The sequence below is a fragment of the Bradyrhizobium sp. WYCCWR15520 genome (assembly GCF_056174665.1).
In genome coordinates, this window is the sequence record NZ_JBWBWM010000023.1 from 1 (window position 1) to 57671 (window position 57671).

The 57671-nt window shown below is 62.4% G+C and carries 49 protein-coding genes, 1 tRNA gene and 2 pseudogenes (1 of these 52 running past the window's edge); 28 read left to right on the forward strand and 24 right to left on the reverse strand.

Annotated elements, in window-relative coordinates; genetic code table 11:
• From AC0QUY_RS25220 to AC0QUY_RS25235, 4 genes are all read right to left on the reverse strand, one after another.
• A partial coding sequence (locus AC0QUY_RS25220) for an Hpt domain-containing protein (RefSeq protein ID WP_475388912.1) occupies window positions 1–289 on the reverse strand: 289 nt, incomplete at its 3' end.
• Window positions 290–525: 236 nt separating this feature from the next.
• Window positions 526–906 (reverse strand): flagellar biosynthesis repressor FlbT, encoded by a 381-nt coding sequence (gene flbT / locus AC0QUY_RS25225; protein WP_475388914.1) that lies wholly within the window; start codon window positions 904–906, stop codon window positions 526–528.
• A gap of 169 nt (window positions 907–1075) precedes the next feature.
• Window positions 1076–3085, reverse strand: a complete 2010-nt coding sequence (locus AC0QUY_RS25230) for a flagellin N-terminal helical domain-containing protein (protein ID WP_475388915.1) — start codon at window positions 3083–3085, stop codon at window positions 1076–1078.
• A gap of 265 nt (window positions 3086–3350) precedes the next feature.
• Window positions 3351–3767 (reverse strand): response regulator, encoded by a 417-nt coding sequence (locus AC0QUY_RS25235; RefSeq protein WP_475388916.1) that lies wholly within the window; start codon window positions 3765–3767, stop codon window positions 3351–3353.
• A gap of 645 nt (window positions 3768–4412) precedes the next feature.
• Between AC0QUY_RS25235 and AC0QUY_RS25240 the strand changes: the two genes are divergently transcribed.
• The 4 genes from AC0QUY_RS25240 to AC0QUY_RS25255 all read left to right on the forward strand — a co-directional run bounded on the left by AC0QUY_RS25240 (window position 4413) and on the right by AC0QUY_RS25255 (window position 6631).
• Window positions 4413–4811, forward strand: coding sequence for a hypothetical protein (locus AC0QUY_RS25240; protein ID WP_246738792.1), 399 nt, complete (start codon window positions 4413–4415; stop codon window positions 4809–4811).
• A gap of 1 nt (window position 4812) precedes the next feature.
• Window positions 4813–5475: a Crp/Fnr family transcriptional regulator gene (locus tag AC0QUY_RS25245; RefSeq protein ID WP_371419379.1), complete on the forward strand. Its 663-nt coding sequence runs from the start codon at window positions 4813–4815 to the stop codon at window positions 5473–5475.
• 284 nt (window positions 5476–5759) lie between these two features.
• Window positions 5760–6152, forward strand: a complete 393-nt coding sequence (locus AC0QUY_RS25250; protein ID WP_057838002.1) for a response regulator — start codon at window positions 5760–5762, stop codon at window positions 6150–6152.
• A 233-nt stretch (window positions 6153–6385) separates the two neighbouring features.
• Entirely contained in the window at window positions 6386–6631 is a 246-nt protein-coding gene (locus AC0QUY_RS25255; protein WP_161850750.1) for a hypothetical protein, read from the forward strand.
• Between the two features lie 109 nt (window positions 6632–6740).
• Here the strand turns inward: AC0QUY_RS25255 and AC0QUY_RS25260 are convergent, their stop codons facing one another.
• A complete protein-coding gene (locus AC0QUY_RS25260) occupies window positions 6741–7361 on the reverse strand; it encodes a response regulator transcription factor (RefSeq protein ID WP_475388917.1) in 621 nt (206 codons plus the stop codon).
• A gap of 497 nt (window positions 7362–7858) precedes the next feature.
• Between AC0QUY_RS25260 and AC0QUY_RS25265 the strand changes: the two are divergent.
• Window positions 7859–8262: pseudogene (locus tag AC0QUY_RS25265) on the forward strand (hypothetical protein).
• Window positions 8263–8265: 3 nt separating this feature from the next.
• Here the strand turns inward: AC0QUY_RS25265 and AC0QUY_RS25270 are convergent.
• Window positions 8266–9270: a glycoside hydrolase family 3 N-terminal domain-containing protein gene (locus AC0QUY_RS25270; RefSeq protein ID WP_475388918.1), complete on the reverse strand. Its 1005-nt coding sequence runs from the start codon at window positions 9268–9270 to the stop codon at window positions 8266–8268.
• Between the two features lie 241 nt (window positions 9271–9511).
• Window positions 9512–9853, reverse strand: coding sequence for a hypothetical protein (locus AC0QUY_RS25275; RefSeq protein ID WP_475388919.1), 342 nt, complete (start codon window positions 9851–9853; stop codon window positions 9512–9514).
• 125 nt (window positions 9854–9978) lie between these two features.
• Here AC0QUY_RS25275 and AC0QUY_RS25280 point away from each other — a divergent pair, with 125 nt between their 5' ends.
• The 5 genes from AC0QUY_RS25280 (at window position 9979) to AC0QUY_RS25300 (ending at window position 15428) form a co-directional block, all read left to right on the forward strand.
• Window positions 9979–11061: a serine hydrolase gene (locus AC0QUY_RS25280; RefSeq protein WP_475388920.1), complete on the forward strand. Its 1083-nt coding sequence runs from the start codon at window positions 9979–9981 to the stop codon at window positions 11059–11061.
• A gap of 388 nt (window positions 11062–11449) precedes the next feature.
• Window positions 11450–12226 (forward strand): tetratricopeptide repeat protein, encoded by a 777-nt coding sequence (locus tag AC0QUY_RS25285; protein ID WP_475388922.1) that lies wholly within the window; start codon window positions 11450–11452, stop codon window positions 12224–12226.
• 15 nt (window positions 12227–12241) lie between these two features.
• A complete protein-coding gene (locus AC0QUY_RS25290; protein ID WP_475388923.1) occupies window positions 12242–13447 on the forward strand; it encodes an efflux RND transporter periplasmic adaptor subunit in 1206 nt (401 codons plus the stop codon).
• 5 nt (window positions 13448–13452) lie between these two features.
• Entirely contained in the window at window positions 13453–14691 is a 1239-nt protein-coding gene (locus AC0QUY_RS25295) for an ABC transporter permease (protein WP_475388926.1), read from the forward strand.
• On the forward strand, window positions 14688–15428 hold the full coding sequence (locus tag AC0QUY_RS25300) for an ABC transporter ATP-binding protein (RefSeq protein WP_475388927.1): 741 nt from the start codon (window positions 14688–14690) through the stop codon (window positions 15426–15428). Before AC0QUY_RS25295 ends, AC0QUY_RS25300 begins: the two co-directional genes overlap by 4 nt.
• 225 nt (window positions 15429–15653) lie before the next feature.
• On the opposite strand, the gene AC0QUY_RS25305 is transcribed toward AC0QUY_RS25300, so the two are convergent.
• The 8 genes from AC0QUY_RS25305 to AC0QUY_RS25340 all read right to left on the reverse strand — a co-directional run bounded on the left by AC0QUY_RS25305 (window position 15654) and on the right by AC0QUY_RS25340 (window position 30452).
• Window positions 15654–17612, reverse strand: a complete 1959-nt coding sequence (locus AC0QUY_RS25305) for a S8 family serine peptidase (RefSeq protein ID WP_475388929.1) — start codon at window positions 17610–17612, stop codon at window positions 15654–15656.
• Between the two features lie 47 nt (window positions 17613–17659).
• Entirely contained in the window at window positions 17660–17890 is a 231-nt protein-coding gene (locus AC0QUY_RS25310) for a hypothetical protein (protein ID WP_161850758.1), read from the reverse strand.
• Window positions 17891–17952: 62 nt separating this feature from the next.
• Window positions 17953–19140 carry a hypothetical protein gene (locus AC0QUY_RS25315; RefSeq protein WP_475388931.1) on the reverse strand — a complete coding sequence of 396 codons (1188 nt, stop codon included), beginning with the start codon at window positions 19138–19140 and terminating at the stop codon, window positions 17953–17955.
• A 152-nt stretch (window positions 19141–19292) separates the two neighbouring features.
• Complete coding sequence (locus AC0QUY_RS25320) at window positions 19293–20063, reverse strand: AfsR/SARP family transcriptional regulator (RefSeq protein WP_475388933.1); 771 nt, start codon at window positions 20061–20063, stop codon at window positions 19293–19295.
• A 954-nt stretch (window positions 20064–21017) separates the two neighbouring features.
• Complete coding sequence (locus AC0QUY_RS25325) at window positions 21018–24086, reverse strand: ATP-binding protein (RefSeq protein WP_475388934.1); 3069 nt, start codon at window positions 24084–24086, stop codon at window positions 21018–21020.
• Between the two features lie 174 nt (window positions 24087–24260).
• Window positions 24261–27824: a hypothetical protein gene (locus AC0QUY_RS25330; RefSeq protein ID WP_475388936.1), complete on the reverse strand. Its 3564-nt coding sequence runs from the start codon at window positions 27822–27824 to the stop codon at window positions 24261–24263.
• A gap of 39 nt (window positions 27825–27863) precedes the next feature.
• Window positions 27864–29948, reverse strand: coding sequence for a hypothetical protein (locus tag AC0QUY_RS25335; RefSeq protein WP_475388937.1), 2085 nt, complete (start codon window positions 29946–29948; stop codon window positions 27864–27866).
• 414 nt (window positions 29949–30362) lie between these two features.
• A tRNA-Ser gene (locus AC0QUY_RS25340) sits at window positions 30363–30452 on the reverse strand.
• A 125-nt stretch (window positions 30453–30577) separates the two neighbouring features.
• Between AC0QUY_RS25340 and AC0QUY_RS25345 the strand changes: the two genes are divergently transcribed.
• The gene (locus tag AC0QUY_RS25345; RefSeq protein WP_475388938.1) at window positions 30578–31441 is read left to right on the forward strand and encodes an alpha/beta fold hydrolase; all 864 of its coding nucleotides are present in this window, start codon (window positions 30578–30580) and stop codon (window positions 31439–31441) included.
• A 201-nt stretch (window positions 31442–31642) separates the two neighbouring features.
• Here AC0QUY_RS25345 and AC0QUY_RS25350 read toward each other — a convergent pair whose 3' ends face one another.
• Entirely contained in the window at window positions 31643–32743 is a 1101-nt protein-coding gene (locus tag AC0QUY_RS25350; RefSeq protein ID WP_161850784.1) for an ROK family protein, read from the reverse strand.
• Window positions 32744–33115: 372 nt separating this feature from the next.
• Between AC0QUY_RS25350 and rplU the strand changes: the two genes are divergently transcribed.
• The 3 genes from rplU to AC0QUY_RS25365 all read left to right on the forward strand — a co-directional run bounded on the left by rplU (window position 33116) and on the right by AC0QUY_RS25365 (window position 34684).
• Entirely contained in the window at window positions 33116–33601 is a 486-nt protein-coding gene (gene rplU, locus AC0QUY_RS25355; RefSeq protein ID WP_161850785.1) for a 50S ribosomal protein L21, read from the forward strand.
• 92 nt (window positions 33602–33693) lie between these two features.
• Window positions 33694–33963 (forward strand): 50S ribosomal protein L27, encoded by a 270-nt coding sequence (rpmA, locus tag AC0QUY_RS25360; protein ID WP_161850786.1) that lies wholly within the window; start codon window positions 33694–33696, stop codon window positions 33961–33963.
• 124 nt (window positions 33964–34087) lie between these two features.
• Window positions 34088–34684 carry a GNAT family N-acetyltransferase gene (locus tag AC0QUY_RS25365; protein ID WP_161850787.1) on the forward strand — a complete coding sequence of 199 codons (597 nt, stop codon included), beginning with the start codon at window positions 34088–34090 and terminating at the stop codon, window positions 34682–34684.
• A 146-nt stretch (window positions 34685–34830) separates the two neighbouring features.
• Here the strand turns inward: AC0QUY_RS25365 and AC0QUY_RS25370 are convergent, their stop codons facing one another.
• Window positions 34831–35745 carry a DMT family transporter gene (locus AC0QUY_RS25370; RefSeq protein ID WP_161850788.1) on the reverse strand — a complete coding sequence of 305 codons (915 nt, stop codon included), beginning with the start codon at window positions 35743–35745 and terminating at the stop codon, window positions 34831–34833.
• Between the two features lie 187 nt (window positions 35746–35932).
• On the opposite strand from AC0QUY_RS25370, the gene AC0QUY_RS25375 reads away from it, so the two are divergent.
• The 12 genes from AC0QUY_RS25375 (at window position 35933) to AC0QUY_RS25430 (ending at window position 47400) form a co-directional block, all read left to right on the forward strand.
• Window positions 35933–36415, forward strand: a complete 483-nt coding sequence (locus AC0QUY_RS25375; protein WP_161850789.1) for a MaoC family dehydratase — start codon at window positions 35933–35935, stop codon at window positions 36413–36415.
• A gap of 116 nt (window positions 36416–36531) precedes the next feature.
• The gene (obgE, locus tag AC0QUY_RS25380) at window positions 36532–37584 is read left to right on the forward strand and encodes a GTPase ObgE (RefSeq protein WP_475388939.1); all 1053 of its coding nucleotides are present in this window, start codon (window positions 36532–36534) and stop codon (window positions 37582–37584) included.
• A 92-nt stretch (window positions 37585–37676) separates the two neighbouring features.
• On the forward strand, window positions 37677–38819 hold the full coding sequence (gene proB, locus AC0QUY_RS25385) for a glutamate 5-kinase (protein ID WP_475388941.1): 1143 nt from the start codon (window positions 37677–37679) through the stop codon (window positions 38817–38819).
• 129 nt (window positions 38820–38948) lie between these two features.
• On the forward strand, window positions 38949–40241 hold the full coding sequence (locus AC0QUY_RS25390) for a glutamate-5-semialdehyde dehydrogenase (protein ID WP_475388943.1): 1293 nt from the start codon (window positions 38949–38951) through the stop codon (window positions 40239–40241).
• A 31-nt stretch (window positions 40242–40272) separates the two neighbouring features.
• Window positions 40273–40902, forward strand: coding sequence for a nicotinate-nucleotide adenylyltransferase (locus AC0QUY_RS25395; protein ID WP_475388944.1), 630 nt, complete (start codon window positions 40273–40275; stop codon window positions 40900–40902).
• A gap of 218 nt (window positions 40903–41120) precedes the next feature.
• Window positions 41121–41474: a ribosome silencing factor gene (gene rsfS, locus AC0QUY_RS25400; RefSeq protein WP_161850794.1), complete on the forward strand. Its 354-nt coding sequence runs from the start codon at window positions 41121–41123 to the stop codon at window positions 41472–41474.
• A gap of 96 nt (window positions 41475–41570) precedes the next feature.
• Window positions 41571–42053 (forward strand): 23S rRNA (pseudouridine(1915)-N(3))-methyltransferase RlmH, encoded by a 483-nt coding sequence (rlmH, locus tag AC0QUY_RS25405; RefSeq protein ID WP_475388946.1) that lies wholly within the window; start codon window positions 41571–41573, stop codon window positions 42051–42053.
• Between the two features lie 100 nt (window positions 42054–42153).
• A complete protein-coding gene (locus tag AC0QUY_RS25410; protein ID WP_475389035.1) occupies window positions 42154–43479 on the forward strand; it encodes a murein hydrolase activator EnvC family protein in 1326 nt (441 codons plus the stop codon).
• Window positions 43476–44831, forward strand: coding sequence for a S41 family peptidase (locus AC0QUY_RS25415; RefSeq protein WP_161850797.1), 1356 nt, complete (start codon window positions 43476–43478; stop codon window positions 44829–44831). Before AC0QUY_RS25410 ends, AC0QUY_RS25415 begins: the two co-directional genes overlap by 4 nt.
• A gap of 167 nt (window positions 44832–44998) precedes the next feature.
• Window positions 44999–46186 (forward strand): divergent polysaccharide deacetylase family protein, encoded by a 1188-nt coding sequence (locus AC0QUY_RS25420; protein WP_161850798.1) that lies wholly within the window; start codon window positions 44999–45001, stop codon window positions 46184–46186.
• Window positions 46187–46280: 94 nt separating this feature from the next.
• Complete coding sequence (locus AC0QUY_RS25425; RefSeq protein WP_161850799.1) at window positions 46281–46787, forward strand: RNA pyrophosphohydrolase; 507 nt, start codon at window positions 46281–46283, stop codon at window positions 46785–46787.
• Window positions 46788–46902: 115 nt separating this feature from the next.
• Window positions 46903–47400: an RNA pyrophosphohydrolase gene (locus AC0QUY_RS25430; protein WP_161850800.1), complete on the forward strand. Its 498-nt coding sequence runs from the start codon at window positions 46903–46905 to the stop codon at window positions 47398–47400.
• Window positions 47401–47824: 424 nt separating this feature from the next.
• Here the strand turns inward: AC0QUY_RS25430 and AC0QUY_RS25435 are convergent.
• The 6 genes and pseudogenes from AC0QUY_RS25435 to AC0QUY_RS25460 form a co-directional block, all read right to left on the reverse strand.
• Window positions 47825–49465, reverse strand: a pseudogene (locus AC0QUY_RS25435) (adenylate/guanylate cyclase domain-containing protein).
• 193 nt (window positions 49466–49658) lie between these two features.
• Window positions 49659–50066 (reverse strand): F0F1 ATP synthase subunit epsilon, encoded by a 408-nt coding sequence (locus AC0QUY_RS25440; RefSeq protein ID WP_475388948.1) that lies wholly within the window; start codon window positions 50064–50066, stop codon window positions 49659–49661.
• An 87-nt stretch (window positions 50067–50153) separates the two neighbouring features.
• Window positions 50154–51596 (reverse strand): F0F1 ATP synthase subunit beta, encoded by a 1443-nt coding sequence (atpD, locus tag AC0QUY_RS25445; protein WP_474416817.1) that lies wholly within the window; start codon window positions 51594–51596, stop codon window positions 50154–50156.
• A 54-nt stretch (window positions 51597–51650) separates the two neighbouring features.
• Window positions 51651–52529 (reverse strand): F0F1 ATP synthase subunit gamma, encoded by an 879-nt coding sequence (locus AC0QUY_RS25450; protein WP_475388949.1) that lies wholly within the window; start codon window positions 52527–52529, stop codon window positions 51651–51653.
• A 94-nt stretch (window positions 52530–52623) separates the two neighbouring features.
• Entirely contained in the window at window positions 52624–54153 is a 1530-nt protein-coding gene (gene atpA / locus AC0QUY_RS25455; RefSeq protein ID WP_475388950.1) for a F0F1 ATP synthase subunit alpha, read from the reverse strand.
• On the reverse strand, window positions 54153–54713 hold the full coding sequence (locus AC0QUY_RS25460; RefSeq protein ID WP_161850806.1) for a F0F1 ATP synthase subunit delta: 561 nt from the start codon (window positions 54711–54713) through the stop codon (window positions 54153–54155). The genes atpA and AC0QUY_RS25460 overlap by 1 nt, the downstream gene beginning before the upstream one ends.
• A gap of 178 nt (window positions 54714–54891) precedes the next feature.
• On the opposite strand from AC0QUY_RS25460, the gene AC0QUY_RS25465 reads away from it, so the two are divergent.
• Window positions 54892–55026 carry a hypothetical protein gene (locus AC0QUY_RS25465; RefSeq protein WP_256380301.1) on the forward strand — a complete coding sequence of 45 codons (135 nt, stop codon included), beginning with the start codon at window positions 54892–54894 and terminating at the stop codon, window positions 55024–55026.
• 345 nt (window positions 55027–55371) lie between these two features.
• Window positions 55372–55872 (forward strand): septal ring lytic transglycosylase RlpA family protein, encoded by a 501-nt coding sequence (locus AC0QUY_RS25470; RefSeq protein ID WP_161850807.1) that lies wholly within the window; start codon window positions 55372–55374, stop codon window positions 55870–55872.
• Between the two features lie 270 nt (window positions 55873–56142).
• Here AC0QUY_RS25470 and AC0QUY_RS25475 read toward each other — a convergent pair whose 3' ends face one another.
• A protein-coding gene (locus AC0QUY_RS25475) for a primosomal protein N' (protein ID WP_475388952.1) crosses the window boundary here: on the reverse strand, window positions 56143–57671 show its 3' portion. It continues 682 nt past the right edge of the window; only the last 1529 of its 2211 coding nucleotides appear in the window; the start codon falls outside the window, past its right edge; the stop codon is at window positions 56143–56145.

Sequence of the window (57671 nt, forward strand, 5' to 3'; positions counted from 1 at the left end):
GGATTTCCTTGATGCGGTCGATCGAGGACAGGATCAGCGTCACGGCTTCGGCCTTGACCGGCATGCCGTCGCGGAATTTGCCCATCAACGTCTCGCCGGCATGGGCGAGCGCTTCCAGCCGCGGCAGACCCAGAAAGCCGCAGGTGCCCTTGATGGTGTGGACCAGGCGGAAGATGTTATCGAGAATCTTCGCGTCGCTCGGGTCCTGCTCGAACCGCACCAACTGATTGTCGACCGTATCCAGGCTCTCGCTGGTCTCTGTCAGGAACTCCCGTAACAGGTCATCCATATGAGCACGCCTTCAAAAAATCCGGATACTGGCCTTCTGCAGAAATAACCCTTCGGATTTCACGGCTACGTTAATTTCACGGTCCGTGCTAATACGGATATGGTGAATATGTCGTGATGAACGGTTGGGGACGGCGGTCCATCGAGACGGTCGACGACATTTGCTAGCCGCGGCGACAAACGGCCAGCGCACCGGATGACGGCCTGGAAACAAAACGGGTGCGAAGGTGGAGCGGATCAGGCTGCGAGCAGTTCGTCTTCACGCTTCACCAGCTTCCTGATTTCCTTGAGCGCTTTGTAGAGTGCGCCTGCGGCCACATGGTTATTGGCGGCGTCGATCGTGAGGCGGTCGCCCGGCCTGGCATCGCGCAGTTCGCGCAAATAGCCCTGATAGGCGGTCCGGTAACGCGAGATGTCGTTCTTCAGATACATGGTCTGAATGCAGAGATAGAGCCGCTTTGCGGGCGTATTGGCTGTCTCGGCGTTGATGGTGTCCCGCTCGCGCAGGATTGGCGCCTCGCCGTCGATCAGGAACGAGGTGCGGGTGCCGGAATTGACGAGAACGGTTTCCCCAATAACGATCCGTTCAAATGGCTTCAGTTCAACGCGTAGCGGCACAATCGTCCCCCGTTCGAAGACGCGCGAGCGGCAGGGCTCACGACGTTTGCGAAACATCGTTCGTGCAAATGCGCGGCGGATACGCCGCCAGACAATACTCAGGAAATTTGGATCGATGGTGGCGGCGGGGTTTTCCCCGCCGCCTTGATCGTTGACGTTACCGTCCCGCTTAGCGCAGAAGCTGCAACACGCTCTGCTGGCTCTGGTTGGCCAGCGCCAGCGCGGACACCGCGATCGACTGGCGGGTCGACAGCGCCTGGCTGTTCGCCGCTTCCTCGTTGGTGTCGGCCAGCGTCAGGTTCGACGAGCCGGTCTGCAGCACGTTGATCAGGTTCTTGTTGAAATCCTGACGGATCTGCACGATCGACAGGTTCGAACCGAAGGCAGAAGCCTGCGCGCGCAGCGTGGACGACGCGCCGTTCAGCGATGTCACGATGTCGTTGATCGCAGCGTTGTCCTTGAAGGCGCCCGAGCTCAGGAGGTCGAGGCCGAGGCCGGCCGGGTTGAAGTTGACGCCCTGGATGCTCAGCGTCGACTTGCCGGTTTCGTTGAAGGTCAGCTTCAGAGTGTCGCCGCCGAGCAGGTTGACGCCGTTGAAGGACGCGTCCTGCGCGGTGGTGGTGATCTGATTGATGATGTTGTTGTACTGGTTGACCAGGTTATCACGGGCCAGCTTGGCATCTGCGTCAACAACCGGAGCCGGAGCCGTGGTGCCGGCAGCGAACGCCTGGCTGGCGCCAACCGCGGAGCCGGTGATCGCACCGATCGTGGCCGAAGCCGCTTCGTTCGTCGTGGTGATCGTCAGCTTGCCGGACACGAAAGTGGCCTGCAGGTTGTTGGCGGCGAGGGCCTCGTTCAGCTCGTTAAGCGAGGAGACGCGGCCGGCACCTTCGCCGAACACGATGTCGGTGGCAATGCCACCGCCTGTCGCACCGATCTTCAGGGTCTTGCCTTCCAGCACGCCCGGGACTTCCGTGCGGGCCTGCGTCACGCCGCCCGCCAGACCGAGCGCGGTGAGAGCTGCAGCGTTGCTGCTGGTGATCGTCAAGTCGCTCAGCGTGCCGGTGTTCAGCGTGATCACGCCGCTGCCGCCGATGGTCGAGGCCGTCGACGAGCCGGTCAGACCGTCGATCTTCGCCAGCAGGCCGGTGACGTCGCTGTCGACCTTGATCTGGTTCGGATCGTTGCCGATCGTGTTCGCGGCCACGAAGGTCAGCGTCTTGCCGTTGACGGTGAGGGTGTCACCGACCGCGAAGGCGTTCGACAGCGAAGGAGCAGTGCCGTCGCCGGCGCCTAGCTTGGTGGTGCCGGCCAGAGCGCCGGCCGTCACGGCGCCACCGGTACGAGTAGCGGTGGCTTGGCCGGCACCGCCGATGCCGAGCTTGGCGAGCACGCCGGCGGAGCCGGTCACGGTGAGATTGGAGGCCGTACCGGACCTCAGAGTGATGATGCCGGCCGTTGCCGTCGAGGCGTTGGCCGGGGTCGCATTGCCCGACAGGGTGTCGATCGCCGCGACCAAGGAGTCGAGCGAGGTATCGATACCCAACGTATAGGCGTTGCCCGAACCGACGAGGCCATTCGCGCCCGCCTGGAACGTGATCGTCTTGCCGTTGACGGTCAGCGTGTCGTTGGCAGCGACCGCAGTGGTGAGGGAGAGGGTCGACAGCAGCGACGCACCGGTCGCGTTGCCCGGAGGGGCGGTCGTCGTGATCTGGGTGCCCGCGGTAGCCGCAGCGCTGGTATACGCAGCGCGCTGCGGAGCGGAAGTACCGGTGAACGCGGCGTTGGTCGGAGCCTGATCGGCGACGAGATTGTCGGCCGTTGCGCCGTCGATCACGACGGAGGTGAACGACGACTTGGTCGAGAAGCCGACCGTGGTCTGCAGCGCCTGATTGGCGACAGACTTGGCGGAGTCGACCAGCTTCTGCAGCGAGGTGATGCCGGTGTTGGCAGCCTGCAGGACCTGCACGCCGTTGCCGATGCCGTCGAGCAGATTGTTGATGTCGCTGGCGCGGCTGTCGAGCGAGGCGGCGGTGAAATAGTTGGTGGGGTTGTCGAGGGCCGTGTTGACCTTCTTGCCCGTGGCAAGGCGATTCTGCGTGGTGGCGAGCAGATCGGCGGTCGACTGCAGCGAGAGGAGGTTCTGGCGAACCGAAGCGGAGAGAACGATACCTGACATAACTCATACCCTTCTGGATGAACACGATTGACGCAACGCCACAAACTTCTTTGGGCGATGCTGCCACACTGGTCCTGCACCGCTACCTGCAGGTTAACGCGCCGATCCGTACGAATACGAAAGGCGAAGAAAACGTTCGCGAATTTCATTTATGGTGAACAGAGTCTTAACCGCGCATAGCGGGGTCTCGTCGCAGCAACGGCTTCAATCGCGGACACGCGATTATTGGGTGCTGGATGAATAAGGTGCTGGATGTCCGCGAGATCTAGCTCGACTGCACGGCGCCGCTGAAACCGGACCGGGCTTCGGCCAAACATTCATTGACGATCGCCAGCAGCGCCCCCGGCGTGAACGGCTTGCGAAGGTAGCGCGCGGCACCGAGTTCGAGCGCCATGCGCAGGAAGTCCGGCGCCGGCGAGTCGAGATTGGCAAAGGCGTATCCGGACATCGCAACCAGGGGAATTTTCGGCGCACGCTCGTGGAATATCCTGATCGATTCGAAGCCGCGCATGTGCGGCATGAAGATATCGACGAGCATCAGGTCGAAGGAGGAATCTTCCAGCGCGCGAAGCCCGGCTTCGCCGCCGTCGGCTATCGTCACCTCAAAGCCGTGACGCTCGAGATAGATCTCGATGGCCGTACAGACCATGGGATCGTCATCGACGATGAGAACGCGAGTCATGTTTAGCCCCCCGGCAGCCGACAATGTACTTTCAGTCCAATAATCCTCAGTCAGAATCGCATTGGGGGCTGTCTGGTTTTCTGTTTGGTGTGAAGTGCCGGCGGCTTCCGCCGCCTCGTCGTGACAGACGAAATCAGCGACCGCCGTGTGGCCTCTCCCTGGCAGTTCAGCCCGTACTCCGCCTCACTCTCGAGATGTTCGGTGGCGCGCTCCCGGCGGCCGCCAGCCTTGCCGTATGTCTTCGACGTTGTTCCGCTTCCGACAGGCACTTGTCGATCACGCCGAGCAGCGTTGCCGGACGAAACGGCTTGCGCCGGTATCGCGCTCCGGCGCCGGATTGCGTTCCCGCAATGGAACCTTCGGTTCCAATCGCGTGGCCGTTTTGTCTTGCGAATCAGCTTGCTACCGCATTTCCGCGGCAAATGGACGGCTCTGTCTGCCCTTTACGGTGTATAAGACTGGTTCCCGCTTCCGGCGGAAACGGAAACTTGTAACCCAGCCTGCCGCACCACAGCCCAGGCCATTGTTGATCCGAAACACCCGGGCCTTCATTGATGCAAACCCGCACGTGCGCGCTCCGCATCGATTGCTTGCAGGTCTTCTTCGCAGTGGAGTTCGCATCGCTGCGTCCACGAACGCCCGTGCATGAATCTACGTTTGCTCGACAGCAGCGTATCGACGATGCGATCATTTGATAGCGACGACCTTGTCGGGAAGATGCCACGCGACGGAGCGTGCGCCCGTCGCGGCATCGGCACGGCCTGCTGCGGCCGACGCTGCAGATTTTTGCGTCATCGACGCGAGGAGCGGCGCGCCTCCAAAATCCTGTCACGGCAGGAGCAGCCCTGGCGACGCGGCATTGGCGCCAAGCCCGTGCGTCCTTTTGGCAATTTTTTCTTGCCAATGAAATATGCAAGGATCATCCTGCATTTCGGACAGTACGCAGCAGAGACCGGCTTGGCCCGTAAGGCAGGAGACTGCTTTGGATTCAGCCCCTCGTTCTCCGAATGGTTTTTTGTCCTCGCTGACCGCGGACGATTTTGAATTGATTCGCCCGCACCTGCGTGCCACGGACCTCAGTCCGGAGACTGTCCTGGTCGAAGTCGACGAAACGCTCAAGCGCGCATATCTTCCGCACAAGGGCGTTATCTCGCTGGTCGTGAATCTGGCGCGCGGCGAGCATGTCCAGGTCGCGATGATCGGCCGCGACAGCATTTTCGGTGCATTCGCTGCGCTTGGCGACGCGGTTGCGCTCAACAGCGCCGTGGTGATGGTGCCCGGCGCCGCCTCGACGATCGATCTCGACCAGCTTCGTTTTGCCGCAGATCAGAGCACAACGTTGCGCACCGCGCTGGTGCGGCACGGCCTCGCCGTCTATGCGCAGATCCAGCAGACTGCAGGCTGCAACGCCTCGCACACGGTGGAATCGCGGCTGGCGCGATGCCTGTTGCACACGCGCGACCTCTCCGGCAGCGACAAGATCGTCCTAACCCAGGAAGCGATGGCCCAGATGATCGGTGCGCGCCGCAACAGCGTTTCGCTGGTGGCCAACACCCTGCAGCAGGCTAACTTCATCCACTACAGCCGCGGGCATATCGAAATCACCAACGTGGACGGCCTGATCAAGACGTCCTGCGAGTGCTACGGGACGGTCAAGGCGCAGTACACGAGGCTGCTGCATCCGCGCACCCACAGCGTAGCCGCATGACCGCTTTCCGCGATCGACGACGGCCGCAGCCCGATCTGTGATACGCATCGCGATACCGTTGCGCGCGATGATTGAGCCATTCCCGCGATACCTCACCGTATTACTACGGCCAATGGCGCCCCTGCGGCTCTCAGCGGGCTTCGAATTAACGCGCTGTTCAACGAGCCCTGATAGTCGTCACGGTGCTGACGGGTGCGGGTTCGAGAAAAGGCAATCGAGACTCTTTCGCGTGCAACGCGCATTCACCTGTGTTCGGCGGCATGTTGCTTGCGCGGAGTACGAACATGGCTTTTGACCTGTCGATGCCGATCCTGGTGGTCGATGACTACAGCACCATGATCCGCATCATCCGTAACCTTCTCAAGCAGCTCGGATTCGAGAATGTCGACGAGGCCAGCGATGGATCGGCCGCGCTCGCCAAGATGCAGACCAAGCGATACGGCCTCGTGATCTCCGACTGGAACATGGAGCCGATGACCGGTTACGACCTGCTCAAGGAAGTCCGCGCCAGCCCTGAATTTTCCAAGACGCCTTTCATCATGATCACGGCGGAATCCAAGACCGAAAACGTCATCGCCGCGAAGAAGGCCGGCGTCAACAATTACATCGTGAAGCCGTTCAACGCCGCGACGCTGAAGACCAAGATGGAAGCGGTATTCCCGGACGCCGCCGGCTGACATCGTCCCGAAAGGCGCCGCCAACCGCAAGGCCGCGCCTGCCTCCGGTCATCCTCCTCGACGCCCGATGCGACGACATGCATGCGGCGCTCCTCACGAGAATTGCTTTCGACAACCGGACCGGCTTGCTCCGCGCCGCGGATGCGCGAGCTGGCCGTACTTCTACGGTTAGAGATTTTCACCTCCGGATAACGTTGACTGAGGATAGTTGCGTGGATCAAGGGAGTCCCCTCATGTTCACGTTTGAAACGAGCGATCGGAAAGAAGTGCGGCGTTTCCGTATCGCGCAGTTCAATGGCAGAACCGCCACCGTGCGTTCGGGCGGATCGGCAGTCACCGGCCACGTTCGATCCATCGTGGAAAGCAAGTCGAGTGTGCCGGCGGCGTGGACCATCACGATCATCCCGGAAGAGCCGAGGCCGACGGTCTCGATGCGGCCCGCGCCCCGCGGTCGACCCCTCATGGAAGATTTCTGCTGAACGGCAGAACGGGCGATCCTGCGAAGATCGCCGGCATGCCCGCGGCCCCACATCGATAGCTTGACGCTGCGCGCTCAGCCGCACATCACAGATATTGCTTCGGGAAGGATCAGGCGGGCTGCAGCAGCGCCTTGCGAACCAGATCCGCGGTATTGCGGGCGCCAAGCTTGCGCATGACCTCGGCGCGATGGCTCTCAAACGTCCTTGGGCTGATGTTCATGCGCAAGGCGCCCTGCTTGTTGGAGCAACCCTCGCTGATCAGGCTGAGCACCTCGCGCTCGCGCTTGGTCAGCGGCTTCTGGCCGGACTCCGGGGCGAGCACCAGGCCCGGCTTTCGGCTGCCATCCGCCGGCCGACCGGCGTGCCCCTCGCCGGCCTGCTTGCAAAGGGCATCGGAGACCGCCGCTGGATGACTGTCCGATATCTGCTTCACCAGAGCGCAGACACGTTCGGTTTGCTGAAGCGCGTTCTCCACCACCTGCTGCAGATAGAGCCGGGTGCCGGGGGTCTGCGAAAACTGATGGCTGTGCTGCTTGATCTCATTCATGTAGAGCAGCAACGCCGTCAGCGGCCCGTTCAACTGCCGGGCAATCGCCGCTCCTGCCTCGTCCGCGGCCCGCGCGCGCGCGACGGACAGTTGGACGATGTCAGGATTCTCGTCGAGAGGCGTGACGCTTTCCATCCACTTCATGAAGTGCGAATCAGAGGCTCGATGGTCTTGTCCTGACATATAACTATTTTATCGGTTCCACCCTTTATCATGGTTAATTTCGCATACGGTAAGAATACGGAGAGAACCGCCGGCTCACCCTGATAACCGGCCGAAATTCGCCGAAAGTCGCTCAAAGTTGGAAGCAAACTTGACTTTTTTGACCCAAGCGAACAAATCGCGGTTAAGCATTGCGTCCGTTTTGCTCCGTATTTTCACGGTAGCTGCATTTACTTTGTTAATAGATCACAACCGACTCCCTCCGATTTTTCCGACCTCTCGACGCCCCAGGATCCGCGCCGGCTCGGGGCGGCCACGTTTCGTCACGGATGAGCGTAGGCCCTGTCGTGCAGGCGTGAATGGCCTTCACAACCGCGCCGCGAAGCCACTGCTTATGGTATCCATTTTGATCGATTCCGATTTACAGGCTGCGGCAGCCTCGCAATGATCGAGGCTCAAAATCATCCCGCAACGAATCCAAAAAGGAGACGGCGATGTCGCAAGCAAAGGGATCGTGGATGAGAATGGCCGTGCTGGCCGGTGCCCTGGCGTTCAACTCGGGCGTAGCGGCACAGACCGCGCCTGCACCGGCGGAGAATGCGCCGCCGACGGCCGACAACGCCGTGATGCTCACCGTCTTCCTGAAGCACGACCAGTCGCGCCCCTTAAGCGAGCTCAATGCGCAGTTGCAGCGCCAGGGCTACTACAAGGCCTTCCCCCCCACGGCGTCGAAGTGGTGAGCTGGTACGTCATGATGGGCATCGGGCAGGTGGTGACGCTGCGGCTGCCGGCGTCGCGGCTGCGCGAGGTCAACCGCATCCTCGAGAACACCGCCTGGGGCAGCTATCGCACCGAGTTCTATCCGACCTATGATTACAAGGCGATCGGCGTAGCGGCACACGAAAAGGCGCAGCAGCAATAGGCGTCAGGCCGTCAACAGTGCCTTCCGCTTGCGAACCCGCGCGATGGATTGCTCTATCGCCGACGTGGACAGGATTCCGTCGCGCAGGCTTTCACCGATGTACTCGGCGACTGCGGCCATCTCCTGTTCCTGATCGAGCAGGTTGTTGCCGATGCAGAGCATGTCCATGCCCGCTTTGAGCGATTGCAGGCTGGCTTCTTTCGTGCCCAGAGCCTTCTGCAATCCCTGCATCTGCATGTCGTCGGTGATCAGGAGCGAATCCGGAAGGCGCTTGCGCAAGCGACCAAGCCCTGCCGCCGACAGGGTCATCGGGCGTTCCCGATCCCATTGCCTGACGATCGCATGGCTGACCAGCACCGCATCGCCGAACATTTTTGATGCGAGCGAATAGAACAGCTCTTCCTGCTCCGGTCGCAGTGCATCCGAAATATCCATGAACTCCTGATGCGAATCCACCATCGCGCCGCCGATGCCGGGAAAATGCTTGAGGCACAGGCCGATGCGCTGCGCCCGCGCCACCTCGCTAACCAGCAACGCATTGGCTTCCACCTCGGCGATATCTGCGGAGTAGGAACGCTTGATCCTGCCGATATTTGGATTGTCGGGGTTGTAGTCGACGTCGATGACAGGCGCGAAATCATAGTGAATGCCGAGCCGCCGCATCTCGGCAAAGCTCGTGGTGAGGATCGCGCGCTTTCGATCCGGCGCGAGATGGTTGAACTCCTTCGCGCTCGGCAATGGCGCAAAGCCGCGGCCCTCCTTCAGCCGCCGCACCAGGCCGCCCTCCTGATCGATGAACACCATCGGCGCAAAAGGAAGCGCTGATATCTCCGCGCAGAGGCGCCGCACTTGCTCCCGTGAATCGATGTTGTTGTCGTATGCTCGCGTCTGGCAGGAATAGTCGAACAGGATCACACCGCCGAGGCCGTAGCGCACCGCGAATTGCTTCAGCCAGTCCGGAACGATCTTGCCGAAGAAGCCGAGGATGAAGAGCTCGCCGACGGGCATGGTGATAGCCTCAACTATCATGTTTCGGTTTGGCAAACTCCAGCAAATGACCGGACCACGCAATGAGATGGGTCACGCCATCTGAGTGACGCTGATCACATCTTATCGCAACCGGCGCGTCCAGGGTGGAGCATCGCAGGGCGATTCCGCGCTGCATACCCAGGAGACCCCCATGACGAGCATCAAGAAAATCATTCCGGCTGCTATCGCTGCCCTGGCGCTGACCTCGGCGTCTCTGACTTTATCGAGCCAGGCCTTCGCCGGCGGGCACCGGCATGGCCATCACGGGCACGGCCATGGCCACCACGGTCATCACCACGGTCATGGCCATGGCTTTTTTGGGCACGGCCATCACCATCACCACCACCACCGCCCTCACTTCCACGTTTATAACAGCTGCTGGAAGTGGAGCCCCTACGGCCCGATCAATGTCTGCTACCGCTATTGATTCGAGACGAAGAAAAACCTCGCCCGGGCCGAACGCTCGGGCGAGTTTTACCGCTATTGATTCGAGACGAAGAAAAACCTCGCCCGGGCCGAACGCTCGGGCGAGTTTGGTGTGAAGCCCGGCATTATCAAACAATCGTGCACGGATCCCCACTTGAAGTGATTGGCTCTTGCGCTGCGGTTTTCTAGCTTTGCCATGCGTGGGCTTCCGACAGGCAGCTTCAGATCGCCCGTTGATTTGCCCGCGTGTGGCAATCTCGCATGCAGGTCCGGATGACGGCGGGTTCAACGAGATCGTGGCTTTGCCGCTCAGGCGCAGTTCTATGCCTCTCGCTTTTATTTCTGCTCGGCGGAGCGCGAGTCATTCGCGCGGATCCTGAAATGGACGCGCACGTAAGAGAGATCGTGACGGAGAACCTTGCTCCGCTGACGACGGCCGACCATCCAGGCGGCGTCGCGGCGGCCGCTTACGTCGCCGGTCGGATACAGTTCTTCAATTTTGGCTTTGCTGATGAGGCCGAGAAACGGCCCGTCACGTCGGACACGCTGTTCAATGTCGCGTCGGTTCGAAAGCTGTTTGAGGCCACACTGCTCGCGCTCGGCGTGCTCCGCGGCGAATTAAGGTTGGACGACCCCGTCAACAAATTCGTCCCCGAATTGCGCGGCGACTATATCAGTCGGGTCACCCTTGGCCAGCTCGCTGCCCACACATCCGGTCTCTTGCTGGCGACGGATCATCCGCCGTGGCCAAACGCCTCGTACTCCCAGGCTGAATTCATCGACATGCTCAACGCCTGGACGCCGCACGCCGGCGAGAAGCCCGGCAAGCAGCGCATCTATACTCACGCGGGTTACGTCCTGCTCCAGCTGGCACTCGAGCGTCGCTATGGTGTTCCGATCCGACAACTTGTCGAAAGCCGTATTTTGATGCCGCTCGGCATGCATTCCACGCTGATGCCGGAACGCGGGCGGGACAACCGTGCGATCATGGCTCCGGAACGATTGCAGAAAACCGTCCAGGGTTACTCCGACCAGGGCACGCCGATCGGCGCTCCCGGAAACCAGCAGAGCTATTTCGATTTTCCCGGCACCGGACAGATGTTCTCCACTGCCCGGGACCTCGCCACCTTCATGGCTGCCTGCATCGACGGCAACGCGGCCGACCCGCAATTGCGCGAGGCCTTGCGAATGACCCAGCGCGAGGCGTTCCATATTGACCAGCAGTTCGGCCAAGCGATGGCCTGGGAAAATCGGCCTCAACAATGCGTCAGCCTATGTAGGCCTGGTGCCGGGGAGAAGGATCGGTTTGCTTCTCCTGGCGAACCGCGGCGAATTTTCTCATGAGATCGGCCGCTATCACATCCTCCCGGCGTTAGCGCGATAGCGGGCTGAGGGTCTCGATCGAGCGGCCCGGAAGGCAGCAGGCCCCTCTGCGCGGCTTGAACGTGGGACCGCCAGGCCTCGGCGATTGCACGCGCCGCGAATCGGGTTCCGGAGGCAGCAAGCGCATTATGTGACAGGCCGCACATTTGTCGGCGCGCAAGTGAGCTAGGCTTCAGTTCACGAGAGGCGCTGTGGGGGGACGTCCCGCGCTAGCCGCTCGACGACTTTCCGGCGTGACACAACAAAGCTGAAAGCGTGTACGATGCAGCGCATCTCCAGTTTCCGATCGATCAACCCGCTGGCAACCCGATCATTGCGGCCACGATCTCGTTACGCGATTTCGAAGGCCATGAAACGGGCGGTCGTCGTTGCTGCCTGCTGCCTCACTGTGCTGACCGGCCTCCGCACTGCTGCTGCCGACTCCGCGTCCGATCGGGAAATGGCCAATCGCTACGAGCAGGCGGCGCAGGCGGGCGATGACGAGGCGCAGTTCTATCTCGGTGCGCTCTATTCAGCGGGCGTCGGCCGCTCGCGCAGCGACCAGGAAGCATTTCGCTGGTTCTCACGCGCGACCGATCAGGGACATGCCCATGCCATGTTGATCGTTGCCGGCCTCCACGCCAGCGGGCGCGGCACACCGAAGGACAATGTAAAGGCCTATAGCTGGGCCCATATCGTAGCCTCTGCGAGCAAGCTCGACGAGGACCGCAACGGCGCGCGGCAACTGATGTCGCTGCTGATGAAGAAGATGACGAGCGACGAGATCGGCCGTGCTGTGGTGGCCGCAAGAGCCTGGCGCGCCGTCCGGGTCGCCGGCATGACCAGGGATTCGGTCAAGGCTTCGAACAAGGCTTCGATTATCGAAAGAGCTGCAGACGACCAGCCGGACCCACCCGCGACGGCTGCGCCTTCACCGGTACCGGTACCTGCACCCGCGGCCGTGCAGCCAGCGCCCGCAGCCGCGCCGGCGGCGGCGATCGCACAGCCGGCGCCATCCAACGTCACGGTATTGCCGGCATCACCCAAGGTCTCGTCGGCGGCTCCCGCGAAGAACGCAAAGAGAGACGATGTTCGTGATCTGATGGACCAGGTTCCCACGGGCCTGCGCAAGCGGTTCGGCTTCTGACTCACAGGACGCGCCATGAAATTGAAGCATCTCATCGCCACCGGCATTCTGACTATCACTGCGGCAGGGGTCGGCCATTACGCCTATTCCCATTTCCTTCATGCGCCACTGGTGACCACCAGCATTGCGAGCCTCGCGCCGGTTTCCGAAGCCGTTTACGGAACCGGCATCGTCGAGCCCGAGCGCTGGGCCAAGGTGGTGCCGCTGCAGCGCCGCCGGCTGGTCGAGCTGTGCCGATGCGAGGGACAGGTGGTCAAGTCCGGCCAGATCCTCGGCCGCCAGGACGACGCCGAGGAGCGCAGCGCGCTGGATCAGATGGAAATCAATCGGGGCCAACTCGAGCGTGATCTGGCGCGTGCCGAAAAGGATCGCGACAAGAACGACGCCACGCGCACCGAATACGAGCAGCGCTGGACCAAGCTCGAGGAAGCAAAATCGCGGATCGCGGCACAGAAGGTGCGGCTCGATTCGATGGTGCTGAGAGCTCCGCTCGACGGCATGGTGCTGCGGCGCGACGGCGAGGTCGGCGAGATCGCCGGCCCCACCGATGTCTTGTTCGTGGTGGGGCCGCCTGCTCCGATGCAGGTCGTTGCCGAGATCAATGAGGAGGAAATCAACCGCCTTGCGGCCGGTCAGAAGGCTTTTCTGCGAAGCGAGGCTTTCCCAGGAAGAGCCCTGCGCGCCGCGGTCTCCCAGATCACGCCCAAGGGCGACCCGACCCGCAAGACCTTCCGCGTCTATCTGCGGCTGCCGCAGGATACGCCGCTGCGGATCGGCATGTCGGTTGAGGTCAACATCATCTTCCGCGAGAAGCAGGCGGCCATGGTCGTGCCGGCAGAAGCCGTTGCGGGCGATGCGGTGCAGATGGTCGATGACGGCCGGGTCAAACGCGTGCCGGTGAAAGTCGGCATCCGCGGCAACCGCAACATCGAGATCATCGGCGACGTATCCAGGGGCACCCCGGTGCTTTCGCCCGCACGCGTGGACCTTGCTGACGGCGCCAGGATTCGCATCGACAACAGCTTGACCAGAGCCGTGGAGCCCGCGCCCGCGAGTGAACCGGCCGACCAGCCCGATGCAGCACCCGCCACTGCGGCTGTAGCCGTGGCGAATACAGGTCGGTCGGACCCCGATGACGCGGTGATTTCGGCAGCCATGACCGCCCACATCGACTCTGTCGTCAACGACGCCCGTCGCAACATGATCAGCAACAGCCGGTAACCGCCGTGAAGCTTCTGTTCAACATCGCATGGACGCATGTCACCACCCGGGTGCGGCAGACTCTCGTGGGCATGGCGGGCGTATCCATGGGCGTCGGCTTCACCATCATGATGGCCGGCCTGATGCAGGGGTCGCAGATCGACTTCCTGCGGCAGCTCGTCGACACCATGCCGCATGTCACGGTCGAGGATGAGCGGCGGTCCGTGCCGACGCAGCCCGCCGAGCAGGAATATGCAGCGGTGCAAATGGCCGACATCGCCAATGTCGGCAAACGTCCCGGCATCAAATATCCTGAGACGGTGATGGGCTCGCTGCGCTCCTGGATACCCGGCAACGTGGCACCCTCGGTGAAGACCACCGCGATCATCGATCACGGCGGCGCGCGCATCGGTATCACCCTGACCGGCATCGACCCCCGCCGCGAGGTTCATGTCTCGAAACTCGCCTCGCAAATGCGCGAGGGCAAGCTTGACGACCTCTCACGCGCGCCGAACGGCATCATCGTCGGCGAGGCACTGGCCGAGAAACTCGGCGTGAAAGCCGGCAACACCGTCCTCCTGGTCGGCGGCCAGGGTATCCAGTTGAATTCGACGGTGGCCGGGGTGTTTCGCTCCGGCTTGAAGCGCGTCGACGAGAGCCAGATCTATTCGCTGGCCGGGACGGCGCAGGTCATGATGGGACAAAGCGGCGTCGTCAACCAGCTGCGACTGCGGTTGAACGATCCCATGGCGGCGCAAAAGGTCGCGGCCCAGGTCGAGGCGCAGACCGGCTACAAGGCGGTATCCTGGCAGGAAGCCAATGCCGACCTGCTGTCGACCTTCACCGTGCGCGATTTCATCGTGCTCACCGTGATGGGCGCGATGCTGCTGACATCGTCCTTTGCCACCTACAACATCATCTCGACGATCACGCATGAGAAGCGCCAGGATATCGCGATCATGAAATCGGTCGGCATGCGCGAGTATGCGGTGCGACGGATTTTCATCATCGAATCCATCATCATCGGCGTGGTCGGGATCCTGTTCGGATGGGTCCTCGGTTACCTGCTCTGCTATGGCTGGTCGAAGATCACGATCTTCAATCCGCTGACCGGCACGACCGTTCCGCTGCAGATCTACTACTCGGCGATGCACTATGTGGTCGCCGGTGGCATATCCCTGCTCTGCTGCGCCGGCGCGGCCTATTTCCCGGCACGCAAGGCGACGCGGGTTCATCCAGTTGAAATCATCCGGGGAGCGTCATGACCGAAGTTGCTTTGCAGGCGGTGGAGTTGGTCCGTCGCATCGAAGGCGATGTTTCGCACACCCTCGTCAACGGCATCGATCTTGCGGTGAACAAGGGCGAATTCGTCGCCATTACCGGCCCGTCGGGATCAGGCAAATCGTCCCTGCTTTATCTGCTGGGCCTGCTCGATGCTCCCAGCGAAGGCGAGGTGATGATCTGCGGCCAGCCGACTTCAAAACTGTCGGAATCGGAGCGCGCCGACGTCCGCCTGACCAAATGCGGCTTCGTGTTCCAGTTTCACTTCCTGCTGCCGGAGTTCACCTCGCTCGACAATGTGCTGCTGCCGATGCGCGCCGCGGGCGTGATGGCCGAAGGCGAGATGCGCGAGCGCGGCCTTGCGCTGCTCGGCTCGCTCGGGCTTGCCGAGCACGCCAACAAGCGTCCCAACCAGCTCTCCGGCGGCCAGCGCCAGCGCGTCGCGATCGCCCGTGCGCTGGCCAACCGCCCCGAGATCATCGTCGCCGACGAGCCGACCGGCGCGCTCGACACCAAATCGACGGAACAGGTGTTCTCGATCCTCCGCGACATCGCCGACAACGGCCAGACCGTGATCGTGGTGACCCACGACCCGGCGCTCGCCGCCCGCGCTGACCGCCGCGTCCATATCGTCGACGGCAAGATCGCCGAGATTACAGAGCGGGGCGGAGCCGAGCTGCTTTCACCTTCCATCGCGCCGTGTGAAATCTCGCACGCTTGAATAGGGAGCCGTCGACGAGAAGTCGAGGCTGCTGCTCACTTACGCAATCGTCTAGCCTCTGCCGAGCTTCGCTTGGCGGAGGAGCTCTCGGCGTTTTCGGCAAACGCGCCCGCACGAGCGGTGCTGATCTGCGCGCTGTTGCGGCTTTTGTTCATGCTGACATGCGCGGGGCACAGCTGCTGTTGCAGCTGCGCCCCGTTGCGGCATGCACCCAAAGCCTTGGCGTTACAGCAATCCGACCTTGTGCATGATCTCCCGAATCTGAGCCGGATTGGGGTCCATCATCGTTGGCGCAAGTGTCGCGCCCGTCGTTTGTGCCGGACCGCGCGCGATGTGGCTCGCACCGTTTTGCATCGGATGGACGGACTGCGGTGCCGTTGCACCGGCCGGAACCATGCTCGGTGCATCGACTTGCGCCAGTCCCAGCAGACGACGGAGGGTGTCCAGCGAGGGGTCGGCTCCGGGCGCGGCGGCGCCCGGGGCGACGCCGGTTTCGAGGCCAAGTGCACGCATCGCGTTCGGCAATCCAGCGCCTGTACGGTTTGGATCACCGAATTGCAGCGGCGTCGCTGTCTCCTTCAGGATCTGGAACAGCCGTTCCACACGGCGCCCGTCGCGATTCTGGAACGCACCCTTGAAGTCCGGGTGATGCGCCAACACGAGGGCGGCCAGGCCCGTGACGTGCGGCGTCGCCATCGAGGTGCCGTCCCATGCGCCGAAACCGTCCGCTGGAAGCGACGAGATAATGCCGACGCCGGGCGCGCAGACGTCGATCTCCGGCCCGAAGCAACTGAACTTTGCCGGAAAATATCCGTCGCGGCTCCGGAAACCATCCAACGCTTGCTGCGCATGGTAGCTGTCCTCGGGGAATTCGCCCCATTTGCCCATCGCGGCAACCGCCAGACAATGCGGTGTCGAAGCCGGAAATTGTACCGGCCCCGAGGAATTCCCGGCAGCGATGATACAGGCCATACCCAATTGTTTGGCCCGAACGATACGATCCTCGATGATCTTCGAAGGCTCGCCACCACCCAGGCTCATGTTGGCGACGTCGATGCCCTGCTCCATGCAGTAATCGAGCGCCTGGACGAGATCGCTGAACCGACCGCCGGGGAAGATCCGGCAGACATGGATCTCCGCCGCGGGCGCGAAGCCGCGGATGCCGCCTCCACCGGGAACCGGCCCGCCGGCGATGATTCCGGCGCAATGCGAGCCGTGGCCGATCGTATCGACGGTCCAGGCCGTTTTATCATTGCCGACGATGCTGGCGCCGCGGGTTACGCCGCGCAGATTGCGATGGGTTGGCGCCGCGCCGGAATCGATCACCGCGATTTTCACGCCGGCGCCATCATAGCCCGGGGGCACGCGATCAAGACCCATCGCGCGCTCACCCCACCCCATCAACTGCCGGCCGGGGAAGTCGCGCAGTGACGCAGCGAGGGCTCTCACGACAATCCGGTTGACACTATTGGGAACGAGCTGCGGGCGATCGAGCCAGAAAGTCCAGTAGTCGACCTTGGCTTTGACGAGGATCGAGCGGATGGTATCCGGCCTTTCGCCTTGAATGGTCAGCGTGACACGGCCGGCGGCATCGGTGACACCCTGGGTCGGCCACATGCTGCCGAACACATAGACTTCGGCGTCCGGCAGCGGACCGGTCTGGCCCAACACCTCGATCGTCGCCGAGAAGCCGTCAGCCAACGGCGTGAGTACCCCGGGATTTGGCATTTGCGGTGTGGTTGGGTCGAGCATGTAGCTCAGCCGCTCATCGCGCTCCACCGCAAGACGCGTTCCCGCCTGGGTCTGCAGCAGCTTGGCCTTGTCGGGAGCCATGCGGGCGAGCACCAGCGGACTGAGTGGCGCTTGTCCAAGCTCCGCGCTCTGAAATCCGAACAGGCGCGGCGGCTGCACCGTCTTCACCACCTCGATGTCAGGACTATTGGTGAGCTGCTGGGCCACAAAATCGGCACTGAAGGTCGCAACCCCGCTTTGCTGCTGCGGCGCGATCATGAATTGCGCCGCGCGCGGTGCGATCGTTGCGGCGTCCTGCCCTGATGGAGGCGTCGCCGTAGCTCCGCCATTTGATGCCGACGCTGCCGGCGCTTGTTCCGAATGCGCGCCGCTGTCGGCCGTTTCATCATGATCACTGTGGCCCGGAGTTCCTGATTTGCTTCTTGCGGCCATATGCGGCCTCCTTAATGGTTTGCGAGTTATGGGCTTGCCCCTCGAAATCAATCGGGGTCGAATTGCTTCAGCGTTGAGTTCGGCTCCACCACGATGGTGGTGAACGCCGATTTGAGGCGATTGGCCTGCGTGTTCGTCATGGAAAGAATGACGACGTCGGGCGCAATTTGCGCGACCCGTCTGACGCCGGGTTCGCGCTTCAAGTAATCGGCAAACTGACCGGATTTGACCGGCTCGCCTTGCACGATGAATTCCTGCGGCGAGTTTGAATCCGCCATCTAGGCTCCATTCACATCTGCTGCGCGAAGGGCGGACTTGCGTCCGCCCTTCGTCGTCAGGTCTAGTGCATCGTGCCGCCGGGCTGGCCGGCGTCGAAGACACCGATTTGCCGACCGATATTCACGCCGGTCTGCACACCCTGGCCGATCTTCCTCAGCACGCTCCAGAAGCTCTGCAACTCCATCTCCGTCGGCGGCGCTTCCGCGGCAGACTGGAAGCCGGGCTGGCCGGCGCTGAAAATGCCCAGTTGTTTACCGATATCCAGGCCGGTCTGCGCACCCTGACCGATCTTCTTCAGCACACTCCAGAAGCTCTGCAGCTCCATGTCCGTCGGCGGCGTTGCCGCAGCGGGCTGGAAGCCGGGCTGACCGGCTTCGAAGACGCCGAGCTGGCGACCGACATTCACACCGGTCTGCACGCCCCGGCCGATCTTCTTCAGCACGCTCCAGAAGCTCTGCAGCTCCATGTCCGTCGGCGGTGCTTCCGCGGCGGCGGGCTGGAAGCCGGGCTGACCGGCTTCGAAGACGCCGAGCTGGCGACCGACATTCACACCGGTCTGCACGCCCCGGCCGATCTTCTTCAGCACGCTCCAGAAGCTCTGCAGCTCCATGTCCGTCGGCGGTGCTTCCGCGGCGGCGGGCTGGAAGCCGGGCTGACCGGCTTCGAAGACGCCGAGCTGGCGACCGACATTCACGCCGGTCTGCACACCCCGACCGATCTTCTTCAGCACGCTCCAGAAGCTCTGCAGCTCCATGTCCGTCGGCGGCGCTTCCGCGGCGGCGGGCTGGAAGCCGGGCTGACCGGCGTCGAAGACGCCGAGCTGGCGACCGACATTCACGCCGGTCTGCACACCCCGGCCGATCTTCTTCAGCACGCTCCAGAAGCTCTGCAGCTCCATGTCCGTCGGCGGTGCTTCCGCGGCGGCAGGCTGGAAGCCGGGCTGGCCGGCGCTGAAAATGCCCAGTTGTTTACCGATATCCAGGCCGGTCTGCGCACCCTGACCGATCTTCTTCAGCACGCTCCAGAAGCTCTGCAGCTCCATGTCCGTTGGTTGAGCCGTGTCTGGTCCGGTGGAGAATGGCAGGAACCCGCCGCCAACCTTGCCCACGATACCACCGACATTTTTCCCGGTCTTGCCGCCGATCAGGCCGCCGATCAATCTTCCGGCGGCGCCGCCGAGGATGGAGCCGAATATCCCTTGCGGATCCAATTGACTGTAGTCTTCAATTCCTTGCTGCGTTCCATTCATGAGTAAAGCCTCCTTCAATATGTTGCCTGGCCCGTAAGCGACGCGCGCCTACGGTGCAGGACCGGGATCACTTCGCGTACGAAGGTGAGGCTGATGTTACGCGCATGATCGTGATCCAAGTGTCATGCGGAGCGTGAAAGTTGCGTCAAAGTCTATGGCACCGGGCAAGTTGGGTAAGGCGGACGCGAATTGTCAGTGCGGAACATGCGCCGGATGTCGCGCTGCAATTGTTCGGTTTCCCCTTCCGGCACAGCGCGAACTTCCTTCCATAGCACCGCGCGGCAAAGATCGTACTGACGCAAAGCGTCCGCCCGGCGGCCCTGCTGCGCATAACAGCGCATCAATATGCGGTGCACGTCCTCCTGCAGTGGATCGATTGCAAGAATACGCAACGCAAGGGCGATGGCGATGTCCATTCGCTCGCGCCCGCCGGCGTCCAGCAGGCCAACAACGGCCCGCATGGCTTGCATCCGGAGGCGCTGGCGCTCGGCAGACAGCCAGGCTTCAAACGCACATGAGGTTGAGCTGATGCCATCGAGAAGTTCGCCGCGATAAAGCGCTGCCGCTCGCGCCAGCCGTTCGGGGTCCCCTTCCTTCAGGAGTTGTTCGAATTCCCCGACATCGGTCTTGACGGCGTCCGGACAGATGCGGATGTCACCGCGATCCACCGATATCACGTCGGCGTATTGCGGCAGCACACGGCGCAATGTGAGCAGGGCCTGTCGAAGGCTGGCGCGCGCGCGATCTGCAAAGTGTCCGTCCCACAGCAGCAAAGCGAGCTTGCCGCGTGAAATGCCGCGAGGGGAGCTGAGGGCTACATAGCCTAGAAGCGTCGCGGCCTTTCGACTCGGGATCGATACCGACTCGCCGGAGACCTGCATTACCTCGACGCCGCCGAACAGATTGATCTGCAGCAGAGGCATGTCATGACCCTCAGTTAATAACTGACCCGAAGCAGTTCGATACCGAGCAATTACTTATCAGCATGATCGTCCACAAATGGGACGCCGCCACCTGTAAAAACGTCGGCGGCCAGGACCGAGATGCGTCTGACAATCCTACAACCTTAGTTAGACAAGACAATGGACCACCTCATATCTTTTTAGTGATTGCAAGTTTCCTTCGATAGTGAACTGCCTCATATGCGTGAGGTTGCGTATGCAAAGCTGTCTGATCGCATCGGCCGTCACGAGCGCATGAATCTCACCCTCAAAAAGGACGCGATACGTCCACGCGGCTTCAACGGTCTGCAGCGCCGAATCGCTTCGACGCCTTGGTTGGTGAGTTCAACACAGAGCCGCCGCATGAAGCGCTCGACACGAAGTGTCCCACCAAACTCAACACGAACTCACCACGCCGCCACGACGGGTTGCCCCGAACCGGCTTATCCGTTCCACGATCGCGACGAGTCACAGCGTGCGATCGCCTCCGTCGGCACCCGAAAAAATATCAACCTCTTCACCCGTGCTGACCGGCCAAAAGGCTCGGCATCACGGAAAGCGCCAGCACTGCCCGCCAGCTTCATGCACTTTGATCTCGGATACTTTGACCTGGAGCACAGACCGGGAGCCCAAGAACCTTGCAGCCGTTCGGCACGAGGTTGTCACCCACTAGGTACCAATGCCTCCGGCTGGACAGACGATGGCGGAGAGGGATGGATTGCCGCGCGGCTCAGATACATCCAATAAAATCAGTGACATATTGTACGCCCGATGGTTGCGTGTGTACCAGCCGCGTATCCCGAGTTCGGATGCGATCGGGGATGGCGTGTGGTCCTATATCCTTCGAACGCTCTTTGAGCACTCACGCGCGTCCAAAAGCGGGAAACGGGGCCGTTCATCGGCAAGGCATAGTCACCAAGCACATGAAGTTGCCGCTCACTTTGATCGTCGACGCAAATTACGGGCGGCTTCGATGTGCCAGGACATCCCCATTGCCTCAAACAGGCCCTCTGCCTGGTCTAGCAGTTCGGCTACGTGCTCATGTTCTCCGCGAGCAACGCGCATCTCGGCGTCACAGAGCTGCGTGATCGCAATCTCATGGCGCGCTCCTCTGGCAAGAGCGTTCTTCATCGCCAGAGCGAGATATATTTCCGGCGAAGTCCGGCCGTGTCCGGCAGCCGAGGCGCGAGCCATCGCGCGATAGGCCATGGCTTCGCCCAACCGATCATGCTGTCGACTGCGCAACACCGCGCGCGCCGCGTGATGCCTCGCCTGCTGCCATCGTTCACTTTCAACCAAGCCGTCTGCCAACCAACCATGATTCAATGAGACAAACAGTCCTCGATTACGCTTCTCAAGCCATGACGTGGCATCTACGATCGCCTGCAACGATTTCTGGGATCTTTGCGTCATCCAACTCGCATATCCGCCCAATGAAAGGCTCTGTGCATACAAATACAGGCTCTTCACCCGCTCCGCGACATGCTGGCCCTTCACCGCGGATGTTCGCGCGTCCTCCCAGCGGCCCTGCCACAAGCTGACGGCGCTTCGCAAACATAAAACCGATGCCTCAACCTCATGGCCCGAGTTCTGAACTGCATCCAATGCTTCCTCGAAACATGCGTGTGCCTGCTCGAACAGCCCACGGTCACCGAGCACCGATGCTTTGCAAGCCAACGAATAAGCAAGTGCAACGGCGGGCCGGCCGCTTTTGCGGAATTGGCGCTTTATCGAGATTGCCTCGTCAAGCAGTACGAGGGACTTGTCGTATTCCGCGGCCGCCGCGCAGGCCTGCCCCAATACCGCTTGAATTTGCACAGCAAGCGGTTCGTCGCCGACGGCCGTGGCACGCGCAAGCGCGGTTTCCAAACAGCTTGTAGCATAAGCCAGCTCCCCTAGCGCATAGTTGATATTTCCGACCCAGTATTCAGCCCGTGCAAGCGCGCGCTGATCCTGGCGAGCAGTCGCAAGGACGACGGCACGTTGCAGGAACTGAAGCTGATCCCTTGACGGATCAAATACGCAGGCCAAAGCCAGCCGTTGCGCGATAGAGAGCCAACGTTCATAGTTTTCTTGAGAAGAATCCGGATCGAGCGCAGAGAGAGCAGCACCATATTGTATTTGGGCACGGTCCAAAGCCGAGGCGGCGGCCGCTTTATCTCCCGCGGCCTCAGCGTACTGAGCGGCCTCGACCACCTGCCCGCATGCGCCGTAGTGATATGCAAGTAGCTCCCAGGCTTCTTCTTGCGCGCCCGACGGGCCGTCTTCCTTCAGCGTGTCAGCGATACGTTTATGCAGTGCATTGCGCTGGCGCAGACCGACTGAGTCGTAGATCACATCGCGCGCAATGCCGTGCTTGAATCGAAGGGTTCCCGATTGCTCGCCAGGAAAAATGAGATCTTGCACAGCGAGCGTTGCGACAAGTGGATGATTTCCCCCACAGCCAGTGAGCTTTTCAAGCAGCCAGGTGGGAATGACATTGCCAATGACGGCTGCCGTGCGAACCAGATCAATCTGCTTGGGCTGCAGTCGCTCGACACGGGATTCTATGAGCTTGTCCAACCACGCCTCGCCGATGTGAATGCGGCCAATGCGGTGGTGATGTGGACTGTCGTGAGCAACGGAGTGGCATAGCTCCTCAATAAACAACGGATTGCCACCAGAGAGCTCCCTAATCTTTGTAACGGTGAAAGGATTGCTTCCAGGAACCAGTTGACGAATGATTTCCTCAGCTTCGTCGGCGCTGAAAGGGGCAAGGGTCAAGATAGTCGCGTCACCGACTGCCACATTACCAGCACCAAGCTCGCGGCTTGCGACGAGCACGAACAATGTCCGATTATCAAGGCGTCTTATTGCTTCGAGTACCTGACGCGACGCGGCGTCCGCCCATTGCCAATCGTCGATGAACAGCACCACAGGTTTCGAGGTGACCAACACATCGAAAAGCTTGCATATTGCGGCAATTGTGTTTTCCGGAGCAACATTACGCGCTTCCAATTGCCCGCTCACGGGATCCAGCGAAAGAGCGCGCAGGAATTCAGGCCGATAGTTGAGGAGGTCGGGATCGATCTCGCCGAGTGTTTTCTCGAGCACCTCAGCGGCGCGCGCAGCTGTCATTCCATGATCCAGGCCTAGCAACGATCGGAGAATCTGGAGGAATGGCTGTAAGGGTTCAGCGCTTAGATAGCTTTCGCAGTAGCCTCGCAGTATCCGGCAATCGGAATTTGCCGAGCCGCGGAGAAATTCCTCGACGAGCCGGGTCTTTCCCATGCCTGCTGGTCCAACGATAGCAACATATTGCGGCTTGTCTCTTATGACGTCGTAGAGGCTTCCCTTCAGAGCCTGGAGCTCGGTTTGACGGCCTATGAAGGATGTTAGCCCCCGCATCGATCTGGCTTCGAATCGTGTGCCGACGGCAGCGCGACCGAGGATTCCGTAGACCGCGATCGGCGGGATTATCCCTTGAAGGTTGAGGGATCGCCTGGGCGTGGTCGCATAGAAATGGCTTTCAGCACCTAGCGTCTCTTCGCTCACTATAATCTCGTCGCTTTGCGCAACGTCGGAAAGGCGCGCTGCAACATTTACAGTGTTGCCCAACAGATCAAGTCGTCCGTGAAGATCATCCCCATCGGCAAGAAGTACCAAGCCGGAGTGAATTCCGGTATGCAAATACAGGGGCGGCAAGGTGCGGGGTGAGAGGTCGAGTGGAATTCTTCGAACGAATTCGTGAAGATCAAGTGCGGCCTCGGTCGCTCGGCGCCCATCGTCCTCATGTGTTTCCGGATAGCCGAAGCTGGCCAGTAGGCCGTCCCCCCGAATCTGGACAATCGTTCCACCATGCCTTGGGATGATGTCCTCATAGGCGCGGCGGAGGTGATTCAGCAGATCCGAAAAGTCTTCGGCCTCCATACCTGCCGCGAGGCGGGCAGAATCTGACAAATCCGAAAAGAGGATTGCAAGATATCTGCGCTGTGATCTTGCTTCTTCCTGTCTTCGATTGGTCATCGCACTCACTGTGCCGCGTAAAGGGCTTCCTCTTGGGACGGCAGTTGGCAGCGGAAGCTCGCATCGCCAGATTGAGTGCCACGAACCTATACCTTTTTGCACATGCGTGCGAGCGCAGAAGTTCAGCCGCGAAACGGGAGGTGTTTGCGCGGTATTCGAGTGGCCCGCCGTGCGTCAGCCGCCGTTACGTAGGCTCACGGTCAGTTGCACGTGCGACATCGTCGGCCGCAGTCGGGTGAATTCCAGCAATCCGGCCAGCATGCCTAGCATGACACCGATAGCCATCTTGTGGGCCGGGCAAGCATGGGTGGGGTGGTCCTTCTCGCTGCGCTTGCCGCCGAAGATGAGGTACAGGCCGTCATCGTCGCCCTTGCTCAGGCATTCTTGCGTCGCGGAGACGATGCTCACCACGATTCGGTCGCCCGGACGGACCTCAACTGGCCCGATAAAATGCGGCACCAGCGCGGTACGCCACACGAGTTCTGGCACAGGACGCAACAGCAAGGTTTCCTCCAATTGCGGCATCAGGACCTGCCTGGCTCTCTCCAGGCGGTCCTCGGTTGCATCGGCCAGATAGGCGAGCTGATGGTCCCAAAGCGAGCGGTCGGTGATCCACTCAAGAAGCGCTCCACGGATATTGCCGTCGACAGTCGGAAGAAATCCCATCATTACGCCGATCAGCGTGCTCGTACGCTGGTCCCCTTGATATCCCTCGAAGATCGCCTTCCCAAGTTTCCCCTGTGGTGTCCCGCCGGCTTCGAAGAACCTCCCGATCGCAGCTTTCAGCAGTTGGCCATGTTGCTGTCCTGCCAGGCTCGCCGGCGGTCCCGGATTGGGCTGGAACATGTAGCGCGACGGCGAGTGGAAGTGACCGGGGCAGGTCGGAGGGCCGGCGGATCGCCAATCCCACCCCCCGCGCTCGACAAATTTGTCATCCGGCACGCTGAACCACTCGTTACTGATGCGCGCCAGAACGTCGTCGACGAAGTCCTTCACCTCCAGCCTTGTCTCGGCGCCGTCCGGGACGAGGTGATTCAGGGCATCCCGCGTATGCTTGAACGCGCTCTCGAACCCATCTCGAATGGTGACACCCATGAGAGCGTCGTTGGCCGGGCGGGACTCCTTGCAGTAGCTCGACATGGGCAGCCCGTCATCGTCCTTGCCCAGGAAGATTTCGCCAAAGGAGGCCTTCATGCGCTCCGCATAGCCCGTCACCGTGTAGTGCCGGTCGCGGTTATTGAACACGCGATTGACCAACTCCTTGCTGCATATCAACACGCCATATGGCGTTCGGAGCACCCCTCCGTGCAACTCCCGTACAGCCGTCCACACCACCTGGCTGATGCCCGACGTACGTGCGGATAAATCCTCCAGCACGATCTTCCATTGCTCCGCCGCCGCGTCAAAGCCCTTGAATTGCTCGGCACGGCGCAGTTTGGCAATGAACTCCTCACCCCTGCGCGCCTCCATCGCCAGTCGCAAGGTGCGCTGATCTTCCTTCGTCTTGCGGTGGCGGTCGTCGGCGCCCTCCTCGATCTTCGCAGCCAGGTCTGCGATCGACTTGAGTTCGGCGATCGCCTTGATCGACGGGACGAAGGCGTAGAGACCCCATTCCAGCTTGACGACCGGCCTTTCGGGATCCAGCTTCACGACTACCCTCGCTCCGCCGTTATCGTAAAAGACGAAGCTGTGCGGGTCGCCGTCCTGCGGCACACCGAGGAACGGGTCGCGCATGGCGGAGTACGTATTCTGGTTGCTGCTGTTGCTGCCGCTCAGCCAGGCCTGGATAATCTCGAACTGCTCGGCGATCGACGCATTATAGGCCATGAAAAACAAGCCGCGTTCGGCGTCGGCGTTCGCGCCATCGAAGGGTGGACCATACGACATACCTCGTCGCATGATCCGGGGCACGGTGCGAATGTCATCCCGAGGCTCCTCGGAGCGGATGCGTGGATTGGCGCGCCGCATATGGGACTGGAACGGGCATGCCATTCCATCCGGGTCTCTCGAATAGTCAAAGTCGTTGCCCTTCCTATCCGTGATCGTCTTGTCATCGATCAGGATTTCGCCGTCACTCGTACGGCCCATGAACTTCGCCTTTGTGCCCTTCGGGTCTTTGTTTTGTTCGAGCATAGCGTTCAGCGCTTTGACGTCCTGCTTCAGCTTGCGCACGACGAGAAAGGTGCTGTCATCCCACAGCTTGCCGGTCAGCGGCGGATCGCTGAGCGAGTTCCCGTATCCCAGCAACAAGTCGCCAGGCACGATTTCGTCGGAATAGGTCCGCCTTTTCGGAGGAACTCCGAGCGTTGGTTGGCTGATGCCATCCACGAAATCGAAGTGGCCCCTCGGACGGTCTTCGCCGGGCTTGAGGTAGCGCTGCATGCACTGCACCGAAAGGATCTGCACGCCCTTGCCGGAGAGCGCGCGATCGAACTGGCGGATCGCATCCGCCAGCGGATGCTTGCCGTTGGCGAGATCGTGCCATCGGTCGGACGGCCCTGCGCAGGTGTACTGGACGATCGCGTGGACCGTGGTCAGTTCCACGCGGTCGGACTCGTTCGGCCGCGGCCAATTGCGTTCAGGGAGAGACCATCTGGTCGGGTGATTGTAGAGCCGGTCGCCGAGAATACTGGCTCGCGCCGCCATACCTTCGCGGAACTCGAACGGCAGCAGCGCGAGGGTACCGTTCGGCACACCCGCGCGTGCCAGTCCCTGGAACGTGAATCCGAGGTTAACCCATGGGACTTTATTCGCTTCGCCCTGTGTGGCGGCGGTTCGCTTTATTTCCGGTTCAAGGTACGCGAGCATATCGCGCGCCGCCGCGGAGTCCTTGAGGGCGACCAGCAACAGACACGCGTGGGTGGCGCCCTTGTACTGGTCGATGATGCCGCCCTGGACGTTGTCCTTGCCGAATTCCGCTGCTGCAGGGCCAGAGGGATCGCGCGAGCGCGATTTAGCGAACCACCTCAGCGCTGCTCGTTCAGTAGGATTGTGACCCTCTTTCGGGGCGGTCCCGCTGAGTTGCTCAGCGCGGTATCCCAGCAGATGCCTTGCGGCGCGCAGCAGAAAGTCACCGTCTGTTTCAAGCGGCGGATACAGATCGGTCAAGCGATACAGAGCGGTGAGGGCCGGAAGTGCCTGCTTCAGAATCAAATTGGGATCGGCTTCCTCACGGTCGAGCGCAACGTCGTGCGGCCGCTCCTCGCCCACCCCATTCAGGTCCGTCGCGACCTTGCGCCGAAGATAATGCAGGTCGCTCACTGTGAGCGAACTGGCGTTGTAGAAGAACTGAGTATCGACCTGCGCCGACCGAACCCAACCTGCGTACGCGGGGTAGTCGTGGCTGAAGGAGTCTAAGTAGCCTTCGCAGTTGCAGAAGATCACGTCCAACAGTGGCCCCAGATCGCGCCATATGCGGCGCATGTAAGGCTCCCACCCACCGTCGAATGCGACGGAAAGGAGAAGCCGCCTTGGCGGGTCTTCTCCGATAATCGCAAGTCGGAAGGAGTGAAGCGCCCGGATTCGGTCGACCGCGTCGCCGATCAGCGGCGTCGGTTCCGCCTCCACCGACGAAACACGCAACGCATTCAGGGTTCTCAGCAGCTGCCGCACCCGGGTTTCGTAGGTGCGCGAGTCCAGCGCCGGGATCAGCCCGGACTTGATCGTTGCCACAAGGGTAAGGTCGCTGACACCCAACAAGCTCAAGCTCTTCGATTTGCTCTGTACATCGATCTGCATGGCGCTTCCCCTCGTTCCCGATCCTTGCGATTGAGTTCGCTAGAGTGGCGGCCGCACCCGCATGACCGGCCGCGGCAACGGCTTGTAGGGCTGCCCCACTGTCGGCAGGTTCAACGCACGCTCCGCCTGCATCAGGGCGTCCAACACGCCCTCCAATGCGGCCGCCTGCGCCGCGAGCAATTGCGAATCGTTGTCCGTTGCCGGCGCGGCTTCATCCTTGTCCTTTTTCAGTATTGGTTCGTCGATTGCCTGACGGATCAGGTCGCGAAGCGGCTTGCCGTTATCAGGCTGCGAGGCCGCCCAGGTCAGACCGGCCAGGCTCCTCGCCAGGCTGTCTCGCATTACATTGAGTCGCACCCAGCGATGCTCATTCCAGCCGTCCGACAGTTCACCGGAACTGCGCGCGACGGGGAAGGCATATCGCTTGATCAGCTTGAGTGCCGCCACCCGCCCCAGATCGGCCAGGCCCCTGATGTCCTGCTCCTTCATCAGGATGTTCAGGCCGCCGATCCCGCTACGCAGCCCCACCTGCACGACGCGTTCGCGCACCCCGGGCAGGCGAGCTAGCGTGGCGTCGCTCCAGTTAATCGTTGTCGATGCAAGCGCACTGAAGAAGCCGTAGAGCCTTTCGATAGGCTCGGGCTCGGTCTCGAACTCGTTCCAGTGGTCCTCCCCCAGCTGGAGGTGGTCTTTCGGCAACCACACGTCACCGTAATAATCTTCCTGCGCTTGCGTCGGCGGGGAAGAAGGGGCTTCCGCCGTCCCTTCCTTGCTCGTGGAAATCTCGTGCAGCGAGATGCCGAAAGTAGGCCAGGAGGGGATGGGGCTGTCGAAGAGATGGATCGGAAAGTTCGAACAGATGCCGCCGTCGCAGAACAGGCAGCGCCTGAACACATGCTTCTTCTTGTCCCGCTTGTCCAGGATCCAGAGCGGTACTGCGCTGAACAGGACCGGAAAGCTGATGCTCATGCGCGCGGCCACCAGGATCGGCAGGTGCTTTGTCGGCAGCCGATACATCGGCTCCTCACTGCTCCCAACGACCGGCGATTTGCCCATGAGGAGTGACCAAAGCCAGTGGAATCCACTGGAGGGAAAGGCTTTCGCACGAGGCGGCGCTGGCCGGGCAAGCCCTCGATACTCATTTGACCGGCCCGTGACCGGATCGACCTCCATGTCCCTGACCACATCGGGCGGGAAGAGCCGGCGCATCTCGCTCAAGCGAAAGTAAAGCTCGCGGTCATCCTCTTCGCCTTCATTCTGCGGAAAGACGTATGGACGCCCGTGGGTGACGTTGGCGGTGAACACCTGGAGATTGATCGAAGCGGCACCCACCGGGTTCGGATCGTTCAAGGTCTCCCGCGGCGAGCCCGGCGCGGCGGCGAGGTCTGCGAACGTCAGCGGCCGGTCGTCTACTTTCCGCCCGGCAATCTCCTGGATGAGGCTGTGCAGCCAGTCAGTGAAGGGCGGGAGCCGCGCGTCCCCCGAGCGCGTGCCGCTGCACAAACCGTAGTCGTGCCGCACCATACGTCCGACGTCGCGTACGATTAACACGAATACCGCGGCAACGCTCACAATGAGGGCGAGCATCGTCGCACTGAACCCAATCAGGAAAGCGAACAGCCAGTTGATGTCGCCTTGTCCGGCGCTCACGAGCGCGAGGAGCCAGACGATCGCGAGGGCGATCCAGATCGTCAGCACGATCCACGACTTTGCGTAGGCGAAAACGACGCCGCGTACCAACGCCGCCAGTTTACCGGTTGGCTTGGCGAAGCCGGGCAACAGCGCATCGAACAGACGCTTGTTTTCTTTCTCGGGTTGGAAAAGCCATGCGAGGCGCGTCTTGCCGTCTTTTTCCTCGGCGACAGAATCGGCGCGCTCCAGCATGATCCGGAAGCCGTCCGACGATCCGTGCCGACGCCGGTATTCGGCGGCGGCGGCCAATGCTGCAGCGCCGGCGCCTGACGACGCTCCGCCGATACTGTTGAAGCGATAGACAGTCGCCAGCGCGAATATGGCCGGCGGATAGGCAATCGAACTCGTGACGCCACCGGTGAGAATCAGATCGCAATAGCGATCTCTCGGCGCCCGATCATCGAAGCCAGGTAGCGGTTCCCTGGTGGACATTCGAACTTCCTCACTCGAACCACCGACACTACCGCCACTGCAGAATAGACCTGCCGTTGGCAACTCATGGTGAGCTAGTTCACATTCTGAGACTCATTTTGCGCTGCTACTGGAGATCAATGTGCGCCAGCCTTGGGCTTCGCCGTTTTCGCACTTGTTTAGTTGTCCAGACACTATGGACCGTGTCTGACCGGCGGTTCGGTAGGGCTCATTCAGGCCCGCAAGGCGACTACAAAGGCGATATCGTCGGCTCGAATCTCGAATGACCTCCGGCGCGGTGAGCAAGGGCTCCAAATGCAAGGCGCTTCGGCCGTACTGATCCTGGGATCGAGTGCGGCAAACGGACGAGTTCGTGGGCCAAAGCGCCGCTGAGCAAAGCAAGAAGGCCTTAATTTATTAGCTCTTTCGAGAGGCTGGCGGAGAGGGAGGGATTCGAACCCCCGATAGGCTTGCACCTATGCCGCATTTCGAGTGCGGTGCATTCAACCACTCTGCCACCTCTCCAGGCGCCAAGACGGGCCAGATTCGGCCCTGTGGTCGGGGCGTGTTCTAGGCGAGGATGGCGGGCCAGACAAGGCGCGGGGCCAAGAAATCCGTGCCGGCCCTGGGAAACAAAAAAGGAGCCCAAAATGGAGCATTTGACGGTTCAGGCCAATGGCGCGGCGCTTCACGTCGCCCGCATGGGCGCCGGGCGACCGCTGCTGTTGCTGCATGGCTGGCCCGAATTCTGGCTGACCTGGGAGCCGGTGATGACGCGTCTCGCCGACCGCTTCGCCCTGCATGCACCCGACCTGCGCGGCTTCGGCGACAGCGACAAGCCCGAGGGGCCCATCGGACCCGACCAGCAGGCCGCCGACATGCTGGCATTGATGGATGCGCTTGGCCTCGCGCAGGCCGGCATTATCGGTCACGATGTCGGCGGTGCATTGATGCAGTCGCTGGCGCGGCTGGCGCAGGAGCGCATCGCCGGCCTGTTCTTTTTCGATTTTGTCTATCCCGGAATCGGGCCCCGCATGGCGGAGCCGGAGCGGCTCAACAACATCTGGTATCAATCCTTTCACCAGATGGAGATGGCGCCTGCCCTCATCGGCGCGAGCCGCGAAAGCTGCCGGCTCTATATTGGGCATTTTCTCAAAGCGTGGTCGCATCGCAAGCACGTCTTTGACGATCAACTCGAGGCCTTCACCGACAATTTCCTTAAAGCGGGAAACCTTGCCGGTGGCTTCGCGCATTACCGCGCAGCCCATGCTGGCCGGGTCAGGATGATGAAGGGTGAAGCGCCGGCGTTAACGCCGATCGGCGTGCCGACCTGTGTTCGCTGGGCCGAGCATGATCCGCTGTTTCCCTATGAATGGACCGACCGTCTTGGCGAGACCTTTACAAATCTCGATCTCGCGATGTTTCCGGGTGTCGGCCACTTCCCCCATCGCGAGGATCCCGATCGCGCAGCAGCGGAGATCGCGGCGTTCTTTACGCGTATCGGCTGGAGCTGAAGAAAATGGGTGGGACCGTCAGACGCGACAAAAACTGACGGTCCCGTGCCGCTGCTTTGAAATTCTGGCCGGGAAGTGCGGCTTCGCCGGTCAGCGGAGCGACGCGGGGGACGGTAGCAAGGCGCGGCGAAACGGCAACGCGAAGTGGATCTTAACCTAACCAGTCAACCTTACTACCCGCGCAAAACGTTAATCCAAGTGCTAATCTTTGCCCTTCTTGGCCTTTTTCTCGTCCTTGCCGTTGTCTTTCCGCCGGTTGGTGAAGCGCGCATTGCCGAGGCCGGTGCCGATGGTCAGCACGCCCCAGTGCTCGACGTCCTGCATGAAGGGCACTTCCGAAAGGCCCTGCACCACGCCGTCATTGTGCATCAGCACGGCGGTGTCGTGATCGCCGATCTGCGGGATCGCTTCCACCAGGCTGGCCGGCAGGTTGAACTTGCTGCTCTCCCAATTGCCCGGCAGGTTCTGCGCTCCCTTCTCGATCGAGCCGTCCGCGTCGATCACACCGGGACAGGCGATGCCGATGAAAGGCGCAAGCTTCAAGCCGTCGGTCTCGGCCGCCGTGATCAGGTCCTTCAGCATCTTGACCAGCCGCTTCACCGCGCCTTCGCGCGTCGGCTCGTCGTCGGCGTGCCGCCACAACTCGGACTTCCACACCCCGGCCTTGGAAAGATCGGGCGCCTTCTTCCAGCGCGTATCCACGACGCCGCAACGGATGTTGGTGCCGCCGATATCGACCGCGAGAATGCTGTCATGGCCCTCGAAAATCCACGACGGCGCCAGATGCAGCGTGCCAAGCAGGCCGGCGTCATCGGGATGAAAGCGGATCGGCACCAGATCGACGTCGAAGTCTTCGGCCTTGAGGATGATGTCGGTGCGGGCGATGGCGAGCTCGCCGACCCGGCTCTGCCGAAAGCCGCCGCCGACCACGATGCGCTCGGTATCGGCCCATGCCTTGGTCTTCAGGAACCGCCCCGTCACATAGGCCAATTCCTGGGCGAATTCTTCGATCGCACCGTGCACCAGGGCTGCGGCGCCGACGTCGTCTCCAATCAGAGCCAGATCGAGGTCGCCCTTGGGGATCTCGCCCGCAGATTTCTTCCCTAAGGGATCGTCGCCGTTTTTTTGCAGCGGCTTGCGCAAGCCGTCCAGTATCTTGCGGAAAGCCCCCTTGCTGGCGCGGTCGCCGAGAAAGCCTTCGTCGTCCTTCAGTTCGACGTTGAAGCTGTCGACCTCGACCGACGGCAGACGGGTGGCCCCGTGGCGGGCGATGCCCGTGGTTGTTATGATGTCTTCCGCCATTGCCCTCGCCCTGCCGAATCTTGCCGGCGACAACGGACGGGGAACCCTTTGGTTTCAAAGAGAGCGCGAATGGAAGGTGGCAAATGACCTCCCCTATTCGCTATTCGCCACTCGCATGCGCCAGTTTCGGCCCAAATCCTTCATTTTTGGCGGGTTTTCAGGGCGTTTCGCCTTGACTCCCGGCATTCTCAGGCTATAAGTCCCCGCATCCGGCGCGGGATTTCTCGCGCCGCTTGTTTTTGCGCGAAATCTCAAGGGGTTTGCTCCCCGGCCGCGCGAAAATCGTACCCATAACGACTGACCAAAAAGCCGACCCGGACAACCCTTTCGGGAATATGTCCGAGGCCGGGATCGAACACGAAGGAAAAAAAGATGTTCGCAGTCATCAAAACCGGCGGCCGGCAGTACCGCGTCGTTCCGGATGATGTGCTCGAGATAGGCAAGATCGCCGGCGACGTCGGCACGATCGTGCAGCTTGGTGAAGTTCTGGTGGTCGGCGGTGACACGCCGGTGCTGGGCACGCCGACGGTGGCAGGCGCTTCCGTCGCAGCCGAAGTGCTGGACCACAAGCGCGGCCCCAAGGTGATCGCGTTCAAGAAGCGTCGCCGCAAGAATTCGCGCCGCAAGCGCGGCTATCGCGACGAGATCACGGTGCTTCGCATCACCGAGATCCTGACCGATAGCAAGAAGCCTTCGATCGGCCCGCGGCCGAAGAAGGAAAAGGTCGCAGCTCCTGCCGCCGAGGGCGACGAAGCGCCGGCCAAGAAGAAGGCGCCCGCGAAAAAGGTTGCGGCGAAGCCTGCGGCAAAGAAGGCCCCGGCCAAGAAGGCCGCCGCGAAGGGCAAGAGCGAGAAGTAAGGCGCCTCTACGAAAAGTTGAGGCGTGAGAAAAAGTGAAATGATTCCGTCAAGGAATTGATCTAGAAATATTCGAGAAGTCGGAGACGAGCCATGGCTCACAAGAAAGCAGGCGGTTCATCGCGAAACGGTCGCGATTCAGCGGGCAAGCGCCTTGGCATCAAGGCGTACGGCGGCGAACGCGTGATTCCCGGCAACATCATCGCGCGTCAACGCGGCACCACCTGGCATCCCGGCCTTAATGTCGGCATGGGCACCGACCATACTCTCTTTGCCAAGGTCGAAGGTCATGTCGAGTTCCGTGCAAAAGCCAATGGTCGCACTTTCGTATCGGTAATTCCGATGACGGAGGCGGCCGAATAGACGGTGGACAAAATTCGAGTCCGCCGGGTCCTGTTGAACCGGCGGAGTCGAAAAGGGCTCCAGGGGAGGCGGGATACCGGCCTCCCCTTTTTAATTTGCGCATTTTCGCAATCAGGAGCCCGACATGTTGCAGGACATCCCGATCCAAGCCTCGCCCTTGCGTCAGGCGAGTAGCTGCGTCCTCGAGACCGAACGGCTGACGTTGCGTCGGCCGACGCTCGCGGACGTAAAAGCGATTGCGCATCTCGCCAATGATCGCCGCATTGCGGAAAATACCCGCCGCCTGCCGCATCCCTACCTGCAGGACCATGCGGTCGAGTTCGTGCGCGCCAAGGCCGCCGACAACAGCGAGACGGTGTTTCTGATCGAACAGAACTATTCGCCGATCGGCATGGTCGGCATCGACGGCAGCGAGCCGGACGCACCGGAGCTCGGCTACTGGCTCGGCGTCGCGCATTGGGGCCAGGGTTTCGGCACCGAAGCCGCGCGCGCGGTGATCGATTTCTTCTTCGAAGAATTCGATGCCGAGCACCTGATTTCCGGCGCCCGCGTCGCCAACCCGGCGTCGCGCAACATCCTGGAGAAATGCGGCTTCCAGTGGAGCGGCGTCGAACTGCACCGCTTCGAGGCGCTGGGATCCTCAACCCCGGTCGACCGCTTTCGCCTGACGCGCAGCGTGTGGACGTCGCTGAAGAACTGGGGAAGCTCGACGCGGAGATAGCGCTGAACTCTCCCCGTCATTGCGAGCCAACGGGTCGCGCGAATGCGCGCCCGATGACAGGCTCCGCGAAGCAATCCATCGGGCCGCAAGGAAAGAATGGATTGCTTCGTCGCTTTGCTCCTTTGCAATGACGGCGAGAGCGCGACTCATGCCGGCGGATTCACCACTGCTTCCTCGCGACCCAACTTCTGCTCGCGCAGGAAAATATAGAAGCCGGCGCCGATAATGATCGCCGCGCCGATCAGCGTCGAGATCGACGGCACGTCACCCCACACCACGAAGCCGAAAATCACGGCCCATACGATCATCGAATATTGATACGGCACCACGACGCTGGCCGGCGCCAGCTTCAGCGAACGGTTGATGCACAAGAGCGCAAAGACGGAAATCACGCCCGCCGCGGCAAACAGGCCGAGACTGCCAAGCGTCGGCGTCACCCAGCCGATCGGCGACATCAGCGCGCCGAGCAGAAAGGTGCCGCCGAACTGCGACGTCGTCAGCACGATATCCGGCGTGTCCCGCAGCGAGCGCGTGATCAGCATCAGGAACGCAAACGACAGGCTGCCGCCGAGCGCGATCATTGCGGGCCAGCTTACCGTCTGCGTCGACGGACGCAGCGCAATCAGCACGCCGCAGAACCCGATCAGGATCGCAGTCCAGCGCCGCCAGCCGACGCGCTCGCCGAGCACGATGCCTGACAACGCCGTGACGAAGATCGGCGAAGCCAGATAGTAGGTGATGACGTCGGCGAGCGGCAGATAGACGGTGGCGAGAAAGAAAGCCGCGACCTCGAGCGTCGAAAGCGTCACGCGCAGCAATTGAAGCCACGGCCGTTCGAGGCGCTTGAACTCGGCGCGCTGACTCCAGATCACCGGCAACAGCACGAGCAGCGCCGCGCAGGCGCGTAGCCACAACAACTGGCCGACCGAATAGGTCGCGACCATGAATTTTCCGAGCGCGTCGCCGAACGAGAACATGAAGATCGACAGCAGCATCAAGCCGATGCCGGCCAGCCGCGCCGAACGCTCGTCGTAGGTGGAAATTTTGGCGAACAGGCTCATGACGTTTCCTGTTTATTGCTCTTCGTCATGGCCAGCACCCCGGCCATCCACGTCCTTTGTGCAGCACGTTGTAAAGGCGTGGATGCGCGGGGCAAGCCCGGGTATGACGAATTGAGGCGTATTGATTGCCGCAGTTCCATCTCTGCGATACCGGTACGCCCTCTGAGAAGCGCCACAGGAAATCGACATGACCGACTTCGACCCCGCCCAACACCGCATGGTGAGCGAACAGCGCTGGTTCGAGGATTTTGTGCTCGGCGAACGCTTCGTGATTCCGAGCCGGACCCAGACGTCGGCGGTGTTCGCCGCATTCCAGACCGCGAGCGGCGACACCCATCCGATCCATTACGACGTCGAATATTGCCGCGCCCGCGGCATGCCGGACCTGCTCGCGCATGGCTTCCAGACCCTGGTCCACACCGCGCCGGGTGCAGGCCTGTTTCCCTACATCGTCGAGGAATCGCTGGTCGGCTTCCTCGAACAGTCGAGCAAGTTCTTGAAGCCGGTCTATGCCGGCGACACCATCTACCCCGCGCTCGAAGTGACCGAACTTGTCCCCGGCCGCAGCACAGGCGTGGTGACGCTGCGCTCGACCGTGTTCAACCAGCGCAAGGAATTGGTGCTGGAGGGAATGCAGAAATTCCTGATCCGGCGCCGGCCGCCCTCATAAGAAGCCTGGCCTCCCGTTCGGAACCGCGAAAAAGGCCCGAAAATTAAGGCTTTTCGCCAATGTTGCGGGCCTTGAGGGTTGCCGCACGGGGCCCCCTGTCCTAACTAGTACAAATCATGAAATTCCTTGACGAGGCAAAGGTCTATATCCGCTCCGGCGACGGCGGCAACGGCTGCGTGGCGTTCCGCCGCGAGAAGTTCATCGAGTTCGGTGGACCCTCCGGCGGCAATGGCGGCCGCGGCGGCGACGTCATCGTCGAGGTGGTCGACGGCCTGAACACGCTGATCGACTACCGCTATCAACAGCACTTCAAGGCACAGAAGGGCACCAATGGCATGGGCAAGGACCGCCATGGCGCCAACGGCAAATCGATCGTTCTCAAGGTGCCGGTCGGCACGCAGATTTTTGATGAGGATCGCGAAACGCTGATCCACGACTTCACCGAGCTTGGCGAAAAGTTCGTGCTGGCGCAGGGCGGCAATGGCGGCTTCGGCAACGCGCATTTCAAATCCTCGACCAACCGCGCGCCGCGCAATGCCAATCCTGGCCAGGAAGGCGAGGAGCGCTGGATCTGGCTGCGGCTGAAGCTCATTGCGGATGCCGGCCTCGTCGGCCTGCCCAATGCAGGCAAATCGACCTTCCTCTCCGTCGTCAGCGCGGCGAAACCGAAGATCGCCGACTATCCCTTCACCACGCTGCATCCGCAGCTCGGCGTCGTGAATGCGCAGGGCCGCGAATTCGTGCTCGCCGACATTCCCGGACTGATCGAGGGCGCGCATGAAGGCGCCGGCCTCGGCGACCGCTTTCTCGGTCATGTCGAGCGTTGCCGCGTGCTGCTGCATCTGATTGATGCAACCTGCGAGCATGCCGGCAAGGCCTACAAGACGGTGCGAACCGAGCTCGAGGCGTATGAGGGTCATCTCGCCGAGAAGATCGAGATCGTCGCGCTGAACAAGATCGACGCGGTCGCGCCGGATGAATTGAAGAAGCAGAAGGAACGGCTGAAGCGCGCCGCGAAAAAGACGCCACTGCTGCTCTCGGCTGCGACCGGCGAAGGCGTGCCCGAAGCGCTCAAGGCGCTGGTCGAGGTGATCGGCGAGGCCCCGGTGTCGCTCAAGGCCAAGGGCGGCCAGGACCCGTGGACGCCGGCGACGCCGCCGCAGGGCTGATACAAACTTAAGCGCTCCCGCGGCCGCGCCACTTCCAAATCGCGGAGCTGGCGCGTATTGCTTCCCGACAATCCTTTCATTCGACCACATCCATGAAACGCCCCGCGCTCAAAAACTTCCGCCGCATCGTCGTCAAGGTCGGCTCCTCGCTGCTGGTCGATTCTGATGCCGGCGAGGTCCGCGCCAAATGGCTATCGGCGCTGGTCGCCGATATCGCCAAGTTGCACGGTGAAGGCCGCGACGTTCTCGTGGTCTCGTCGGGCTCGATCGCGCTCGGGCGCAGCCGCCTGAAGCTACCGCGCGGGCCGTTGAAGCTCGAAGAGAGTCAGGGCGCCGCCGCCGTGGGACAGATTGCGCTGGCGCGGATCTGGTCGGAGGTGCTTGGCGCGCACGGTATTGGCTCCGGGCAGATCCTGGTGACGCTGCAGGATACCGAGGAGCGCCGTCGCTACCTCAACGCCCGCTCGACCATTGCCAAACTCTTGGAATGGCGCGCAGTGCCCGTGATCAACGAAAACGACACGGTCGCCACCAACGAGATTCGCTATGGCGACAATGATCGTCTCGCCGCACGCGTCGCCACCATGGCGAGCGCCGATCTGCTGATCCTGCTGTCCGACATCGACGGTCTTTATGATGCGCCGCCCGGCGCCAATCCGAACGCAAAACTGATTCCGATCGTCGAATCCGTCACCTCGGAGATCGAGGGCATGGCGGGCGCGGCCGAATCCGAATTGTCGCGCGGCGGCATGTTCACCAAGATCGAAGCGGCGAAGATCGCGACCACCTCGGGCACGCATATGCTGATCGCCTCGGGCAAGATCGAGCATCCGCTGCAGGCTGTTGCGGACGGCGGACGCTGCACCTGGTTCCTGACGCCGGCCAATCCTGTCACCGCGCGAAAACGCTGGATCGCGGGCTCGCTGGAGCCGAAGGGTACGCTGACCATCGATGCCGGCGCGGTCGCGGCGCTGCGTGCAGGCAAGAGCCTGCTGCCGGCCGGGGTGATCAGGATCGACGGCCAGTTCGCCCGCGGCGACGCCGTGGTGGTGCGCGGACCCGATACCCACGAAATCGGCCGCGGTCTCGTCGCCTACGACGCCGAGGATGCCGAAAAGATCAAGGGCCGCTCCTCGCCGGACGTGATGGCGATCCTAGGCATCTCAGGCCGGGCGGAGATGATCCATCGGGATGATCTCGTGGTGGGGCCAGCCGGGACCGTTCCGGTCAAATAGACATTCAACTAGGCCTTTGGCCGAGCTAGCGTTTTCCGATTTCGCCAACCAGCCATGCCGGTTCCGGACCTCGCAAAAGCGCGATTTCCGTGCTAGGGCATGGCCTTAACTCCAGACTCGAGACCTCCGATGACCGCCTCCCTGAAGGCAATCGACGGCAACGCCGATCTGCCCGCTTTGATGACCGAGCTCGCTTCGCAAGCGCGCGCTGCCGCGCGGGTGCTGGCGCTGGCGCCGCCGGCGCAGAAGGACCGGGCGCTGGAGGCGATCGAACGGGCGATCCGCGCCAATGCGGCAAAGATCCTCGCGGCCAATGCCGAAGACGTGGTGGAAGTGAAGGCCGGCGGCGCGACCTCGGCTTTCATCGACCGGCTGACGCTGACGCCGGCGCGGATCGATTCCATGGCTGACGGTGTCGCCACGGTGCGCGCCATTCCCGACCCCGTCGGCACCGTGACCGAGAGCTGGCAGCGGCCGAACGGCATGACCATCGAGCGCGTGCGCGTGCCGCTCGGCGTGATTGGCGTAATCTTCGAAAGCCGTCCCAATGTCGCGGCGGATGCCGGCGTGCTGTGCCTGAAGTCCGGCAACGCCGTGATCCTGCGCGGCGGCTCCGACAGCTTTCGCTCGTGCCGCGCCATCCACGAATGCCTCACGCAGGGCCTGCGCGAGGCCGGCCTGCCGGAAGCCGCGATCACGCTGGTGCCGACCCGCGACCGCGCGGCCGTCGGTCTGATGTTGTCCGGACTGAACGGCGGCATCGACGTGATCGTGCCACGCGGCGGCAAGAGCCTGGTCGCGCGGGTCGAAGCGGAAGCGCGCGTACCGGTGTTTGCGCATCTCGAAGGCGTCAACCACGTCTATGTCGATGCCAGCGCCAAGCTCGACATGGCCAAGTCGATCGTGCTGAACGCCAAGATGCGCCGCACCGGCGTCTGCGGCGCGGCCGAGACGTTGCTGGTCGATCGCGCCGGCGCCGCAACTACGCTCAAACCGCTGGTCGAAATGTTGCTCGAATCCGGCTGCGAGGTGCGCGGGGACGACGCCGTGCAGAACATCGATGTGCGCGTGAAGCCGGCAACGGATGAGGATTGGGATACCGAGTATCTCGATGCCGTCATCGCCGCGCGCGTCGTCGACGGTGTCGATGGGGCGATCGCCCATGTCCAGAATCATGGCTCGCGCCACACCGACGCGATCGTCGCCGAAGATGCCAAGGCGGCCGAAAAATTCCTCAACGAGGTCGATTCGGCGATCGTGCTGCACAACGCCTCGACGCAGTTTGCCGATGGCGGCGAGTTCGGCTTCGGCGCGGAGATCGGGATCGCCACCGGCAAATTCCACGCCCGCGGCCCGGTCGGCGCCGAACAACTGACGACCTTCAAGTACCGCGTTCACGGCACCGGGCAGACGCGGCCGTGAACGCGAGCCCGCGCCCGCGGTGACCCGGCTGATGCAACTGCAATCCGCCGCGCAGGTTATCCCCTTTCACGCCAACGGCATGCGGATCGGCCTGCTCGGCGGCTCGTTCAATCCGCCGCACGCGGCGCATCGCGCGATCAGCCTGTTTGCGCTCAAGCGTCTGAAGCTCGATCGCGTCTGGTGGCTGCTGACGCCAGGCAATCCGCTCAAGGATAACGGCCAGCTGCATGGCTTTGCAGAACGCGCTGATGCCGCACTTGATATCGCCGACGATCCGCGCATCGACGTCAGCTGTCTCGAAGCTGTCATTGGCACCCGATACACTGTCGATACGATCATCCACTTGCGCCGCCGCGTTTCCGGCGTGCATTTCGTCTGGATCATGGGCGCCGACAATCTTGCGCAATTCCATCGTTGGCAGAACTGGCGGCGCATTGCCGCAGAGGTGCCGATTGCAGTGATCGACCGTCCGCCGGAAAGTTTCCGCGCGCTGGCCGCGCCGGCCGCACAGGCCCTGGCGCGCTATCGGTTGCCTGCCAATCAGGCGGCCCGGCTAGCAGATCAACGCGCTCCCGCCTGGGTTTTCCTCACCGGTCTGAAACTGAACATGTCGTCAACCGGCCTGCGGAACCCAGACGGTAGCTGGAAGGCAAAGAAGTGACAGTCTGGTCTGAACCGGCAGTTGGGGACACTGGAATATTGAAACCGTTAACCCCACATGCCTAATATGGTCCGCGACGCCGGGATTCGGCGTTTGCGATACAGTGAAAGGAATGGTCCCTGGCCACATCTGTATTGTCCAAGTCAAAGTCTGTTTTACCCAAGGTTCCCAGCAAGTCTGCCAAGACCCCGCGTAAAACATCGACACAAGCTGCGGCCTTGAAGGCGCAACCCGACGCCGACAAGACGCTGAATATGATCCTCTCCCGCCTCGACGATATGAAGGCGGAAGAAACGGTCACCATCGACCTTCGCGGCAAATCCGCCTTTTCCGACTACATGATCGTCACGTCAGGACGCGCCAACCGGCACGTCGGCGCGATCGCGGAAAACGTCACCAAAGCCCTGAAGGAAACCGGCATCAAGAACATCCATGTCGAGGGCTTGCCCAATTGCGACTGGGTGCTGATCGATTCCGGCGATGTGGTCGTGCACGTATTCAGACCCGAGGTGCGCGAATTCTACAACCTCGAAAGGTTGTGGGCGCAGAACCCGGCGGCGGCAGCGATCTGAACGCCCTGCCGATGCGAATCGGCTGAGGCGTATTTAGTCTGCTTGACGCGCGCGAGAAGCGCGCGTGGCGAAAAGTGCACGCCAGAAACAGCAATCATGCGCCTTGTCGTGGTCTCGATCGGCCGGCTGAAACAGGGGCCGGAACAGGAGCTGGCCGAACGCTATCGCGAGCGCTTCGAGGACATCGGCCGCAGGCTGGCCTTCCGCGGCCTTGCGATTCATGAAATTCCCGAAAGCCGCGCACGCGACACCGCGACCCGGATCGCGGAGGAAGCCGCGGCGATTTCGGCGGCGATACCGGAGAAATCGGTGCTGGTAGCGCTGGACGAGCACGGCAGGAGCATCGATAGCGCCACGTTTGCCCGGCAGCTCGGCCAGTGGCGGGACGAAGGCATCGCCAACACAATTTTCGCCATCGGAGGCGCGGACGGACTTTCGCCCGAATTGCAGCGCAAGGCTAAATTGCGCATTGCGTTCGGCTCGGCGACCTGGCCGCATCAAATGGTCCGCGTCATGCTTCTTGAACAGATTTACCGGGCCGCCACCATTCTGGCCGGCCACCCCTACCATCGCGCATAAGGCACGGTGACGTGAATACAGACAACGCAGCATAGGCCGCATGCATTCAACGCGGGACATTCATTCATACCTTGGCACCGCCAATCGCGGCGTGTCGCTGATGTCAGCCGTCTCGCTTCCCCTGATCTTGCTTTCAGCGAGCTTCGCTGCGGCATCGCTTTCGCCGGCGCTGGCGCAGCAACCCGCGGCACCTGCGCACCAAGCGACTGCCGTTTCCCCCGACGCCCTCAAGCAACGCGAGCAGGAGCTGGAGGCCACGCGCGAGCAGCAGCGGAAAGCAGCCGAGCTGCAACAGAAACTGAAAGCCGATATCGCGGCAATCGGACAGGACCGCTCCAAGCTCAACCAGCAAGTGATCGACATCGCCGCGCAGGTGCGCAACGTCGAGACCCGCATCGGCGAGACTGAGGGGCGGCTGCGGCCGCTCGACAGTCGCGAGATGCAGATCCGCGCTTCGCTCGATTCACGCCGCTCCGAAATCGTCGAGGTGCTGGCGGCGCTGCAGCGGGCCGGACGGCGCACCCCGCCCGCGTTGTTGGTGCGGCCCGAGGACGCGCTGCAGTCGCTGCGCACTGCCATGCTGCTTGGGTCCGTCGTCCCCGAGTTGCGCGGCCGCGCGGAAAAACTTACGGCCGACCTCACCGAACTGGTGAATCTGCGCAAGGACATCGCCAACCAGCGCGACGTACTGGCTCGGGACCGCGACAGGCTGAAGGACGATTCCATCAGGCTGGCGGCGCTGGTGGAAGAGCGGCAGCGCAAGCAGAGCGCGATCGAAAAGGACATGGAGGCCGAAGGTGCGCGCGCCATCAACCTGTCCAAGCAGGTCGACAGTTTGCAGGGCCTGATCACGAAAATGGAGCAGGACCTGAAGAGCGCCGCCAAGGCGGCCGCCACCGCCAGCCTGAAGGGCACCCCGCCCGCCCCCGGCGGCAAGCCTAATCTTGGGGCACTGAAGGATCCCGCCCGGCTCAGCCCCGCGATCGCATTTGCTTCCGCGAAGGGGCTATTCGCCTTTCCGGTCAATGGCCGCAAGATTCGCGATTTTGGCGGTTCCGACGGCGCGGGTGGCGTCGAAAAAGGCATTTCTTTGACAACCCGAGCCGGGGCTCAGGTCACAACACCGTGTGACGGCTGGGTTGTTTACGCCGGGCCCTTCCGGAGCTACGGACAACTCTTGATCCTCAATGCCGGGGGCGGGTATCATGTCCTGATCGCCGGGATGGAGCGCATTTCGGTAAACATCGGCCAGTTTGTACTTACGGGAGAGCCGGTCGCGACCATGGGGACGACGTCCCAGGTCGCATCCATTCTCGCGACGACCGCGAGCCAGCCGGTGCTCTATGTCGAGTTCCGTAAGGACGGCACTCCAATCGACTCAGGCCCATGGTGGGCCGCTAACGAAGGCGAAAAGGTTCGCGGATGATGCGCAAGACTTCTGTAATTCTTCTCAGCGCCGCCACCGGTGCGGCTTTGACGCTCTTCGTCACGCAGCCTCGTTCCGTGCTGATGGGATCGAGTGCGCGTGCCGCAACCTCGGACACCTATCGCCAGCTCAATCTGTTCGGCGACGTGTTCGAGCGCGTGCGCAGCGATTATGTCGAGAAGCCTGACGACGGCAAGCTGGTCGAGTCGGCGATCTCAGGCATGCTGGCCGGACTCGATCCGCATTCCAGCTACATGGACGCGAAGAGTTTCCGCGACATGCAGGTGCAGACGCGCGGTGAATTCGGCGGACTCGGCATCGAGGTCACGATGGAAGACGGTCTGATCAAGGTCGTCTCGCCGATCGACGACACGCCGGCATCGAAGGCCGGCATCATGGCCAACGACATCATCACCAATCTCGACGACGAAGCCGTACAGGGTCTCACCCTCAACCAGGCGGTCGAGAAGATGCGCGGACCGGTCAATACCAAGATCCGTCTCAAGATCATCCGCAAGGGCCAGGACAATCCGATCGAAGTGACACTGGTGCGCGACAACATCCGCGTCCGCTCGGTCCGTGCGCGCGTCGAGCAGGACGACATTGCCTATATCCGCGTCACTACTTTCAACGAACAGACCACCGAAGGCCTGAAGCGCGAGATCGGCAGCCTCACGAATCAGATCGGCGACAAGCTGAAGGGCTTCATCATCGATCTCAGAAACAATCCCGGCGGTCTGCTGGAGGAAGCGGTGACGGTTTCCGACACCTTCCTTGAGAAGGGCGAGATCGTTTCGACCCGCGGCCGCAATGCCGAAGAGACCCAGCGCCGCGCCGCCCATGCGGGTGACCTGACGAAGGGCAAGCCGATCATCGTGCTGGTCAATGGCGGCTCGGCCTCAGCCTCCGAAATCGTCGCCGGCGCGCTGCAGGACCACAAGCGTGCGACGCTGGTCGGCACCCGCTCGTTCGGCAAGGGCTCGGTGCAGACCATCATCCCGCTCGGCAGCGGCAACGGCGCGCTGCGCCTGACCACCGCGCGCTATTACACGCCGTCCGGCAAGTCGATCCAGGCCAAGGGTATCGTGCCCGACATCGAGGTGCTGCAGGATGTTCCGGATGAGCTGAAGTCGCGTACCGACACCAAGGGCGAGGCTTCGCTGCGCGGGCATCTGAAGAACGACGGCGACGAAAAGACCGGCTCGCAATCCTACGTGCCGCCGGACGCCAAGGACGACAAGGCGCTGAAGACCGCGGCCGACCTGCTGCACGGCATCAAGTCGACGGCGAGCGCGCCGGCGACCGGAGACAAGGCGGCAGTCGACAAACCCGCCACCAAGGCGGCGAACTGATCCGGCGACCGGGATTTTAGTCACAACAAAAGGGGCGGCTCTCGGCCGCCCCTTTTTCGTTGCCAGTTCGTCTCCGGGGGCGACGACCGGTGCTTTTGCGGGGCCGGTGCAGGCGCTCGAATCCGGCCCATCGTGGTATCGTCGGCGTGATTGATTCGGTGAGGTCTATGACGGAAACGGCCGACGAGCTGAGCACGCCGCTCGGGCAGAAAACCGAGCGCAAAAAACGCCGGTTTCGGCTGCCGTTCACCGCAATGCAAGCGCTGGCGGTGTTGCTCGGCCTGTTCCTGGTCGGCTTCCTGACCGTCGCCCTCTTTGTCGACAACCCGCTGGGAGGCGAGCCCGTCGCCCGCGTCGCCTTGCGCACGCCGGCGACGGACGAAAAGCAGCCTGTCACCGAGAAAGCTGCGAAATCGGCATCCCAGCATTCCCCGGCCAGCGACAACAAGACCGTCACCATCATCGACGGCTCCAGCGGCAAGCGCCAGGACATCGTGATCGGCGGCGATGCCGGCGACAAGGCAGGCGCGGAATCCGCGCCGGCAAGCCCGATGGCCGGCATCGACCAGCGGCTCCTGGAAAAGTCGCGCTACGGCATGATCCCGGTGGTCGCCGATGGCCTCAAACCCTTTACGGTCTACGCGGCCGACGCCGACCGCACCAAGGCCGCCAAGATGCCGGTGATCGCGATCGTCGTCGGCGGCCTCGGCGTCGGCGCCGCCAAGACCACCGATGCCATCATGAAACTGCCGCCGGCCGTGACGCTGGCGTTCACGCCTTACGGCGCGGATCCCGCCAAACTGGCCGAACGGGCCCGGGCGCAGCGCCACGAGATCCTGCTGCAGGTTCCGATGGAGCCGTTCGATTACCCCGATAACGATCCCGGTCCGCAGACCCTGCTGACGACGCTGACATCCGAGCAGAACATCGACCGGCTGTACTGGCACCTTAGCCGGTTTCAGGGTTATGCCGGGATCGCCAACTTCATGGGCGCGCGTTTCACGGCAACGGATACCGTGATGCAGCCGATCATCCGCGAGGCGGCCAAGCGCGGCCTTGGCTATCTCGATGACGGCTCCTCGCCGCGCAGCGCCGCCGGATCGCTCACGGCAGCCCAATCGATGCCCTTTGCCAAGGCCGATTTTACCATCGACGCCGTGCCGACCTCGGCCGAGATCGACCGGACGCTGGTCAAGTTGGAAACGCTCGCCAAGGAACGCGGAACGGCAGTGGGTGTCGCCTCGGCCCTGCCAATTTCGATCGAGCGCCTTGCCGCCTGGATCAAGACGCTGGACAGCCGCGGCATCATGCTTGTGCCATTGACAACGGCGATGCTGAAATCAAAATCAGGCTAGAGATCAAGCTGATGGCGGCGAACCGGGCTTCCCCGACTGCGCCAGCCCAACCAATTGTGGGTGAGTTGATGCAGGCAAGGGAGTCCTGACGGAAATGGCGCGCTACGAGGACCTGCCTTACCGGACCTGCGTCGGCATGATGCTGATCAACGCGGCCGGGTTGGTCTTCATTGGCCGGCGCGCCGGCGGCATCGAACATGTCGATGAAACCCATGTCTGGCAGATGCCGCAGGGCGGGGTCGATCCCGGCGAGGATACCTGGGAGGCCGCCAAGCGCGAGCTTTATGAGGAAACCAGCGTCCGCTCGGTGGAGAAGCTCGGCGAAGTCCCGGATTGGCTGATCTACGACATTCCCCGCACGGTGGCCGGCCGCGCCTGGAAGGGCCGCTATCGCGGGCAACGGCAGAAATGGTACGCGGTGCGCTTCACCGGCAAGGACGCGGAGATCAATGTTGCGAGCCCCGGCGGCGGCGGACACAAGGCCGAGTTCGTGAGCTGGCGCTGGGAGCCGATGAAGAATCTCCCGACCCTGATCGTTCCGTTCAAGCGGCCGGTCTATGAGCGCGTGGTCAAGGAATTCTCCGGCCTCGCGGGCGGTTAGCATGACGCATCTTCCAAGTAGTGCCCGGTCATTCCGGGGCATGCGAAGCATGAACCCGGAATCTCGAGATTCCGGGTTCGCGCTACCGCGCGCCCCGGAATGACGGTGACCGAAAATGTCCGACAAACCCTATCGGCCCAATGTGGGAATTGCGCTGTTCAACGCCTCGGGCCGGGTGCTGATCGGCCGCCGTTTCCGCGACGATGGGCCGGAAATCATTCTTCCCGGGTTGGAATGGCAGATGCCGCAGGGCGGCATCGACGCCGACGAGAACCCGCGCGATGCCGTAATGCGCGAGCTATGGGAAGAGACCGGGGCGGTCAGCGCCGAATACCTCGGCGAGGCCGATTGGATGAATTACGAATTTCCGCCCTATGACGGTCCGCCCGACCATCGCCTGGCGAAGTTCCGCGGCCAGCGGCAGAAATGGTTCGCGCTGCGGTTCACCGGTCGCGACGAGGAGATCGACCCGCTGACGCCGCGCAATGGCCAGCCGGCTGAATTCGATTCCTGGCGCTGGGAAAGGCTGGAGCGCGTGGCTGACCTCGTGGTGCCGTTCCGGCGCGACGTGTACCGGATGGTGGCGCAGGTATTTGCGGAGTTCGCCCGTTAGATTGTCTCGCCACAGCCGCGGGACGCGAGACGCTTGACAGCCTTTTGTCGCTCAATAGTTTTCGGCCGGCCTAGCTCGCAGAAGGCACCTGATACCGTCGGTGGTTTGGTATCAGCGAACCTTTTTGTGTCGGCCGCAGACTAAAAGGCTCAGCCTTGAAATAACCCGCCACTGTACGGTGTCTTGCCTCTCATGATGGACGTGACTGTAGCCAAGCGCCGCCGGAGCTTCGAATGGCGGGTGCATGACCGGAATGGCAGGCTGATGTTCAGCGGGCGGGAACGCACCCGTCCGGCCGCCAGGTACCAAGGCTACCGGCACCTGTTCATCCTGCTGGCGATCGGCCGGCGGTCACCTAAGGTTCGGACTCTCGAGATATTCCCGACGTCGGACGAACTGGACGCAGGCGCCAACCCCTCTTGGACTAGTTCGGCCCGACCGAAAACGGGCCAATCCCGATAATCTGGCAATTGCTGTCGCGCTTGACGCAGTCGGCCAGCGCTTCGTTGATCGCCGCCTGTTCGCTCGTCGCCTTCAGCGCCAGTCCGGGCCGGCCAGCCGCGCCAACCGCGACCGCGTTCCAACCACTCTGCGCTTCCGAAATCCGCCGCGCGACATCCTCGCGCGCGTCAGCTGATATCATCGTACTGCCGGTGGCCCTGAAGAAGCCGGTGACCTTCAGCGTGGTCGGAATCGGCACCACGAAATCGTCGTTGACGGCAACGACGATGCACGGCACGCTGGCGATCCCCCCGCAAGACTCCAGGGCGCGTCGCACCGCCTCCTCCGTCGTCTCGAGCGCGATGGGAAAGAACAGTACGCCGCCGCCAGGTCCAATCGCGAGCGCTTTGTTTCTTCGTGCCGGCACGTAGACCGCTTCGAGGCGGGCCTTGGCGGGGTCCCGGGCGAGCGGGACATTCTTCGCGACGAACGGCTGCTCGGTCGCGCCGCCGGATCCAGGGCAATGGCGGCAGCGGCGGTTTGCCATGGGCGTACACGATCGCATCACCGACCGCGTATAGTTCGCATTTGCGCGGCGATTGCGCCGCCTCCGCGCGCTTCTGGCATTGCTCGATCGCAGCGCCCCTCGCCACTTCCTCGCTCGGTTGCGCGGTGACGAAGGCATTGAACCCGCCGACATTGAGCGCGAACGCCTTGAAGTCGGCCGCCGGGACGTAGTCGGTGGCGAATGAGGCGCGGGCCCTGTCGCTGATGAAGGGAATACTTGCCGCAACAAACCTGTCGACCGACGCGACCACCGATGGCGACGGCGACGGAGGTTGTGGCGATGGGCTGTCCGGGGCTTTGGTGCGGGCACCGGCGCTGGCACCGCCGCGATCGCTGACGGTGCCGGCGCAGGGCGTGCCATGCTGCTGGGAGATGCGACCTTGGTCGCCGAGCTCTCCAGCTTGGTGAAGTAAAGAAAGCCGCCGACACCGATCGCCGCGAGGCTGACCACCGTGACCGCAACCGGCCACATCCAGTTCGGCTGTGTGGCGCCTTGCGGCTTAGCCGACTTCTTGACCTGCGGCGTGGCGTAGGTGCCGTCGTCGCGGCGCATCGCCACCATATAGGCGTGCACCGGCGTCGGGATGTTCTTCACTTCCTGCGCGCCGATATCGGCGAACTGCACCGACAGCTTGTTGGCGACCTGCTCGTGAACCGCGCGCGAGATGCAGATGCCGCCGACCTCGGCGAGACCCTCCAGGCGCGCGGCGATGTTGACGCCGTCGCCAAGCAGATCGCCGTCGCGCTCGACCACGTCGCCTATCGTGATGCCCATGCGAAAGGCCATCTGCCGGCTGGGCGGATACGCCATATTACGGGTGCGCAGGCTCTCCTGGATATCGATGGCACAACGCACGGCTTCGACCGCGCTCGGAAATTCGGCGAGCACGGCGTCGCCGGCGGTATTGAAAATGCGGCCGCCACCCTTGGCGATGAAATCGTCGGTCACCTGGCGGTAGGAGGCCAGCCGGCGCAGCGTCTCCTCTTCGTCCTCGGCAACCAGTCTGGAATAGCCGGCAATATCGGCCGCAAAAATCGCCGCGATCTTGCGCTTCATGAATAGCAGCCCCGAACCACAATCCGCGGCAGCATGCCGCCAGAAGTTCCCGGACGCAACCATGGCGGTTCCGGGCGATGGCGGGCGGCCTTGCAAGACCAACACTGCCGCAAAAAGCGCAGCGCCCGTCACGGTGTGACGAGCGCTGATGCAGCCCGGGCCTTCATTGCGCCCCGGAGCAGTGCCCCGGGGCTTAGTGCATAGCCGTGGCGCTGAGCTCTTGCTGAATGCTCTTGAAGTGGTCCAGCCGCTCGATAGCGTGATCGAGCTCGGAGCCTTCCTTCTCGGCTAGCTTGGCTTCCATCTCGGCGATGGTCTCGGCGAACTGCGCGCGGTCGACGTCAGCGATCGAGGTGGCGACGTCGGCGAGCACGGTGAGGCCGTTTTCCGACATTTCGGCAAGGCCGCCGAGTACGATCACCTTTTCACGGCTGCCGCCGGCGGTGATGGTCAGGATGCCCGGGCGGACCGCGGCTACGACCGGCGCGTGACCCGCCAGCACACCGAAATCGCCTTCCAGACCGGGAACGTCAACCTGATCGACTTCGCCGGAGAAGGCGAGCTTTTCGGGGGAGACGAGATCGAAATGAAAGGTAGCCATGGAGAACCTGCGAGTAGCGAGTAGCGAACAGCGAGTGGGAAGAATGGGAGCAGCGCTATCCGCTACTCCGTATTCGTCATTCGCCCCTTAGGCCGCTTCGGCAGCCAGCCTCTTGCCCTTCTCGACGGCTTCTTCGATGGTGCCGACCATGTAGAAGGCCGCTTCCGGCAGATGGTCGTACTTGCCTTCGCAGAGACCGCGGAAGCCCTTGATGGTGTCGGCGAGGTCGACGAACTTGCCCGGCGAACCGGTGAAGACTTCGGCAACGTGGAACGGCTGCGACAGGAAGCGCTCGACCTTGCGGGCGCGGGCCACGGTGATCTTGTCCTCTTCCGACAGTTCGTCCATGCCGAGAATGGCGATGATGTCCTGCAGCGACTTGTACTTCTGCAGCACCTGCTGAACCATGCGCGCGGTCTGATAGTGCTCTTCGCCGACGACGAGCGGGGAGAGCATGCGCGAGGTGGAGTCGAGCGGGTCGACCGCCGGATAGATGCCCTTTTCCGAGATCGCGCGGCTCAGCACCGTGGTGGCGTCCAAGTGGGCGAACGAGGTGGCGGGCGCCGGGTCGGTCAAGTCGTCGGCGGGCACGTAGATCGCCTGCACCGAAGTGATCGAGCCCTTCTGCGTGGTGGTGATGCGCTCCTGCAGCGCGCCCATGTCGGTCGCGAGCGTCGGCTGATAACCCACCGCTGAAGGAATACGACCGAGCAGCGCCGACACTTCGGAGCCGGCCTGCGTGAAGCGGAAGATGTTGTCGACGAAGAACAGCACGTCCTGGCCCTGGTCGCGGAAGTGCTCGGCGACCGTCAGACCGGTGAGGCCGACGCGAGCGCGGGCGCCGGGCGGCTCGTTCATCTGGCCGAACACCAGTGCGCACTTCGACTTCACGTTCGGATCCGGATTGTGCGGATCGGCGTTGACCTTGGATTCGATGAACTCGTGATAGAGGTCGTTGCCTTCGCGGGTACGCTCGCCGACGCCGGCGAACACCGAGTAACCACCGTGCGCCTTGGCGACGTTGTTGATCAGTTCCTGAATCAGCACGGTCTTGCCGACGCCGGCGCCGCCGAACAGGCCGATCTTGCCGCCCTTGGCGTAGGGCGCGAGCAGGTCGACGACCTTGATGCCGGTCACGAGAATCTCGGCTTCGGTGGACTGGTCGGTGTAGGACGGCGCTTCCTGGTGGATGGCGCGCTTGCCTTCGAACTTGATCGGACCGGCTTCGTCGATCGGTTCGCCGATGACGTTCATGATGCGCCCCAGTGTGCCGTCACCGACCGGAATTGCGATGGGCTCGCCGGTGTCGGTCACTTCCTGACCGCGCACCAGACCTTCGGTAGCGTCCATCGCAATCGTGCGCACGGTGGATTCACCGAGGTGCTGCGCGACTTCCAGCACCAGGCGGTTGCCGCCGTTCTTGGTTTCCAGCGAATTGAGAATGGCCGGCAGATGACCCTCGAACTGCACGTCGACAACGGCGCCCATGACTTGGGTGACGCGACCGATCTGGTTAGCTGCTGTGGCCATGAATTGCTCTCCTTCGAAATTCTGTACTTGAACGACCGTCGGTTGGTTCGTGCGCTAGACCGCCTCGGCGCCGGAGATGATCTCGATCAGCTCCTTGGTGATCTGGGCTTGACGGGTTCGGTTGTAGACCAGGGTTTGCTTGCGGATCATTTCGCCGGCGTTGCGGGTGGCGTTATCCATCGCGCTCATCTGCGCGCCGTAGAAAGAGGCGTTGTTTTCCAAGAGCGCGCGGAAGATCTGCACCGCAAGATTGCGCGGCAACAGCCGCGTCAGAATCTCGTCTTCCTCCGGCTCATATTCGTAAGCGGTCGACGGACCGGCATTGGCGGCCGGCTCTTCGACCACCAGCGGAATCACCTGCTGGGCGGTCGGGATCTGCGCGATGACGGATTTGAAGCGCGAATAGAACAGCGTGCAGACGTCGAACTCGCCGGCCTCGAACCGTGCCAGGACCTTCTTGGCGATATCCTCGGCGTTGACGAAACCGAGCTGGCGAACCCCGCGCAGATCGACGTGCTCGATAATCTGCTTGTCGAAGGTGCGGCGAAGCTGGTCGTAGCCCTTGCGGCCGACGCAGAAAATCTTGACGTCCTTGCCCTGGTTTATCAGGGAGAGCGCGCGCTCACGCGCCAGACGTACGATCGCCGAATTGAACGCGCCGCACAGGCCGCGTTCGCCGGTGCAGACCAGCAGCAGATGCACCTGGTCCCTGCCGGTGCCGGCCAGCAGCGCCGGAGCGCCGGGAGAACCGGCGGCAGCAGCGGCGATATTGGAAATCACCGCATCCATCTTTTCGGCGTAGGGACGGGCCGCTTCGGCCGCGCTCTGCGCGCGCCGCAGCTTCGAGGCCGCGACCATCTGCATCGCCTTGGTGATCTTCTGCGTCGCCTTGGTCGAGGCGATGCGGACCCGCATGTCTTTAAGTGAAGCCATTCTCAGTTCACCCCGGCGATCCGGCCATCAGGCCCCGACCGCAAGCCACTCTTTCGTCGGGCCCGGCAAGGCGCCGGGCCGCAACGGCAAATCATCAAGCAAACGTCTTGGCGAAACCGTCGACGACGCCCTTCAGCTTCCCGGCGAGGTCGTCGGAAAGATCGCGGCTGTCACGGATGCCGTTGAGGATGTCGGCGTTCTTGCCGCGCAGCAGCGACAAGAGACCGTCCTCGAAGGCGCGCACCTTGTTGAGCGGGAGCGCATCGAGATAGCCGTTGGTGCCGGCCCAGATCACGCAGACCTGCTCTTCCATCTTCAGCGGCGAGAACTGCGGCTGCTTCAGGAGTTCGGTCAGGCGCGAACCACGGTTCAGGAGGCGCTGGGTCGAGGCGTCGAGGTCGGAACCGAACTGCGCGAACGCCGCCATTTCGCGGTACTGCGCTAGCTCGCCCTTGATCTTGCCGGCGACCTTCTTCATCGCCTTGGTCTGCGCCGACGAACCCACGCGCGACACCGACAGACCGACGTTCACCGCCGGGCGGATGCCCTGGAAGAACAGGTCGGTTTCCAGGAAGATCTGGCCGTCGGTAATCGAAATCACGTTGGTCGGGATGTAGGCCGACACGTCGTTGGCCTGGGTTTCGATGACCGGCAGCGCCGTCAGCGATCCCGAGCCCTGATCCTTGTTGAGCTTCGCCGCGCGCTCGAGCAGGCGGGAGTGCAGGTAGAACACGTCGCCCGGATAGGCTTCGCGGCCCGGCGGACGGCGCAGCAAGAGCGACATCTGGCGGTAGGCGACGGCCTGCTTGGACAAGTCGTCATAGATGATGACGGCGTGCATGCCGTTGTCGCGGAAGTACTCGCCCATGGTGCAGCCGGTGAACGGCGCGATGTACTGCATCGGCGCCGGATCGGATGCGGTGGCGGCGACGATGATCGAATATTCCAGCGCGCCCTGCTCTTCCAGCACCTTGACGAACTGGGCAACGGTCGAACGCTTCTGGCCGATCGCGACGTAGACGCAATACAGCTTGATGTTCTCGTCCGGCTGCGCGTTGAGCGGCTTCTGGTTCAGGATGGTGTCGAGCGCGATCGCGGTCTTGCCGGTCTGACGGTCGCCGATGATCAGCTCGCGCTGGCCGCGGCCGACCGGGATCAGCGCATCGATCGCCTTGAGGCCGGTCGCCATCGGCTCGCTCACCGACTTGCGCGGAATGATGCCGGGCGCCTTGACGTCGACGCGCATGCGCTTGTCGGCCTGGATCGGACCCTTGCCGTCGATCGGGTTACCCAGCGCGTCGACGACGCGGCCGAGCAGACCCTTGCCGACCGGCGTGTCCACGATGGCGCGGGTGCGCTTGACGGTCTGGCCTTCCTTGATCTCGCGGTCGGCGCCGAAGATCACGATACCGACGTTGTCGGTTTCGAGATTGAGCGCCATGCCGCGGGTGCCGTTCTCGAACTCGACCATTTCACCGGCCTGGACGTTGTCCAGACCGTAGACGCGGGCAATACCGTCGCCGACGGACAGCACCTGTCCGACTTCGGTGACCTCAGCCTCCTGGCCGAAATTCTTGATCTGGTCCTTGAGGATCGCGGAAATTTCCGCGGCGCGGATGTCCATCAGCCTGCCTCTTTCATCGCGTGCTTGATCGAATTGAGTTTGGTGCGAAGCGAACTATCCACCATGCGGCTGCCGAGCTTGACCACAAGGCCGCCGATGATGGAGGGATCGACTTTCACGTTGAGCGCGACGTCCTTGCCCGTCACTGATTTCAGTGCGGTCTTCAGCGCGTCGAGATTCTTTTCATTGAGCTGTTCGGCGACGGTAACGTCGGCGGTCGCCTCGCCCTTGAACTTCGCCACCAGCGCCCGGTAGGCGCGGATCACATCGGCCACGGCAAACAGCCGGCGGTTGGCGGTCAACACTTTGAGGAATTTGGCTGAGGTAGCGGTAATGCCGGCTTTGTCGAGCAGGGCATTGAGCGCTTTGGCTTGTGCATCTGCCGAGAAGACCGGGCTGCGGACGAGACGCTTGAGATCGGCGCTTTCGTTCAGCATGGCCTCGAATTTATCGAGATCGGCCTTCACTGCGTCGATGGATTTCTCCTCGCGCGCCAACTCGAACAAGGCCGTAGCATAACGGCCGGACACCCCGGAAACGGACGGATCTTCTGCAGCCACAGACTCGCTCTTTTTTCAGCTGTCAAACTCGCAAGGGAAAAACCGTCGCCACGGGTAGCGGCGCCTAGCGATCCAAGCCCTTGGAATTCAAGCGGGACTTCGATTTTCGACCGGCACGAGAAGTGCCGGGATCGTTAAAATCGCGGCTTTGCTAACATAGCAAGCGCGCAGGTGCAACATGACCGCGCGTTCGGGCGATGCCTTGTCGCATGTCGATTTTCAGGCCCGGTTGAAGGTTGTTTTGAGCCAACTCCGCACGCCCGAATTTGGCCCGCTCCCGACCCGCGACGCCGCACCCTTCCCCGAGCGGTGAATTGGTTCCGAGCGTATTTGCATGGCGGCTATGAACCGAGACGTGCGGAACGAATCGGGCCGGCCCGCTCCATTTGCCCATTACTTGCCTAAATCTTTCCCCTCCTGAGGAGAACTGTATTCGCAAGTAATAGACAGTATTGAATTAGTTAAAATTGGGTTAACGCGCAAGATTACGGAACATCACCTGATTAGTTGCACGCGGTAACAAGATATGTCAGCCGCCAACAAACAGGAACTACTGCCCAATTCATGCCTTATTGGCTGATCAAACGGCAACCGCTGAAACTGGGACGGGGGTTCCATTTGTCACGTATGTGGCAATACTACCTGAGGGACTAGTTTAATGTTGCATACCAATAAGATCGTGCCGGGAACTCTAACCCGGTCGCGTACAGCGTTCGCGTTGATCGCCGCAACTCTCCTGGTCGGCGGCAGCATCACCGAAGCTTCCGCCAAATCCAGGCATCACCGCCACCACCACCATTCCCACCACGCCAAGGCTCAGCCGGCCGGCGATAGCTGGCTGAACGCCAACGCCTCGATCGGCTCCGAGAGCACCGGGCGCGGCTTCTCGGGAAAGGCTTCCTTTTACGGCAATGAATCCGGCAGCAAGACTGCCTCCGGACAGCGCTTCAATCAGAACGCCATGACCGCAGCCCACCGCTCGCTGCCGTTCGGCACCAAGCTCCGGGTGACCCATCGCGGCCAGAGCGTGATCGTCACGATCAACGACCGCGGCCCCTTCATCAAGGGACGCGTGCTCGACCTCTCCAAGGGCGCGGCCCGTGCCATCGGCCTGACCGGCGCCGGCGTCGGCCACGTCACTGCCGAGGTTATCTCCTAAAGGCGCGCCGATCGCGCACCGTTTTCCGTAAGCGTTGCGTTGCGTAACCGTCGCGGGGCTTGCCGCGGCAACAAAGGCCTGTCGTCGCAAATGACGGCAGGCTTTTTTTGTTGTTCCGAAGCTCTTCCACGTCATTGCGAGCCAACGGGTCGGCGCGAAGCGCCGCCCGATGACAGGCTCCGCGAAGCAATCCATCCCGCCGCGCATGAGGAGCGATGGATTGCTTCGTCGCGTCGCTCTTCGCAATGACGCGGAGAGGTTTCGCTTCAGCTACAAAAAGCTCTGCGGATCGACGTCGACTTCGAGCTTGAGATTGCCCTTGGTCTTCGGCCCGGCAGCCAGCCATTCGCGCAAATACTCCGACAAATCGACGTTGCGCAGCGACTTCACCAAAATCCGGAACCGGTAGCGGCCCTTGATCACTGCAAGCGGCGCCTCCGCAGGGCCCAGTACCTGGATGCGCTCGTCGATCGGGGCTATGGCGGCGAGCCTGCGCGCAAAGCCTTCCGCACTCGGCCGATCGCCTGCGGAGATGATCAAGCTGGCGAGACGGCCGAACGGCGGATAGCCGGTGCGCTCGCGCGCCTCGATCTCGCTGGCGTAGAACGCCTCGCGGCCGCTCGCGACCAGGGCCTTCATCACGGGATGTTCGGGCTGATGGGTCTGCAAAAAGCCTATGCCGCGGCCCTGCTCGCGCCCCGCGCGCCCGATCACCTGGTTGAGCAATTGGAACGTGCGTTCGGCGGCGCGCGGATCGCCATTGCCGAGGCCCAGATCGGCGTCGACCACGCCGACCAAATTGAGCCGCGGAAAGTTATGTCCCTTCGCCACCAGTTGCGTGCCGATAATGATGTCGACGCGGCCTTCAGCGATTTCGTTCAGTTCGCTGCGCATGGTCTCGATCGAGGTGATGAGATCACTCGACAGCACCATGGTGCGCGCTTCCGGAAACAGCGCTGCCGCCTCTTCCTGCAGCCGCTCGACGCCGGGGCCGACTGCCACCAGCGATTCCTCGGCCTGGCAATGCGGGCAGATGTTCGGGCGCGGCATCGAGAAGCCGCAATGGTGGCAGACCAGCCGCTGGCGGAAGCGATGATCGACCAGCCAAGCGTCGCAAATGGTGCAGGCGAAGCGGTGGCCGCAGGCGCGGCATAGCGTCAGCGGCGCATAGCCACGGCGGTTGAGGAACAACAGCGCCTGTTCGCGCTTCTCGATCGCGAAGCGAATCTGCTCGGCGAGCGGCGGCGAGATGAAGCGACCGCGCGGCGGTGGTGCGCGGCGCAGATCGATCGCCTCGATATGCGGCATGTGCTGACCGCCGAAGCGCGACGGCAGTGCGACGCGCTGATAGCGCCCCTTGCGCGCATTGACCTCGGTCTCGACCGACGGCGTCGCGGACGCCAGCACGATCGGAATCTTGGCTATATGCGCGCGCACCACAGCCATGTCGCGGGCGTGATAGTGTGCGCCATCGTCCTGCTTGTAGGCCTGGTCGTGTTCTTCATCGACGATGATCAGGCCGAGATCGGCGTAAGGCAGAAATAGCGCCGAGCGCGCGCCGACCACGACCGGCGCTTCGCCGGCCGATATCGCGGCCCAATTGCGCTGCCGCGTGCGCGGCGTCAGTTCGGAGTGCCACTCGATCGGGCGCACGCCAAAACGCTGGGCAAAACGGTCGAGGAATTGCCCTGTCAGCGCGATCTCCGGCATCAGGATCAGCGTCTGCTTGCCGCGCCGGACGACCTCCGCAATCGCCTCGAAATAGACTTCGGTCTTGCCCGAGCCGGTGACGCCGTCGA

Bases quoted from the DNA above. Each gene is read 5' to 3' on its own strand.
- AC0QUY_RS25430 (WP_161850800.1), top strand. From the start codon at position 46,903: ATGTCCGACAAACCCTATCGGCCCAATGTGGGAATTGCGCTGTTCAAC.
- AC0QUY_RS25390 (WP_475388943.1), top strand. From the start codon at position 38,949: ATGACCGCCTCCCTGAAGGCAATCGACGGCAACGCCGATCTGCCCGCT.
- obgE (WP_475388939.1), top strand. From the start codon at position 36,532: ATGAAATTCCTTGACGAGGCAAAGGTCTATATCCGCTCCGGCGACGGC.
- AC0QUY_RS25320 (WP_475388933.1), bottom strand. From the start codon at position 20,063: ATGCCTCTGCTGCAGATCAATCTGTTCGGCGGCGTCGAGGTAATGCAG.
- AC0QUY_RS25260 (WP_475388917.1), bottom strand. From the start codon at position 7,361: ATGTCAGGACAAGACCATCGAGCCTCTGATTCGCACTTCATGAAGTGG.
- AC0QUY_RS25280 (WP_475388920.1), top strand. From the start codon at position 9,979: ATGCAGGTCCGGATGACGGCGGGTTCAACGAGATCGTGGCTTTGCCGC.
- AC0QUY_RS25370 (WP_161850788.1), bottom strand. From the start codon at position 35,745: ATGAGCCTGTTCGCCAAAATTTCCACCTACGACGAGCGTTCGGCGCGG.
- rpmA (WP_161850786.1), top strand. From the start codon at position 33,694: ATGGCTCACAAGAAAGCAGGCGGTTCATCGCGAAACGGTCGCGATTCA.
- AC0QUY_RS25410 (WP_475389035.1), top strand. From the start codon at position 42,154: ATGTCAGCCGTCTCGCTTCCCCTGATCTTGCTTTCAGCGAGCTTCGCT.
- AC0QUY_RS25375 (WP_161850789.1), top strand. From the start codon at position 35,933: ATGACCGACTTCGACCCCGCCCAACACCGCATGGTGAGCGAACAGCGC.
- AC0QUY_RS25310 (WP_161850758.1), bottom strand. From the start codon at position 17,890: ATGGCGGATTCAAACTCGCCGCAGGAATTCATCGTGCAAGGCGAGCCG.
- AC0QUY_RS25270 (WP_475388918.1), bottom strand. From the start codon at position 9,270: ATGCCCGTCGGCGAGCTCTTCATCCTCGGCTTCTTCGGCAAGATCGTT.
- AC0QUY_RS25240 (WP_246738792.1), top strand. From the start codon at position 4,413: ATGAATCTACGTTTGCTCGACAGCAGCGTATCGACGATGCGATCATTT.
- AC0QUY_RS25300 (WP_475388927.1), top strand. From the start codon at position 14,688: ATGACCGAAGTTGCTTTGCAGGCGGTGGAGTTGGTCCGTCGCATCGAA.
- AC0QUY_RS25425 (WP_161850799.1), top strand. From the start codon at position 46,281: ATGGCGCGCTACGAGGACCTGCCTTACCGGACCTGCGTCGGCATGATG.
- AC0QUY_RS25230 (WP_475388915.1), bottom strand. From the start codon at position 3,085: ATGTCAGGTATCGTTCTCTCCGCTTCGGTTCGCCAGAACCTCCTCTCG.
- AC0QUY_RS25420 (WP_161850798.1), top strand. From the start codon at position 44,999: ATGACGGAAACGGCCGACGAGCTGAGCACGCCGCTCGGGCAGAAAACC.
- AC0QUY_RS25285 (WP_475388922.1), top strand. From the start codon at position 11,450: ATGAAACGGGCGGTCGTCGTTGCTGCCTGCTGCCTCACTGTGCTGACC.
- AC0QUY_RS25315 (WP_475388931.1), bottom strand. From the start codon at position 19,140: ATGAATGGAACGCAGCAAGGAATTGAAGACTACAGTCAATTGGATCCG.
- AC0QUY_RS25290 (WP_475388923.1), top strand. From the start codon at position 12,242: ATGAAATTGAAGCATCTCATCGCCACCGGCATTCTGACTATCACTGCG.
- AC0QUY_RS25305 (WP_475388929.1), bottom strand. From the start codon at position 17,612: ATGGCCGCAAGAAGCAAATCAGGAACTCCGGGCCACAGTGATCATGAT.
- AC0QUY_RS25440 (WP_475388948.1), bottom strand. From the start codon at position 50,066: ATGGCTACCTTTCATTTCGATCTCGTCTCCCCCGAAAAGCTCGCCTTC.
- AC0QUY_RS25335 (WP_475388937.1), bottom strand. From the start codon at position 29,948: ATGTCCACCAGGGAACCGCTACCTGGCTTCGATGATCGGGCGCCGAGA.
- atpD (WP_474416817.1), bottom strand. From the start codon at position 51,596: ATGGCCACAGCAGCTAACCAGATCGGTCGCGTCACCCAAGTCATGGGC.
- AC0QUY_RS25255 (WP_161850750.1), top strand. From the start codon at position 6,386: ATGTTCACGTTTGAAACGAGCGATCGGAAAGAAGTGCGGCGTTTCCGT.
- AC0QUY_RS25250 (WP_057838002.1), top strand. From the start codon at position 5,760: ATGGCTTTTGACCTGTCGATGCCGATCCTGGTGGTCGATGACTACAGC.
- rplU (WP_161850785.1), top strand. From the start codon at position 33,116: ATGTTCGCAGTCATCAAAACCGGCGGCCGGCAGTACCGCGTCGTTCCG.
- AC0QUY_RS25395 (WP_475388944.1), top strand. From the start codon at position 40,273: ATGCAACTGCAATCCGCCGCGCAGGTTATCCCCTTTCACGCCAACGGC.
- AC0QUY_RS25350 (WP_161850784.1), bottom strand. From the start codon at position 32,743: ATGGCGGAAGACATCATAACAACCACGGGCATCGCCCGCCACGGGGCC.
- AC0QUY_RS25470 (WP_161850807.1), top strand. From the start codon at position 55,372: ATGTTGCATACCAATAAGATCGTGCCGGGAACTCTAACCCGGTCGCGT.
- rlmH (WP_475388946.1), top strand. From the start codon at position 41,571: ATGCGCCTTGTCGTGGTCTCGATCGGCCGGCTGAAACAGGGGCCGGAA.
- AC0QUY_RS25325 (WP_475388934.1), bottom strand. From the start codon at position 24,086: ATGACCAATCGAAGACAGGAAGAAGCAAGATCACAGCGCAGATATCTT.
- AC0QUY_RS25345 (WP_475388938.1), top strand. From the start codon at position 30,578: ATGGAGCATTTGACGGTTCAGGCCAATGGCGCGGCGCTTCACGTCGCC.
- AC0QUY_RS25365 (WP_161850787.1), top strand. From the start codon at position 34,088: ATGTTGCAGGACATCCCGATCCAAGCCTCGCCCTTGCGTCAGGCGAGT.
- AC0QUY_RS25465 (WP_256380301.1), top strand. From the start codon at position 54,892: ATGACCGCGCGTTCGGGCGATGCCTTGTCGCATGTCGATTTTCAGGCC.
- AC0QUY_RS25450 (WP_475388949.1), bottom strand. From the start codon at position 52,529: ATGGCTTCACTTAAAGACATGCGGGTCCGCATCGCCTCGACCAAGGCG.
- atpA (WP_475388950.1), bottom strand. From the start codon at position 54,153: ATGGACATCCGCGCCGCGGAAATTTCCGCGATCCTCAAGGACCAGATC.
- proB (WP_475388941.1), top strand. From the start codon at position 37,677: ATGAAACGCCCCGCGCTCAAAAACTTCCGCCGCATCGTCGTCAAGGTC.
- AC0QUY_RS25330 (WP_475388936.1), bottom strand. From the start codon at position 27,824: ATGCAGATCGATGTACAGAGCAAATCGAAGAGCTTGAGCTTGTTGGGT.
- AC0QUY_RS25415 (WP_161850797.1), top strand. From the start codon at position 43,476: ATGATGCGCAAGACTTCTGTAATTCTTCTCAGCGCCGCCACCGGTGCG.
- AC0QUY_RS25235 (WP_475388916.1), bottom strand. From the start codon at position 3,767: ATGACTCGCGTTCTCATCGTCGATGACGATCCCATGGTCTGTACGGCC.